This is a genomic window from Frigoribacterium sp. VKM Ac-1396 (assembly GCF_015350895.1).
Classification (GTDB): Bacteria; Actinomycetota; Actinomycetes; order Actinomycetales; family Microbacteriaceae; genus Frigoribacterium.
The window spans coordinates 375,641-432,583 of record NZ_JADKSD010000002.1 but is presented as its reverse complement, the minus strand read 5'-3'; the positions used below and the strand labels follow the sequence as shown (position 1 = coordinate 432,583).

The 56,943-nt window shown below is 73.2% G+C and carries 51 protein-coding genes, 1 tRNA gene and 1 riboswitch (1 of these 53 running past the window's edge); of the genes, 26 read left to right on the top strand and 26 right to left on the bottom strand.

Translation table 11 applies throughout. The annotated features are described in order from the left end of the window. Positions 1-128, bottom strand: the beginning of a protein-coding gene (locus tag ITJ55_RS09070) for a hypothetical protein (RefSeq protein ID WP_055977451.1). The gene continues 502 nt to the left of window position 1, outside the view; the window shows 128 of its 630 coding nt (coding positions 1-128); the start codon lies at positions 126-128; its stop codon lies off the left edge, out of view. Between the two features lie 174 nt (positions 129-302). Between ITJ55_RS09070 and ITJ55_RS09065 the strand changes: the two genes are divergently transcribed. Beyond that, positions 303-375 (top strand) — tRNA-Lys (locus ITJ55_RS09065). A gap of 773 nt (positions 376-1,148) precedes the next feature. Here the strand turns inward: ITJ55_RS09065 and ITJ55_RS09060 are convergent. Together ITJ55_RS09060 and ITJ55_RS09055 are read right to left on the bottom strand one after the other, a co-directional pair. Next, a complete protein-coding gene (locus ITJ55_RS09060) occupies positions 1,149-2,099 on the bottom strand; it encodes an aldose 1-epimerase family protein (RefSeq protein ID WP_194595081.1) in 951 nt (316 codons plus the stop codon). Between the two features lie 44 nt (positions 2,100-2,143). Beyond that, positions 2,144-3,025 (bottom strand): DeoR/GlpR family DNA-binding transcription regulator, encoded by an 882-nt coding sequence (locus ITJ55_RS09055; protein ID WP_370544096.1) that lies wholly within the window; start codon positions 3,023-3,025, stop codon positions 2,144-2,146. Between the two features lie 79 nt (positions 3,026-3,104). On the opposite strand from ITJ55_RS09055, the gene galT reads away from it, so the two are divergent. Beyond that, positions 3,105-4,208 carry a galactose-1-phosphate uridylyltransferase gene (gene galT, locus ITJ55_RS09050; protein ID WP_194595080.1) on the top strand — a complete coding sequence of 368 codons (1,104 nt, stop codon included), beginning with the start codon at positions 3,105-3,107 and terminating at the stop codon, positions 4,206-4,208. Next, positions 4,205-5,410 carry a galactokinase gene (gene galK / locus ITJ55_RS09045; RefSeq protein ID WP_194595079.1) on the top strand — a complete coding sequence of 402 codons (1,206 nt, stop codon included), beginning with the start codon at positions 4,205-4,207 and terminating at the stop codon, positions 5,408-5,410. The genes galT and galK overlap by 4 nt, the downstream gene beginning before the upstream one ends. Before the next feature lie 1,190 nt (positions 5,411-6,600). Here the strand turns inward: galK and ITJ55_RS09040 are convergent. Together ITJ55_RS09040 and glyA are read right to left on the bottom strand one after the other, a co-directional pair. Continuing rightward, a complete protein-coding gene (locus tag ITJ55_RS09040) occupies positions 6,601-7,518 on the bottom strand; it encodes a bifunctional methylenetetrahydrofolate dehydrogenase/methenyltetrahydrofolate cyclohydrolase (RefSeq protein WP_194595596.1) in 918 nt (305 codons plus the stop codon). A gap of 98 nt (positions 7,519-7,616) precedes the next feature. After that, positions 7,617-8,963 carry a serine hydroxymethyltransferase gene (gene glyA, locus ITJ55_RS09035; protein WP_370544095.1) on the bottom strand — a complete coding sequence of 449 codons (1,347 nt, stop codon included), beginning with the start codon at positions 8,961-8,963 and terminating at the stop codon, positions 7,617-7,619. A 39-nt stretch (positions 8,964-9,002) separates the two neighbouring features. After that, a riboswitch (ZMP/ZTP riboswitch) is annotated at positions 9,003-9,086 on the bottom strand. A 73-nt stretch (positions 9,087-9,159) separates the two neighbouring features. On the opposite strand from glyA, the gene clpS reads away from it, so the two are divergent. Both clpS and ITJ55_RS09025 read left to right on the top strand, forming a co-directional pair. Beyond that, positions 9,160-9,465 (top strand): ATP-dependent Clp protease adapter ClpS, encoded by a 306-nt coding sequence (gene clpS, locus ITJ55_RS09030; RefSeq protein WP_194595078.1) that lies wholly within the window; start codon positions 9,160-9,162, stop codon positions 9,463-9,465. Next, positions 9,462-9,938, top strand: coding sequence for a DUF2017 domain-containing protein (locus ITJ55_RS09025; protein ID WP_370544094.1), 477 nt, complete (start codon positions 9,462-9,464; stop codon positions 9,936-9,938). Before clpS ends, ITJ55_RS09025 begins: the two co-directional genes overlap by 4 nt. A gap of 69 nt (positions 9,939-10,007) precedes the next feature. On the opposite strand, the gene ITJ55_RS09020 is transcribed toward ITJ55_RS09025, so the two are convergent. Continuing rightward, positions 10,008-10,193, bottom strand: a complete 186-nt coding sequence (locus ITJ55_RS09020) for a PspC domain-containing protein (RefSeq protein WP_056259492.1) — start codon at positions 10,191-10,193, stop codon at positions 10,008-10,010. Positions 10,194-10,240: 47 nt separating this feature from the next. Between ITJ55_RS09020 and ITJ55_RS09015 the strand changes: the two genes are divergently transcribed. Both ITJ55_RS09015 and ITJ55_RS09010 read left to right on the top strand, forming a co-directional pair. After that, positions 10,241-11,953 carry an ABC-F family ATP-binding cassette domain-containing protein gene (locus ITJ55_RS09015; protein WP_194595077.1) on the top strand — a complete coding sequence of 571 codons (1,713 nt, stop codon included), beginning with the start codon at positions 10,241-10,243 and terminating at the stop codon, positions 11,951-11,953. Positions 11,954-12,011: 58 nt separating this feature from the next. Beyond that, positions 12,012-13,181 carry an SGNH/GDSL hydrolase family protein gene (locus tag ITJ55_RS09010; protein WP_194595076.1) on the top strand — a complete coding sequence of 390 codons (1,170 nt, stop codon included), beginning with the start codon at positions 12,012-12,014 and terminating at the stop codon, positions 13,179-13,181. 125 nt (positions 13,182-13,306) lie between these two features. Here the strand turns inward: ITJ55_RS09010 and ITJ55_RS09005 are convergent, their stop codons facing one another. Then, the gene (locus ITJ55_RS09005) at positions 13,307-13,900 is read right to left on the bottom strand and encodes a hypothetical protein (RefSeq protein WP_194595075.1); all 594 of its coding nucleotides are present in this window, start codon (positions 13,898-13,900) and stop codon (positions 13,307-13,309) included. Positions 13,901-14,011: 111 nt separating this feature from the next. Further along, positions 14,012-15,580 carry a cryptochrome/photolyase family protein gene (locus ITJ55_RS09000; RefSeq protein ID WP_194595074.1) on the bottom strand — a complete coding sequence of 523 codons (1,569 nt, stop codon included), beginning with the start codon at positions 15,578-15,580 and terminating at the stop codon, positions 14,012-14,014. Between the two features lie 115 nt (positions 15,581-15,695). Between ITJ55_RS09000 and ITJ55_RS08995 the strand changes: the two genes are divergently transcribed. Continuing rightward, complete coding sequence (locus ITJ55_RS08995; protein WP_194595073.1) at positions 15,696-16,178, top strand: Asp23/Gls24 family envelope stress response protein; 483 nt, start codon at positions 15,696-15,698, stop codon at positions 16,176-16,178. Positions 16,179-16,338: 160 nt separating this feature from the next. Beyond that, entirely contained in the window at positions 16,339-16,467 is a 129-nt protein-coding gene (locus ITJ55_RS16280) for a hypothetical protein (RefSeq protein ID WP_255354548.1), read from the top strand. Positions 16,468-16,748: 281 nt separating this feature from the next. Here the strand turns inward: ITJ55_RS16280 and ITJ55_RS08990 are convergent, their stop codons facing one another. After that, positions 16,749-18,044, bottom strand: coding sequence for an MFS transporter (locus ITJ55_RS08990; RefSeq protein WP_194595072.1), 1,296 nt, complete (start codon positions 18,042-18,044; stop codon positions 16,749-16,751). A gap of 217 nt (positions 18,045-18,261) precedes the next feature. Further along, a complete protein-coding gene (locus tag ITJ55_RS08985; RefSeq protein WP_194595071.1) occupies positions 18,262-18,936 on the bottom strand; it encodes a DUF805 domain-containing protein in 675 nt (224 codons plus the stop codon). A gap of 228 nt (positions 18,937-19,164) precedes the next feature. Between ITJ55_RS08985 and ITJ55_RS08980 the strand changes: the two genes are divergently transcribed. From ITJ55_RS08980 to ITJ55_RS08940, 9 genes are all read left to right on the top strand, one after another. Next, on the top strand, positions 19,165-19,554 hold the full coding sequence (locus ITJ55_RS08980) for a DUF2256 and DUF3253 domain-containing protein (RefSeq protein ID WP_194595070.1): 390 nt from the start codon (positions 19,165-19,167) through the stop codon (positions 19,552-19,554). Then, a complete protein-coding gene (locus tag ITJ55_RS08975) occupies positions 19,551-21,008 on the top strand; it encodes an MFS transporter (protein WP_370544093.1) in 1,458 nt (485 codons plus the stop codon). Before ITJ55_RS08980 ends, ITJ55_RS08975 begins: the two co-directional genes overlap by 4 nt. Positions 21,009-21,322: 314 nt before the next feature. Further along, positions 21,323-21,616 (top strand): WXG100 family type VII secretion target, encoded by a 294-nt coding sequence (locus ITJ55_RS08970; RefSeq protein WP_056259510.1) that lies wholly within the window; start codon positions 21,323-21,325, stop codon positions 21,614-21,616. Positions 21,617-21,729: 113 nt separating this feature from the next. Then, positions 21,730-22,020: a hypothetical protein gene (locus tag ITJ55_RS08965; RefSeq protein ID WP_056259512.1), complete on the top strand. Its 291-nt coding sequence runs from the start codon at positions 21,730-21,732 to the stop codon at positions 22,018-22,020. Next, positions 22,020-23,513 carry a hypothetical protein gene (locus ITJ55_RS08960; protein ID WP_194595069.1) on the top strand — a complete coding sequence of 498 codons (1,494 nt, stop codon included), beginning with the start codon at positions 22,020-22,022 and terminating at the stop codon, positions 23,511-23,513. The genes ITJ55_RS08965 and ITJ55_RS08960 overlap by 1 nt, the downstream gene beginning before the upstream one ends. 38 nt (positions 23,514-23,551) lie before the next feature. Continuing rightward, positions 23,552-24,139: a hypothetical protein gene (locus tag ITJ55_RS08955; protein ID WP_194595068.1), complete on the top strand. Its 588-nt coding sequence runs from the start codon at positions 23,552-23,554 to the stop codon at positions 24,137-24,139. Next, on the top strand, positions 24,136-24,807 hold the full coding sequence (locus ITJ55_RS08950; RefSeq protein WP_194595067.1) for a hypothetical protein: 672 nt from the start codon (positions 24,136-24,138) through the stop codon (positions 24,805-24,807). The genes ITJ55_RS08955 and ITJ55_RS08950 overlap by 4 nt, the downstream gene beginning before the upstream one ends. Continuing rightward, on the top strand, positions 24,804-25,808 hold the full coding sequence (locus tag ITJ55_RS08945; RefSeq protein ID WP_194595066.1) for a hypothetical protein: 1,005 nt from the start codon (positions 24,804-24,806) through the stop codon (positions 25,806-25,808). Before ITJ55_RS08950 ends, ITJ55_RS08945 begins: the two co-directional genes overlap by 4 nt. Next, complete coding sequence (locus tag ITJ55_RS08940) at positions 25,805-30,175, top strand: FtsK/SpoIIIE domain-containing protein (RefSeq protein ID WP_194595065.1); 4,371 nt, start codon at positions 25,805-25,807, stop codon at positions 30,173-30,175. The genes ITJ55_RS08945 and ITJ55_RS08940 overlap by 4 nt, the downstream gene beginning before the upstream one ends. A 46-nt stretch (positions 30,176-30,221) precedes the next feature. Here the strand turns inward: ITJ55_RS08940 and ITJ55_RS08935 are convergent, their stop codons facing one another. Together ITJ55_RS08935 and ITJ55_RS08930 are read right to left on the bottom strand one after the other, a co-directional pair. Next, a complete protein-coding gene (locus ITJ55_RS08935) occupies positions 30,222-30,725 on the bottom strand; it encodes a hypothetical protein (protein WP_194595064.1) in 504 nt (167 codons plus the stop codon). A gap of 331 nt (positions 30,726-31,056) precedes the next feature. After that, a complete protein-coding gene (locus tag ITJ55_RS08930) occupies positions 31,057-31,575 on the bottom strand; it encodes a DinB family protein (protein WP_194595063.1) in 519 nt (172 codons plus the stop codon). Between the two features lie 301 nt (positions 31,576-31,876). Here ITJ55_RS08930 and ITJ55_RS08925 point away from each other — a divergent pair, with 301 nt between their 5' ends. Next, positions 31,877-33,019, top strand: coding sequence for a DUF6234 family protein (locus tag ITJ55_RS08925; RefSeq protein WP_194595062.1), 1,143 nt, complete (start codon positions 31,877-31,879; stop codon positions 33,017-33,019). A 102-nt stretch (positions 33,020-33,121) separates the two neighbouring features. Here ITJ55_RS08925 and ITJ55_RS08920 read toward each other — a convergent pair whose 3' ends face one another. Next, positions 33,122-33,889, bottom strand: a complete 768-nt coding sequence (locus ITJ55_RS08920; protein ID WP_194595061.1) for an NTP transferase domain-containing protein — start codon at positions 33,887-33,889, stop codon at positions 33,122-33,124. Positions 33,890-34,018: 129 nt separating this feature from the next. Here ITJ55_RS08920 and ITJ55_RS08915 point away from each other — a divergent pair, with 129 nt between their 5' ends. Next, a complete protein-coding gene (locus tag ITJ55_RS08915) occupies positions 34,019-34,993 on the top strand; it encodes an XdhC family protein (RefSeq protein ID WP_194595060.1) in 975 nt (324 codons plus the stop codon). A gap of 62 nt (positions 34,994-35,055) precedes the next feature. On the opposite strand, the gene ITJ55_RS08910 is transcribed toward ITJ55_RS08915, so the two are convergent. The 12 genes from ITJ55_RS08910 to ITJ55_RS08855 form a co-directional block, all read right to left on the bottom strand. Next, on the bottom strand, positions 35,056-37,188 hold the full coding sequence (locus ITJ55_RS08910) for a xanthine dehydrogenase family protein molybdopterin-binding subunit (protein ID WP_194595059.1): 2,133 nt from the start codon (positions 37,186-37,188) through the stop codon (positions 35,056-35,058). Beyond that, positions 37,185-38,318: a xanthine dehydrogenase family protein subunit M gene (locus tag ITJ55_RS08905; RefSeq protein WP_194595058.1), complete on the bottom strand. Its 1,134-nt coding sequence runs from the start codon at positions 38,316-38,318 to the stop codon at positions 37,185-37,187. The genes ITJ55_RS08910 and ITJ55_RS08905 overlap by 4 nt, the downstream gene beginning before the upstream one ends. Next, positions 38,315-38,935: a 2Fe-2S iron-sulfur cluster-binding protein gene (locus ITJ55_RS08900; RefSeq protein WP_194595057.1), complete on the bottom strand. Its 621-nt coding sequence runs from the start codon at positions 38,933-38,935 to the stop codon at positions 38,315-38,317. Before ITJ55_RS08900 ends, ITJ55_RS08905 begins: the two co-directional genes overlap by 4 nt. A 266-nt stretch (positions 38,936-39,201) precedes the next feature. Next, positions 39,202-39,453, bottom strand: coding sequence for a hypothetical protein (locus ITJ55_RS08895; RefSeq protein ID WP_194595664.1), 252 nt, complete (start codon positions 39,451-39,453; stop codon positions 39,202-39,204). A gap of 139 nt (positions 39,454-39,592) precedes the next feature. Further along, positions 39,593-40,129, bottom strand: a complete 537-nt coding sequence (locus tag ITJ55_RS08890; protein WP_194595056.1) for an XRE family transcriptional regulator — start codon at positions 40,127-40,129, stop codon at positions 39,593-39,595. 114 nt (positions 40,130-40,243) lie between these two features. Further along, the gene (locus tag ITJ55_RS08885; RefSeq protein WP_194595055.1) at positions 40,244-42,457 is read right to left on the bottom strand and encodes a hypothetical protein; all 2,214 of its coding nucleotides are present in this window, start codon (positions 42,455-42,457) and stop codon (positions 40,244-40,246) included. An 82-nt stretch (positions 42,458-42,539) separates the two neighbouring features. Then, on the bottom strand, positions 42,540-43,595 hold the full coding sequence (locus tag ITJ55_RS08880; RefSeq protein ID WP_194595054.1) for a glycosidase: 1,056 nt from the start codon (positions 43,593-43,595) through the stop codon (positions 42,540-42,542). 99 nt (positions 43,596-43,694) lie between these two features. Next, positions 43,695-44,606 (bottom strand): carbohydrate ABC transporter permease, encoded by a 912-nt coding sequence (locus ITJ55_RS08875; RefSeq protein WP_194595053.1) that lies wholly within the window; start codon positions 44,604-44,606, stop codon positions 43,695-43,697. Beyond that, positions 44,603-45,616, bottom strand: a complete 1,014-nt coding sequence (locus ITJ55_RS08870; RefSeq protein WP_370544150.1) for a carbohydrate ABC transporter permease — start codon at positions 45,614-45,616, stop codon at positions 44,603-44,605. The genes ITJ55_RS08875 and ITJ55_RS08870 overlap by 4 nt, the downstream gene beginning before the upstream one ends. A gap of 11 nt (positions 45,617-45,627) precedes the next feature. After that, positions 45,628-46,929 (bottom strand): sugar ABC transporter substrate-binding protein, encoded by a 1,302-nt coding sequence (locus tag ITJ55_RS08865; protein ID WP_370544092.1) that lies wholly within the window; start codon positions 46,927-46,929, stop codon positions 45,628-45,630. A gap of 37 nt (positions 46,930-46,966) precedes the next feature. Next, positions 46,967-48,163 (bottom strand): hypothetical protein, encoded by a 1,197-nt coding sequence (locus tag ITJ55_RS08860; protein WP_194595052.1) that lies wholly within the window; start codon positions 48,161-48,163, stop codon positions 46,967-46,969. Positions 48,164-48,360: 197 nt separating this feature from the next. Next, complete coding sequence (locus ITJ55_RS08855; protein ID WP_194595051.1) at positions 48,361-49,434, bottom strand: LacI family DNA-binding transcriptional regulator; 1,074 nt, start codon at positions 49,432-49,434, stop codon at positions 48,361-48,363. A 120-nt stretch (positions 49,435-49,554) separates the two neighbouring features. Here ITJ55_RS08855 and ITJ55_RS08850 point away from each other — a divergent pair, with 120 nt between their 5' ends. The 4 genes from ITJ55_RS08850 (at position 49,555) to ITJ55_RS08835 (ending at position 52,894) form a co-directional block, all read left to right on the top strand. Further along, positions 49,555-49,971, top strand: a complete 417-nt coding sequence (locus ITJ55_RS08850) for a DUF1304 domain-containing protein (protein ID WP_194595050.1) — start codon at positions 49,555-49,557, stop codon at positions 49,969-49,971. A gap of 133 nt (positions 49,972-50,104) precedes the next feature. Next, on the top strand, positions 50,105-50,935 hold the full coding sequence (gene purU / locus ITJ55_RS08845; RefSeq protein ID WP_228498275.1) for a formyltetrahydrofolate deformylase: 831 nt from the start codon (positions 50,105-50,107) through the stop codon (positions 50,933-50,935). 103 nt (positions 50,936-51,038) lie between these two features. Next, positions 51,039-51,434, top strand: a complete 396-nt coding sequence (locus ITJ55_RS08840) for a YrdB family protein (RefSeq protein WP_370544091.1) — start codon at positions 51,039-51,041, stop codon at positions 51,432-51,434. Next, positions 51,431-52,894 (top strand): N-acetylglucosamine-6-phosphate deacetylase, encoded by a 1,464-nt coding sequence (locus tag ITJ55_RS08835; RefSeq protein ID WP_228498092.1) that lies wholly within the window; start codon positions 51,431-51,433, stop codon positions 52,892-52,894. Before ITJ55_RS08840 ends, ITJ55_RS08835 begins: the two co-directional genes overlap by 4 nt. 127 nt (positions 52,895-53,021) lie before the next feature. On the opposite strand, the gene ITJ55_RS08830 is transcribed toward ITJ55_RS08835, so the two are convergent. Further along, positions 53,022-54,785: an AMP-binding protein gene (locus ITJ55_RS08830; RefSeq protein ID WP_194595048.1), complete on the bottom strand. Its 1,764-nt coding sequence runs from the start codon at positions 54,783-54,785 to the stop codon at positions 53,022-53,024. Between the two features lie 69 nt (positions 54,786-54,854). Between ITJ55_RS08830 and ITJ55_RS08825 the strand changes: the two genes are divergently transcribed. Together ITJ55_RS08825 and ITJ55_RS08820 are read left to right on the top strand one after the other, a co-directional pair. Next, positions 54,855-55,757 carry a copper homeostasis protein CutC gene (locus ITJ55_RS08825; RefSeq protein WP_194595047.1) on the top strand — a complete coding sequence of 301 codons (903 nt, stop codon included), beginning with the start codon at positions 54,855-54,857 and terminating at the stop codon, positions 55,755-55,757. 129 nt (positions 55,758-55,886) lie between these two features. Then, positions 55,887-56,867 (top strand): NAD-dependent epimerase/dehydratase family protein, encoded by a 981-nt coding sequence (locus tag ITJ55_RS08820; RefSeq protein WP_194595046.1) that lies wholly within the window; start codon positions 55,887-55,889, stop codon positions 56,865-56,867. Positions 56,868-56,943 lie beyond the last annotated feature (76 nt).

Below are 56,943 nucleotides of genomic sequence, written 5' to 3'. Positions count from 1 at the left end.
ACGCGCGCGACGAGGGCCGAGGCCGACTCGTGGGCGACGCGGTTCATCGTCGCGGGGTCGTCTCCGCCCTGGAAGGCTTCGAACTCGGACCCCGAGAACTGGGTCGGGCGGTGGAAAGGTCTCGGCACCGGACCCACGATAGGCGTGCCCACCGACACCGACCCGGACGTTCGCCCACGGCATGACGCCCGGTGGGCGACGACACCGAGGAGGCGCGGCTCGGCCCGCCCGCGACCACGCCGCCCCCGCGGGGTCGGGCCTGGCGAACACGGGCCGCGGCATCCCGTAAAGTGGACGCGCACGGGCCTCTAGCTCAGTTGGTAGAGCATCGGACTTTTAATCCGCGGGTCGTGGGTTCGAGCCCCACGGGGCCCACCGTCTGCAATTCACCCGAGGCATCGCCTCCGAGGCGTCGCCTCCGGGCCGTCGCCTCCGGGCCGTCGCCTCCGGGCCGTCGCCTCCGCGGCCCCGAACGCTCGGCCCTCGTCTCGGGGGCACCACGTGCGGGTGCGGCCGAGGCTCGGGCGGGGCGGTAGGGCGGGGCCGACGTCGCACCCGAATGCGGAGGCCCCACCCCGAGAGACCCGGACCCGAATCCTGTCCCCCGATTCCAGACGGTCCCTGGCCGCCTGTTAAGCGGAGACCATACGCCCCCTGCGCGTCGCGTGACAGACATTCTGTCGAGGGCGAGAGAAAGCGCCCTTCCGGTTCGGGTCGGGAAGGGCGCTCGGCCTCCCCGCGACAGGTGTCGGGCATGTCGCATGGGTCTTCAGGGGTACGTCAGGGCCGGGCGACCCCGGAGAGGCAATCTTCGACGCTACGCGCGCCGTGATGGGCGCGAACCCAGGTGACGCAAATCGGACAGTCGGTCGGGCGAGGAAGGACACCCGCCCGAGCATCCCCGAGGTTTCCTCTTGTCTTGTCGTGGGATCGGCTGTAGTTTTTGGGCATCGGCCCGGACCCCGCTGTGATCGGCGGCTCTGTGTGTCCTCAGGCCCGCCGACCACGACGACGGTCACAGCTCGCGTTCCGCGCGAGCTGCGACCTCAGGCGAGGACGACACCGACCCGAAACGGTGTCGCCGGCCGAACGCGGGGCCGGGAGCAACGGCGCTCCCGGGCCCGCACCCTCTCGCGCCGCGCTCCGACCTACGAGGCCGTGGCGCCTGCTGCCCGGTACCGCACTCCCCAGCTGCCCGTCCACGTCTCGCCTTCGTCGAGCCACCGCAGCCCCTCGCCCGAGGCGAGGGCGTTGGCCGGCGCCGTCATCGGCTCGGCGGCGACCGCCAGACCCTTCACCCCGTCACGGGGGAAGTTGCGCGGCGTGAACACCTGCACGTACTCGAACGACGGGTCTTGCCAGAGCTCGGTCGCCGAGCCGTCGGGCGCGGAGAAGGTCGTCGTGCGGACGCCGTCGTCGTCGGGCTCGACGTCGCGGTAGCCCGTGTCGAGGTCGAGGTCGCCCACGAGCGGCCCGTGCGAGAGGTCGTACCGCGTGCCGGCCACCGGCGAGATGCCGACCGGGATGCTGCTCTCGTCCACCTCGTACCGGGTCGCCGCCGCGAGCGTCACCCTGAGGGTCGCCGGGTCGTGGTCGCCCACCCGGAAGAACGGGTGCGACCCCACGGCGAACGGTGCCCGGCCGACGCCGACGTTGGTGATCGCGTGCGTCACCACCATGCCGTCGGCCACGAGCTCGTGCCGCACGGTCGTGTCGAGCTGGAACGGCCAGCCGTGCTGCGGGTACACCGTCGCGGCGAGGGTCACCGCGTGCGGCTCACGCTCGACCACCTGGTAGGCCGTGTACCTCAGCAGCCCGTGGCTGGCGTTGCCCTTGGCCGCCTCGGTGAGGTCGAGCTGCTGCTCGTGACCGTCGAGCGACCAGCGACCGCCGGCCACGCGGTTCGGCCAGGGCACGAGCGTGATGCCGCACGCCGAGGGCGGCGTCTCGTCGGCGCCGAACGTCTCGGTCAGCGCGACGCCGTCGACGGCCAGGGCACGGATGCCCGCCGCGACCTGCGTCACGATGCCCGTCACGGTGTGACCGTCTCGCTCGAGGGTGAGCTCGTACTGTTCTCCGGTCGGGTTGCTCGTCGTCATCGCTCCAGTCTCGCTCTCGGGTGCCCGTGGCGTCCGGGCCCGGGTCAGGGACGCGAGGGGGCCGGGTCGTGAGGAGGCGCGTCGACCTCGCCCGCGCCTCCTGCGGTCGTGCCTCGCGCGGCCACCACGTCGAGGCCCGCCCGCCGGAGCTCGGCGACGGAGGCATCGTCGGCGCCCGCCGTGATCAGCGCCTCGAAGGTGTCGAGCGGGCCGATCACGCCGAGGTGGGCCTCGCCGAGCTTGCTGCCGTCGGCGACGATGTACGACCGGCGGGCCGTCTGGGTCATGAGGCGCTTGAGGTCGGTCTCGGGCAGGTTCACGTTCGTGACGCCGTGGGTCGCGTGCACGCCGGTGCAGCCGATGAAGGCCAGGTCGGCGGTGATGCCGGCGAACACGCTCGTCGCCAACGGGTTGACCAGCGAGTGCTGCAGGGGCCGCAGCGTGCCGCCCGACACGATCACGGTGAACCGCGGCACGGCCTGTTCGAGCGCCAATGCGATGGTGAGGCCGTTGGTGACGACGACGACGCCCTCGAGCTCGTGCCGTTCGAGCAGCGCCAGCGCGATCTGCGTAGTGGTCGTGCCGACGTCGAGCACCACGCAGTCGCCCGAGCGCACCAGCGACGCGGCCTCGACCCCGATGGCCCGCTTGGCCTCGGTCGACACCGAGCTCTCTTCTTCGAACGGCCGCTCGGCCGGTCGGTCGACCGACAACGCCCCGCCGTGCACGCGCGACAAGAGGCCGTCGGCGGCGAGGCTCTCGAGGTCGGTGCGGATGGTCACCTCGGACAACCGGAACTCTCGCGCCAGCTCGGCGGTGCGGACGAACCCACGCCGACCGACGAGGTCGGCGATGCGGTCGCGCCGACGCTCGCCGGGCAGCACCGCGGGCTGCGCCGCCGGTCGAGGGGTCGAGTTGCCGTCCACCCGGCTAGTTTCGTATGCTTTCACGTACTTTCGCAACTGCAAGTCGTGGTCGCGAGTGCCCCGAACAGAAGGAGGCGCGATGTCGTCCATCACGAAGCGCGCGACGGTCCTGGCCGACGGTCGCGAACTCATCTACTTCGACGACGCCGACACGACCCTGTCGGCCGAACGACGCGTCGACGCCCGCACGCTCGACCCCCGGCCCGACACGGCGACCATGCGCCAGGACGCCCTGACCGGCGAGTGGGTGTCGATCGCCGCCTCCCGGCAGAACCGCGTGTTCCTGCCGCCCGCCGAGCTCGACCCGCTCGCGCCGGCCAGCGAGACGAACCCGTCCGAGATCCCCGACGTCTACGACGTCGCCGTGTTCGAGAACCGCTCGCCGTCGTTCGGTCCGCTGCTCGAGAGCGACGACGCCCCCACCGGTCTCGACGACCTCGGTCGCATCGGGCTGGAGCGCACCCGGCGCAGCGTCGGCCGCTGCGAGGTCGTCTGCTTCAGCCCCGAGACCCACGGTTCGTTCGCCGACCTGAGCGAGTCACGCGCCCGCACCGTGGTCGAGGCGTGGGCCGACCGCACGGCGGCCCTGTCGGCCCTGCCCGGCATCCAGCAGGTGTTCCCCTTCGAGAACCGCGGCCAGGCCATCGGCGTCACGCTCCACCACCCGCACGGCCAGATCTACGCGTACCCCTACGTCACCCCGCGCACGACTCGCCTGCTCGACAGCATCGAGACCTACGGCCCGACCCTGTTCGCCGACCTGCTCGACCGTGAGCGCTCGGGCCCCCGGGTCGTCCTCGCCGGCGAGCACTTCACGGCGTTCGTGCCGTTCGCCGCGCGCTGGCCGATCGAGATCCACCTGCTGCCGCACCGCCACGTGCCCGACTTCGCGGCGTTGACCGACGACGAACGCGACGAGCTCGCGATCATGTACCGGCGCCTCCTGCGCGGCGTCGACGCCCTGTACGACGACCCGACCCCCTACATCGCGGCGTGGCACCAGGCGCCGGTCGGCGTCGGTCGCGACACCGTCCGCCTGATGCTGCAGATCACCTCGCCGCGTCGGGCCGAGAGCAAGTTGAAGTTCCTGGCAGGCTCCGAGGCGGCGATGGGAGCCTGGGTGGGCGACCTCGTCCCCGAGGTGCAGGCCGACCGAATCCGAGAGGCGATCGAGCGATCATGACCGACACCCCCACTCCCCCGCGTTTCACCGACGTCTTCGACACCGAGGTCGTCGGTCGCTGGTCCGCCCCGGGTCGCGTGAACCTGATCGGCGAGCACACCGACTACAACGACGGTTTCGTGCTGCCGTTCGCCATCGACCGACGCACCACCGTCACGGTCGGCCACCGCGACGACCGCCTGCTGCGCGTCGCGTCGTCGTTCGAGGCCGGCGTGCACGAGATCTCGCTCGACGACCTCGACCCGGCCGCGATGTCGGGCTGGTCGGCTTACGCGTTCGGCATCGCCTGGGCCCTCTCCGTGGCTCACGACCGGGCCGACTCACCCTCGTTCGCCGCCGCCGGGGGCGACCTGTCGACGATCGACCTGTCCGACGTGCAGGGGCTCGACCTCTTCGTCGAGTCCGAGGTGCCGGTCGGCGCCGGGCTGTCGTCGTCCGCCGCGCTCGAGTGCTCGGTGGCCGTGGCGTTCTCCGAACTTTGGTCGCTCGACATCAACCGCGCGGCCTTGGCCGCGGTGGGGCAGCTCGCCGAGAACGAGGCCGTCGGCGCCCCGACCGGCATCATGGACCAGTCCGCCTCGCTGCTCGGCCGGGCCGACTCCGGGGTGTTCCTCGACTGCCGCAGCCTCGACGCCGACGTCGTCGACCTCGGCTTCGCCGCCGCCGGGCTCGAGGTGCTCGTCGTCGACACCCATGTCGAACACGCCCATGCCACCGGCGGCTACGTCGAGCGCCGTGCCTCGTGCGAGAAGGGCGCCGCCGCGCTCGGCGTCGACTCGCTGCGTGACCTCGACGCCGACGACCTCGACCGGGCCGAAGAACTGCTCGACGACGAGACGTTCCGCCGCGTCCGTCACGTCGTCACCGAGAACCAGCGGGTGCTCGACACCGTCCGCACGCTCCGCACCGACGGCCCCCGGGCGATCGGCCACCTGCTCGACGCCTCGCACGTCTCGATGCGCGACGACTTCGAGATCTCGGTGCCCGAGCTCGACCTCGCCGTCGCCACCGCCCAGGCCACGGGTGCCGTCGGCGCCCGCATGACCGGCGGCGGCTTCGGCGGCTCGGCCATCGCCCTCGTCCCGACCGAGGCCCGCGCCGACGTCGAGGCCGCGATCGTCGCCGCCTTCGCCGAGGCCGGCCACACCGCGCCGACCGTCTTCACCGTCCACGCCGCCGAGGGCGCCCGCCGCGACGCCTGACGCCTGCCGCGTGCGGCCGGGCGGCGTGCGGCCCGCAGCCGGGCGGCCGGGCGGCCGGGCGGCCGGGCGGCCGGGTGGCCGGGTGGCGTGCGGCCCGCAGTCGGGCAGCCAGGCACCGGTCAGCCGGGCGGCGTGAGGAGGCGGTCGGCACCGCGAGACAGCCACAGCACCACGAGATGGGCACAGCACCAGGGGAAAACCTGGCGCTGTGCCCTTTTCTGGTGTGCCGGGTGCGGCGGCGGCACACCCCGCCACGAGGTACACACGCCGCCACGTCATCGGGTGGCGGCGTGTTTACCTCGTGGCGGGATGACGGCACGACCCCGACGCCGCACCACGGGCCAGGCCACCGCATCGCGAGACGGCCACACCACCACGAGATGGGCACAGCACCAGGGGAAAACCTGGCGCTGTGCCCATCTTCTGGCGTGCTGGGTACGGCGGCGGCACACCCCGCCACGAGGTACACACGCCGCCACGTCATCGGGTGGCGGCGTGTTTACTTCGTGGCGGGATGACGGCACGACCCCGACGCCGCACCACGGGCCAGGCCACCGCATCGCGAGACGGCCACACCACCACGAGACGGCCACGGCATCACGAGATGGGCACAGCACCAGGGGAAAACCTGGCGCTGTGCCCATCTTCTGGCGTGCTGGGTGCGGCGGCGGCACGGCCCGCCACGAAGTACACACGCCGCCACGTCATTGCGTGGCGGCGTGTGTACTTCGTGGCGGGGTGAGGGCACGACCCCGACGCCGCACCACGGGCAAGGCCACCGCACCGCGAGGCGGCCACACCACCACGAGACGGCCACACCACCAGGAGATGGCCACGGCACCACGAGATGGGCACAGCACCAGGGGAAAACCTGGCGCTGTGCCCATCTTCTGGCGTGCTGGGTGCGGCAGCGGCACAGCCCGCCACGAAGTACACACGCCGCCACGTCATTGCGTGGCGGCGTGTGTACTTCGTGGCGGGATGAGGGCACGACCTCGCCGCAGCATCACGGGCAAGGCCACACCACCACGAGGCGGCCACCGCACCGCGAGGCGGCCACACCACCACGAGACGGCCACCGCACCGCGAGGCGGCCACAGCACCACGAGATGGGCACAGCACCGCGAGATGGGCACAGCACCAGGGGAAAACCTGGCGCTGTGCCCATCTTCTGGCGTGGTGCGGGGGCGTCAGAGGCGGTCGGCGGCCTCGACCACGTTCTTCAGGAGCATGGCGCGGGTCATCGGCCCGACGCCGCCGGGCACGGGTGACTGGAAGCCCGCGACCGCGGCGACGGCCGGGTCGACGTCGCCGCGCAGCTTGTACTTGCCGGTCTCCTCGTTCAGCACGCGGGTGATGCCGACGTCGATGACGGCCGCGCCGGGCTTGACCCAGTCCGGCTTGACCAGCCCTGCGACTCCGGCGGCGGCCACCACGATGTCGGCGCGGCGCACCTCGGCGGCGACATCGACCGTCCGGGAGTGCGTCAGGGTCGCCGTCGCCTCGAGGCGGGTCAGCAGCAGCCCGAGGGGACGCCCGACCGTCAGGCCCTGCCCGATGATCGTCACGTGGGTGCCGGCGATCGGGATGTCGTAGGCGTGCAACATCTCGACGATGCCCCGCGGCGTGCAGGGCAGGGGCGTGTCGATCGAGCCCTTGCCGCCGGGCACCGCCAGGACGAGCTCGCCCAGGTTGACGGGGTGCAGGCCGTCGGCGTCCTTGGCGGGGTCCATCAGCTCGAGCATCGCCGTCGGGTCGATGCCGGCCGGCAGCGGCAGCTGGATGATGAACGCGGTCACGGCCGGGTCGGCGTTCATCGCCTCGATCGCCTGCCGGATCTCGGCCTCGGTCGCCGTGTCGGGCAGGTCGATGCGGATCGACTCGATGCCGACCTCGGCGCAGTCCCGGTGCTTGCCCGCGACGTACGAGAGCGAGCCGGGGTTGGCGCCGACCAGGATGGTGCCCAGCCCGGGTGCGATGCCGCGTGCTTTGAGGGCGTCGACTCGCTGGCGCAGGTCGTCCTTCACGGCCGCGGCGAGGGCCGTGCCGTCGATCTTGACCGCGGACGCCTCGTCGCCGGGGACGAAACGGGTGCGCTCGAGCGTCACCGCGCCTCCGGACCGAGCGCCTGCGCCCGACGCACCGCCAGCGCCGACGCTCGACCCCGACGCGACGCCCGCCGGCGTGCCGGCCGTGACGTCAGCGCTCACGCGTAGAGCGGGAAGGCGTCGGTCAGCGCCTTGACGCGGGCCGCGAGGGCCTCGACGTCGGGCGACGGCATCAGCGTGAGCGCGATGATGTCGGCGACCTCGGCGAACTCGGCGTCCGAGAAACCGCGGGTCGCGAGGGCCGAGGTGCCGATGCGGACGCCCGAGGTGACCATGGGCGGACGGGGGTCCCACGGGACCGAGTTGCGGTTCACCGTGATGCCGACGTCGTGCAGCAGGTTCTCGGCCTGCTTGCCGTCGACCTCGCTGGCCCGCAGGTCGACGAGCACCAGGTGCACGTCGGTGCCGCCGGTCAGCACGTCGACGCCGGCCGCCTTCGCGTCGTCGGCCGTGAGCCGGGCCGCGAGCGCCTGGGCACCGCGGATGGTGCGCTCTTGGCGGTCTGTGAACTCGGGTTCGGCGGCGAGCTTGAACGCCGTCGCCTTGGCCGCGATGACGTGCATCAGCGGGCCGCCCTGCTGACCGGGGAACACGGCCGAGTTGAGCTTCTTGAACAGCGGCTCGTGGTTCGAGAGGATCACGCCCGAGCGGGGGCCCGCGAGGGTCTTGTGCACGGTCGACGAGACGACGTGCGCGTGCGGCAGGGGCGACGGGTGCAGACCGGCGGCGACGAGGCCGGCGAAGTGGGCCATGTCGACCCAGAGGTACGCGCCGACCTCGTCGGCGATGGCACGGAAGGCGGCGAAGTCGAGCTGGCGGGGGTAGGCCGACCAGCCGGCGATGATCACCTTCGGCTGGTGCTCGATCGCCTGGCGACGGACGACGTCCATGTCGATCAGGTAGGTCTCGGGGTCGACCTCGTAGGCGACGGCCTTGTACATCTTGCCCGAGAAGTTGAGCTTCATGCCGTGGGTGAGGTGACCGCCGTGCGACAGCTCGAGGCCGAGGATCGTGTCGCCGATGTCGGCGATGGCGGCCAGCACCGCGGCGTTGGCCTGGGCGCCCGAGTGGGGCTGCACGTTGGCGAACTCGGCGCCGAACAGCGACTTGGCGCGCTCGATGGCGAGGTTCTCGGCGACGTCGACGAACTCGCAGCCGCCGTAGTAGCGACGGCCGGGGTAGCCCTCGGCGTACTTGTTGGTCAGCACCGAGCCCTGCGACTCGAGCACGGCACGCGGCACGAAGTTCTCGGACGCGATCATCTCGAGGTAGTCGCGCTGACGGCCGAGCTCTTGCTCGAGGACGGCGGCGATCTCGGGGTCGACGACCGAGAGCGGCTGGTTGAAGGTCGACGGCTGGCGGTCGGTCGAGGCGGCAGCGGTCGACGCGGCTGCGGTGTCGGCGGCGTCGGAGGTCGAGGCGGCGGTCTGGTCGGAGATGGTCACGGAGGACTCCTTGGCACACGGGACGGACGGAGGGTCGGATGTCGTGGCCCAGGCGTACGGCCACGCACGTGTGTCAGTCGCTCCCCGATGGTGACCATCTGAACGCCAGTCGCGACCCGCACAGCATAACAAGCGGACCCCGGGGCCGGAAGCCGGGCGACGGCCCGCTCCGAGGCCCGTGTGACACCCTGGGCGGGTGACCGCGACCCTCGACGACACCCGTACGGGAACGGAGGCCGACCCGCGCCTCCTGACCTCGCCCGACACCCCGTGGGTGACGCTCGTCTGGGACGACCCGGTCAACCTGATGACCTACGTGACCCACGTCTTCGAGACCTACTTCGGCTTCGGCCGGGCCGAGGCGAAGCGGCTGATGATGCGGGTGCACACCGAGGGCCGCGCGGTCGTCGCGACGGGCAACCGCGAGGCGATGGAACGTCACGTCGAGGCGATGCACGACTACGGCCTGTGGGCGACCCTGTCGAAGGAGGACGAGGCGTGACGCTCGTGCCGTTCGTCCGCGCCCGGGGCGGTGACGAGGTCCGCGTGCGGCTCGACGCCGACGAGCGGGGCCTGCTCTCGGACCTGGTCGGCCAACTGCTGGGGCTGCTCGAGAAGGGTGACGAGGGCGATCCGGCCCTGGCGCGCCTCCTGCCCGCGGCGTACCGCGACGACGACGAGGCGGCAGCCGAGTTCCGCCGCTTCACGGCCGACGACCTGACCCGGCGCAAGATCGAGAACGGACGCGCGGTGCTCACCTCGCTCGACGCGCCCGAGACCGGGCTCGACCGGGCTGCGCAACAGTCGTGGCTGCGCACCCTGAACGACCTGAGATTGACCCTCGGCGAGCGCCTCGGCGTCACGGCCGACGGCGTCGCCCCGAGCGACGACCCGCAGCTGCGCGCCATGGGCCACGTCTTCGACTGGCTGGGCTACCTGCAGGAGGCGCTGCTGAGGTCCCTGCCCAAGCGCTGACCCGGCGCCACGGGTCACGAGCGCCAAGGCGGACGCCCGGCGGTCGCCCGGTGAGCGTCCGGCGAGGGCCTAGCGGTCCTCTTTCGGGAACACGACCCAGAGCACGAGGTACACGAGCACCTGCGGCCCGGGCAGGATGATCGACAGCACGAAGATCAGTCGCACGAGGAAGGCGCTGATGCCGAAGCGGGCGGCGAGGGCGGCGCAGACTCCGGCGATGATCTTGCCGCGGCGGGGACGAGTGAGGGTGGCCATGCGTCGAGCATGCCAGGCCCGACGGGCCGGTGCGCGAGAATGGCCGGATGAGCGCTTCACTCGTGGCCAAGGGCCTGGCCGGCGGCCACGGGCACCGCACGCTGTTCGACGACCTCGACCTGACGGTCGCCCCGGGCGACGTCGTGGGCGTGGTGGGCGTGAACGGGGCCGGCAAGTCGACGTTGCTGCGCCTCCTCGCCGGGGTCGACGAGCCGCAGGCCGGCACGGTCACCCTCTCGCCCGGCGACGCCTTCGTCGGCTGGCTACCGCAGGAGCACGATCGCGTACCCGGCGAGACCGTCGCCGACTACATCGGTCGCCGGACCGGCAGCACACAGGCCACCGCCGAGATGGACGCCGCGGCCGCGGCCCTCGGCGACCCCGACCCGGCCCCGCGCGCCGACGGGCTCGACCCCGCCGACGTCTACTCGACGGCCCTCGACCGGTGGCTCGCCAGCGGAGCCGCCGACCTCGACGAGCGCCTGCCCCAGGTGCTCGCCGACCTCGGCCTCGCGACGCCCCGCTCCGCCGCCGGCAGCGACGACGAGGTCGCGGTCGGCCCCGACAGCCCGATGACCGGCCTCAGCGGGGGCCAGGCGGCCCGCGTCGGCCTCGCCGCCCTGCTGCTCAGCCGCTTCGACGTCGCCCTGCTCGACGAGCCCACCAACGACCTCGACCTCGACGGCCTCGAACGGCTCGAGCGCTTCGTCCAGGGCCAGCGCGGGGGCATCGTGCTCGTCAGCCACGACCGCGAGTTCCTCGCCCGGTGCGTCACGAAGGTGCTCGAGCTCGACCTGGCGCAGTCGTCGAACCGGGTCTTCGGGGGCGGCTACGACGCCTACCTCGACGAGCGCGAGACCGCCCGTCGTCACGCCCGCGAGGCCTACGACGAGTTCGCCGACAAGAAGGCCGACCTCGTCGGCCGTGCCCGCACGCAACGCGAGTGGTCGAGCCAGGGCGTCCGCAACGCCATGAAGAAGGCGCCTGACAACGACAAGATCCGCCGCAAGGCCTCGGCCGAGTCGAGCGAGAAGCAGGCCCAGAAGGTCCGCCAGATGGAGAGCCGCATCGCCCGACTCGACGAGGTCGACGAGCCGCGCAAAGAGTGGCAGCTCGAGTTCACCATCGGTGCCGCGCCCCGCTCGAGCGCGGTCGTCTCGACCCTCATCGGCGCCGTGTTCCGCCAGGGCGACCCCGCGACGGGCGAGTTCGTGCTCGGCCCGGTCTCGGTGCAGGTGAACGGCGGCGACCGCATCGGCATCACCGGCCCCAACGGTGCCGGCAAGTCGACCCTGCTGCGCGGCCTGCTCGGCCGGCAGGCACCGAGCGTAGGAGGCGCGAGCCGCGGAGCCAGCATCGCCGTCGGTGAGATCGACCAGGCTCGCGCGCTGCTGGCCGGCGACGTGCCGTTGGCCGACGCGTTCGAGGCGCTCGTGCCCGACTGGCCCCAGGCCGAGGTGCGGACGCTGCTCGCCAAGTTCGGGCTGAAGGCCGACCACGTCTCGCGCCCGGTGGACGAGCTCTCGCCGGGCGAGCGCACGCGCGCCGGCCTCGCCCTGCTGCAGGCCCGCGGCGTCAACGTGCTCGTGCTCGACGAACCCACGAACCACCTCGACCTCGCCGCGATCGAGCAGCTCGAACAGGCCCTCGAGTCGTACGACGGCACGCTGCTGCTCGTCACCCACGACCGCCGCATGCTCGAGACCGTGCGGCTCGACCGTCACTGGCGCGTCGACGGCGGCACCGTCACCGAGTCGTGAGCCGGTCGACGGCCCTGCCGGCGAACGGCCCCCGCGTGCCTCGACTACCGTCGTCCTCATGACCCGCACCACCCGACTGGTCGCGGTCGCCGCCGCCCTCGCCCTGTTGACGGGCTGCACGGCGAACCCGACCGTCCCGAGCGAGCCCACGGGCGACGCCTCCGTCGACGCGACCTCGTCGGCCGGCCCGACCCGCGCCTCCTCGGAGCTCGCCGACTGGGCCACGGCCCTCGACGACCGTGACGACTACCCCGCCCGCTGGGTCGCCGTCGGCGACTCGATCACCGAGGGCATGGGCGCCTCGACCGTGGACTCCCGCTGGATCGACCTCACCCTCGACGGCCTGCGCGAGCGCTACCCGACCGACGACGTGCCGGGCGGGGTCGGCTACCGGCCCGCCGCGTTCGCCGTCGCGCCGCCGGCGTCGACCTGGGCGCGCTGGGCGACGAGCAGCGAGGGGCCCGTCTCGGCGTCCTCCCGCACCGCGGACCTCGGCTACCGCTCGGTCACCCTCGGGGCCGGCGCGACCACGACCTACGCGTTCACCGGCACCGGCCTCGACCTCTGGTGGACCAGCGGCCGCGGCACCTTCAGCTACGCGATCGACGACGGCGACGCCGTCGAGGTCGACACGCACGACTCGATGGCGACGAGCGGCATCACCCCCGTGAGCGACCTCGACGCAGGTCAGCACACCGTGACGATCCACGCCCACTCGGCCGTCGACCTCGAGGGCCTCACGGCGTACGACGGCGACCGCGACCGCGGCGTCTCGCTCTTCGACTCGTCGCGCTCGGGCGCGACGGCGCGCACCTTCACGGCCGACCTGCCCGGGTTCCTCGACTCGGTCGCGGCGGCGGCCCCCGACCTCGTGACCGTCACGCTCGGCGCCAACGACGCGTTCACCCGCACGCCCGCCGAGTTCGAGGACGACTACCGCACCCTGATCGAGGGCCTGCAGGGCCTCGACGACCCGCCGTCGATCATGCTGATCGGCGAGTTCGTGCCCGGCACGAACCTCACCCGCGGGCTGGCCGGCGACGTCGACGACTACCGGGCGGTCGTCGAGCGGCTCGCGACGGAGTCCGGCAGTGCCTACGTCGACCTCTCCGACGCGTTGCCCGCCGACGGCGTCGCCTCGCTGCTCTCGGCCGACGGGGTGCACCCGAACGACGCCGGGCAACGCGTCATCGCCGACTTCGTGCTCGACCGCATCAGCGTCGGCTGACTCGCCGCGCGGCGCCGACCGAGCCCCCTCGGCTCAGCGGCCAGCGGCCAGCGGGCGTCGATTGGTCGACCGGAGCCGAGGAGGCGCGGGCGCGTCACGAGAACGACGCCCGCACCCGGCGCGCTTCAGTCGAAGAGGCCGTAGGCGGCGTCGAGCGTCTCGTCGGTGCTGAGCGGGGCGGTGTCGCCGGCACCCGTCGCGGTGACGGCGATCAGGCCGTGGGGCGAGATGATCGTAGTGACCGACGCCGTGATTCCTTGCTGCGTTCCAGTCTGCGAGAACGCCTGACCACCGAACGCGGACACCCGTGAGTCGTCGATTGATTCAACGCCCTCTGCTGCTTCGGCATCGTCTATCTGGGCCTGCAGCTCAGAATCACTCAACTCGTTCTGCTGCGTTACGACGAGTATCCCGCTGGCATCCGCGACGTTGCTGGCATCCACACCCGGTGATAGCCAAGCGCATGTCCCCTGGTCGTTTTGGAAGGCATTGTTCGAATTTGGTTCCAGTCCGTCGATGACCGGGCCGAGCGCAGAGGCGATGTCGTCGCAGCTAGCAAGATCATTCAAGGTGCCCTCGCCGGACGCGGTCGACCCCGAGCCGCCGGAGCCGGCCGACGACCCGCCGGACGCGGCGTCGTCGTCGCCACCCGCGCCTCCTGACGTGCAGCCGGCGAGCAGCAGGCCGAGGGCGAGCACGCCCGTGGTGGTGGCCGTCACGGCCGTTCTGCGCATGGACGTGGCCATCGGGGCTCCCTCGTGATCTGCGCCGGGCTCCCTGCGCCCGGTGCTCCCGTCACCCTAACGAGGGGTGCCTCCGAGGGTGCCGGGTCACCAGGTCGTGCGGGTGCGCTCCTGCTCGACGACGGCCTCGCGGTCGGCGAGCCCGCGCAGCCCGGCGAACTGCTGGCCCATGCGCGGGTTGCCCGACAGCACCGGCTCGACCCGGTCGAGGAACGCCCAGTACCCGGCGGTCACCGGGCAGGCGTCCTCGCCGAGCCGTTTCTTCGGGTCGAACCGGCACGAGCCGCAGTGGTCCGTCATGCGGTTGACGTACGCGCCGCCGGACGCGTAGGGCTTGGTCGCGACGATGCCTCCGTCGGCGTGCTGCGACATGCCCACGACGTTGGCGGGCATGACCCAGGGCGTGCCGTCGACGTACATGTCGACGAACCACTGGTTGAGGGCCGCCGGGTCGACCCCGCGCTGCAGGGCCCAGTTGCCGAGGATCATCAGCCGCTGGATGTGGTGGTTCCAGCCGTGGCGCCGCAACCCGTCGAGGGTGTCGCTGAGGCACTCGGCCTCGACCGCCTCGGCGTCGAGCCCGGCGAACACCTCGGGCAGGGGCTGCGTCGCGCCGAGGTGGTTGCTCGTCGTCGCGAAGTCCTCGCCGAGGTGCCAGTACAGGTGCCAGACCCAGTCCCGCCAGCCGACGATCTGCCGGGTGAACCCCTCGACGCTGCGCAGGGGCGCGTCACCCGCCTGGTACGACGCGATCGCGGCCTCGACGACCTCGCGCGGGTCGAGCAGCCCGAGGTTCATCGGTGCGCTGAGCAGCGAGTGCGCCATCGTCCAGTCGCCCGACAGCGTCGCGTCCTCGAACGGGCCGAAGTCGGGCAGCCGCACCTCGACGAAGTCCGCCAGCGCGGCGGTCGCCTCGGCCCGGGTGGCGGCGAACCGACGGGGTGCGTCGTCGCCGACGAGCGTGACGACGCCCTCGCGCTCCCACCGGTCGAGGTCGGCGCGCACCTCGGCGTCGATGTCGTCCTCGTCGGGCCACTCCTGGGGCGGCAGGCCGAGTGTCGCCGCCCCCTTCGGCGGCTTCTCGCGGTTGTCGTGGTCGTAGTTCCACTGGCCGCCGACGGGCTGGGGGCCCTCCATCAGCAGGCCGGTGCGCTGGCGGACGGCTCGGTACCAGTCCTCCATCAGGAGGCGCGGTGCCGGTCGACCGCCGGACGCGCCGGTCGGTCGACCCGCGCCTCCTCGACGGGCGTCGTCGGCGTCCGCCGCCGCGCCTCCGGACCGGCCGGCGCCGCGGCCGCCCTGTCGCCCGGCGGCCCACTCGGCGAACTCGGCCTCGCTCGAGACGAAGCCGCGGCTGGGCAGCACCTCGGCTCCGACGGTCCGAACGAGGCGACGGGCCCGGTACGAGGTCGGGTCGACCACCTGCAGGTCGTCGCGCCCCTCGAGCGCCTCGGAGTAGTGGTCGACCTGACGGAACTCGACCCGGTCGCCGAGCTCGGCCGCCCGGTGCCGGATCGCCGAGAGGATCAGCTGCAGCTTGGCCCGGTGCAGCGTGCGGCCCTGCCACGACGACCGGCTCTCGATCAAGAGCATCGGGTCGCCGTCGTCGAAGTGCGGGCCGAGCTGGTCGAGGAAGATCCACCGGGTGCGCTGCATGCCCCGACAGTAGGCGCGGCCACTCAGCGGGTTGTCAGCAACTTCACCGTGACGTTCGGGTCGCGCACGGCGTCTCATTGACGCACCGTCCACCCCAGTCGAAAGAGGACCCGAGATGTCGAACACCGCCATGACCACCTCCGCCACCAGCACCGGATCGCGCGTCGACAGCACCTCGCGGTTCGACGGCACCTCGACCGTGTCGTCCGTCGCCGCGGGCACGACGCAGATCGCCGACGGAGTCGTCGCCAAGGTCGCGGGCATCGCCGCCCGCCAGGTGCCCGGCGTCCACTCGATCGGCGGCGGGGCGTCGCGTGCCGTCGGCGCGCTGCGCAGCGCGGTCGGCCAGCAGGACCACGGCCAGGGCGTCAAGGTCGAGGTCGGCGAGACCCAGGCGGCGGCCGACCTCAGCATCGTCGTCGACTACCCGATGTCGGTGCAGCAGGTCGCGAACGACGTCCGTCAGGCGGTCAGCGACGCCATCACCCAGCTCGTCGGACTCGAGGTCGTCGAGATCAACATCGAGGTCAGCGACATCTTCATCGCCGGTCAGGACGACGACTCGGACGACGAGGGCGACTCGCAGCGCGTCCGATAGGCAGCGCTGTCAGCGGGCAGAGAGTTCAGTACACAGAGTTCAATGAGACCTGCGGCGGTCGCCCCGACGCGATCGTCACCCGCAGCACCGCGGGCCGCACCCCACCGAGCCGACAGGCTCGACCGCACGACCCGTGCACCATCGCCCCAGGAGGCACCCCATGGCATCACTGCTCCGACGCTTCGCCCCGCTGATCGCGACGTTCGTCTTCAAGAAGATCATGAACAAGCGCCGTGGTGGCGGCAACGGCCAGGCCGGCGGCTACCAGCAGCCCGGCCGTCGCCGCTGACCCGGCGCCCGCACCGCACCGCCCCGGACGCAGGAGGCGCGACTCACGCGAGTCGCGCCTCCTGCGTTCGTGCGTCCCGGCCGGGCCACCCCCTGCAGCGGCGGTCAGCGATTTGCCTAGGCGGGGGTTGAGCGCCGCTTGGCGGGGTGAGGCGACCGGATGGCACGACCCCGAGGACGCCACAGCGTCAGCCACCCCCTGCAGCGGCGATCAGCGACTTGCCTAGGCAAGGGTTGAGCGCCGCTTGGCGGGGTGAGCGCCGCACGACCGGGCCGACCGGGTCAGGCGGCCGGGCGGGCCGATCGGCGGGCGAGCAGGCGGTCGCTCGCGAGCACCGCGACCAGCACGACCGCGGCCACGACGATGTAGAGCACGGGCAGCGAGTCGAGCCCGGCTCCGTCGAGCACGAGGGCGCCGATCAGGGCTCCTCCGCCGATGCCGGCGTTAAAGCCCGTCGTGTAGAAGGCACTCGCGAGGTCGCGCATGCGCTCGGGCGCCACCTGCAGCATGCGGGTCTGGAACAGCGGCGGCAGGGCTCCGAACGTCACGCCCCACAGCACGAAGGCCACGAGCGACGGCACGAGCATCCCCTCGAACAGCAGCATGCCCGTCACGGCGAGGCCGACCACGGCCACCCCGATCGGGATGCTCACCCGCGGCCTGGCCCCGAGGAACCAGCCGACCATGCCGAGCCCGACGGCCCCGGCGACGCCGAAGGCGAAGAGCCAGCCGGCGAGACCCCGCTCGGGCACCCCGGTCGAGCGCACGAGGTACGGCGTGATGTACGTGAAGAACGAGTAGTGGCCGATCATGAACACCGCCGTGATCACGCAGCTCAGCACGACGCCGAGCACGCTCGGCTTCGGCAGCCTGCGACGGCGGACGGCCGCACCCGCAGGAGGCGCGGTGTCGTCGAACAGCGTCGGCACCGCGTCGGTCACCGGCTCGGAGGTCGACTCGTGCGCCGTGCCCCGCCCCACCGGCGGCAGGAACTTGTAGACGAAGACGGCCCCGAGCGCCATCAGCCCGGCGAGGATGCCGAACGCCTCACGCCAGCCGAGTGCCTGGCCGAGGGCGGTGCCGAGCGGGACGCCCAGCACGAACGCGAGGGTTCCGCCGCTCATGGCGACGGCGAGCGCGCGGCCGACCTGGTCTCGCGGCACGAGGTGCCCGGCGTAGGCGCCGCCGATGGCCCAGAACATGCCGTGGGCGAGACCGCCGAGCACGCGACTGGCGAGGACCAACTCGTAGGTCGGGGCGATCGCGGTGAGCCCGGCGCTGATCGCGAGGACGACGATCAGGCCGACCACGATCAGGTGGCGGGGCAGGCGACGGGTGAGGTGGGTGAGGCCGGTGCTGGTCAGCACGACCGTGAAGGCGAAGACGCTGACGAGCAGGCCGATGCTCGACTCGGTGACGCCGAGGTCGGCGCTCATCTCGGGCAGCAGGCCGGTCGGCAGCATCTCGCCCGAGATCGAGAGGAACGTGGCGACGGCGATGGCGATCAGGCCGGCCCACGGGAAGCGGGCGGACGGGGTGGACGAGGGCGCCGTGGGGCGCGGGGGTGCGAGTGTCATGGAACCTGGGGTGGTCGGCGGGCGCCGTTCTCTCGACCCGATGGCGGCCACGGGCCGACCGGTCGCCTCGACCCGAGGGTCGAGCAGGCCTGTCGGCGGCACGGCCCTCGCGACTCGTGTCGTTCGTGACCGTGGGTGGCTCGGGGAGGATGGTGATCCCGACTGCGCGCTGTCGTGCACGCCCGGGGCCGGGAATGCCGCCCGACCGAGGTCGAGTCTAGCCGCTGTCGCCCGGCCTGGCCAGGGGCGGGTCGGTCGACTGCGGAGCAGCGAGGTCGAGTTCGCGGTCACGGAAGCGGGCACTCGGCGGTCGGGTCTCGCGGACGAGCATCAGCACGACGACGATCTGGAGGAACGGGAGCAGCACGCCGAGCCAGAACCAGCCCCACCCCCACGCGCCGGCGGCGTGCAGGCGACGGATCGTCAGCGTGGCCATGGGGACGACGGTCATGAGGCACCAGAGGGCCCAGACGATGCCGACCCAGGTCGTCCCCCCGGGGGCACCGCCGGCCGGTCCGACGGGGCCGATCGAGAACTGTCCGAGCTGGACGAAGGCCCCGCGGGCCGCAGCCGTGTCGAGGGCACCCGTCGAGCCGCCGAACGTGACGACCTGCCAGTACGCGAAGAGCGACGAGCCGTAGGCGCCGACCGACCACGACACCTCGCCCGCCCCTCGCACGAGCGACCCGACGCCGAGGTTCCACGCCAGCCCCAACGCGGTCTGGAACAGCCAGATCCACCAGAACTCGGCGCGTCCGGCCCGGGCGTGCACGACGTACGCGTTGCCCACGAACCGCCGTAGTGCCTGCATCGGCGTGGCCCCGGGCAGTGGCATCCGGTCGACCTCGAACCACGAAGCACTCGTCGTGCCTGCTGCCGCGCCCCTCGTCATCCGCACGACGGTACGCCGACCGTGCCCGCGCCTCCATCCCCCACGCGGACGAGATGTCCCCTGACGCCGCAGCGCACCGCGTTTCGTGCACGGCACCGCGACCAGTCGGGGTGCCGTGCACGAAACGCGGTGCCGCACGGTCAGGAGGCGCGGGTCCGGTCCGCAGCGGAGGGAACGACGGGCGCGTCCCCGGGAACGCTCACCGCGCCTCCCGCGTTGACTGTCAGCATGAGCGCCGCGACACCCGACCCCAAGACCTGCCGATCGTGCGGACGCACGATCGAGTGGCGCAAGAAGTGGGCGTCGAACTGGGACGAGGTCGCGTACTGCAGCGACGCCTGCCGCAAGCGCAAGGTGACGGCGCAGGACCGCGCCCTCGAGCAGCGCATCCGCGACCTGCTGGCGGCCCGGGCCGCCACGTCGAGCATCTGCCCGTCCGACGTCGCCCGGTCGCTGCACCCCGACGACGAGGACGCGTGGCGCGACCTGATGGAGCCCGTGCGACGCGCGGCCCGTCGCCTGGTCGCCGCGGGCGAGGTCGACATCACGCAGGGCGGGTCGGTGGTCGACCCGTCGACGGCGAAGGGTCCGATCCGCATCCGCCGGCACCGGTCGTGACCGACGCGGTCCCCAGCCGACGAGAGGGCGCGCGGGCCGCACGCGTCGCCCGCACCTCGCACGACGCCCGTCCGTTCGGGCCACGGTTCGTCGTGCCGCTGCTGTTCGGCCCGCTGCTGAACCCGATCAACACCACGATGATCGCGGTCGCCCTGGCCCCGATCTCGACCGACCTCGGCATCGGCGCCGACCAGGCGATCTGGCTCGTGGCCGCGCTCTACCTGGCCAGTGCGATCGGTCAGCCGACGATGGGCAAGCTCGCCGACCGGGTCGGGCCGAAGAAGGTGTTCGTCAGCGGCATGGTCGTCGTGATGCTCGCCGGCGTGCTGCCCGAGGTGCTGCCGTCGTTCGGCGGAGCCGTCGCCGCGCGGGTGCTGATCGGCGTCGGCACCTCGGCCGCCTACCCCGCCGCGATGACGGCCATCCGCAACCAGTCGGACCGTCTGGGCGTCGCGACCCCGCCGCTCGTGCTGGGTGGCCTGTCGATCTCGTCGCTCGCGTCGGCCGCGGCCGGGCCGGCCCTCGCCGGGGCCCTGATCGGCCTGTTCGGCTGGCACTCGATCTTCTTGGTCAACGTGCCGCTCGCCGGCGTCGGGCTCGTGCTCTCGCTGCTCTGGATGCCGAGCGACTCGCTGCGCCCGGCCCATGGCTCCACCGCCACCCGGCTCTCGTTCGCCCGCGCCGTCGACCTGCCGGGGCTCGCCCTCTTCGCCGTCACCATCGCCGCGCTGCTCGTGTTCTTGCTCGACCTGCGTCAGGGCTGGTGGTGGCTGCTCGGGGTCGCCGTCGCCGCACTGGCCGGCCTCGTCGCCTGGGAGCTCCGAGCCGTCGCCCCCTTCGTCGACGTGCGCGTGCTCGCGGCGAACGGACCCCTGACCCGCACCTACCTCCGGCTCTTCCTGGTCTACGGCATCGCCTACACGGTCACCTACGGCTTCTCGCAGTGGGTGCAGCGGGTCGGCGACATCGGCAGCGCGCAGGCCGGGCTGATCCAGCTGCCGGGTGCGATCGTCGCGGGGGTCGCGTCCTTCGTCTTCGCGCGGCGGTCGGCCGTGCGGCTGCCCTTGATCGTGGCGGCGACCGTCCCGATCGCAGGAGGCGCGCTGCTGCTGGCCACCGCCTCCGGGTCGCCCGTCTGGTTGCTGGTGCTCGTGCCGGCCCTGTTCGGCCTGCCGCAGGGCCTCGCCTCGGTCTCGAACCAGGCCGCGCTCTACCGGCAGGTGCCGTCGTCGATGATCGGCACGGCCGCAGGCCTCTCGCGCACCGCGATCTACGTCGGCGCCATCGGGGCGTCGAGCCTGATCGGCGGCGTGTACGGCGACGCACCGACCACGACCGGGCTGCACACGCTGGCCGCGGTCGTGATCGGTCTCGCGGTCGTGGCGACGGCGCTGACGGTGTTCGACCGGTCGCTGCGGGCCCCTGCGCGGGCCTCCGCACCCTCTCGCGGCTGACCTCGTCACCCGGTCGACACACCGGGGATTCGCAAACCGGACAACTCCGTTCGGTCTCGGAGGGGTGAATACCCGGCGACCGCTTTCGGGCCGCATTTCTTCACCGAGCGCAAGAAAAGAGCCGATGAACGATCGCATTCGCTTCGTCGACCACCGCGCATACTCCGGAGTATCGGGCCGCCGGAGCGGGTTAAGGCACCGATCCACCCCCCGACCAGGGGTCAGGAGGACACCTCGTCCCGTTACCTTTGCCCTCGTTCGCCGCCGGTGAACACCGTCGACACCGACGACACCCCAGTTCGAAGGAGCACCGAATGCCCAACCTGAACGTGACCTACGGCGACATGCGCGATGCCGCGACCCGTCTGAACAACGGCGAGCAGGACATCGAGTCGAAGCTGCGCGAGCTCAAGACCCTGGTCGACAGCCTGATCAGCGGCGGCTACGTGACCGACCAGTCGTCCGTGGCGTTCGGGTCGTCTTACCAGGAGTTCAACGACGGCGCGACCAAGACGATCCAGGGGCTCGAAGGCATGAGCCAGTACCTGAACAGCGCCGCCGAGGCGCTGGAGCAGACCGACTCCGAGCTGGCCAAGGCCCTCAAGTAGCCGGACGCGGTCCCGCCTCCCGACCCGGGAGGCGGGACCGCCCGTCCGCCACCGCCCGGTGGCACCACTCGGCACGACATCGACACGACATCGTCGGGAACGGACTCGGAGACATGGCAGACCTGATCGTCGACGGCGAGGCGTTGAAGACCTCGATCGACGCCCTCGCGCGGGTGCGGGACGAGCTCGACCACCAGGCGTCGGGCAAGGACGAGAACAAGGACATCTTCGGGCAGGCCACGGTGAACAAGGCCATGCACGACTTCAGCGGCAACTGGAAGATCCACCGCGGCAAGATCAAGGACAACGTGTCGAAGCTGCACGACAAGCTGCAGCAGATGCACGACGAGTGGGACAAGGCGGATGCCAGCATCGCCGACGGCCTGAAGACGGAGACCGTCTGATGCCCGAACGTCCTGGCGAGTGGAACCTGCTGAACCGTCACCGCGACCCGGTCGTGGCCGACGTCGAGCAGATCGAGCAGCTCACCGTCTACTACCGCGACATGGCGAAGGACATCGAGGACCAGGCCACCGTGCTGCGCCGCATCGGCGAGGGCGACGAGTCGCAGTTCAAGGGCGAGAGCGCCGACCGGGTCCGCGAGAAGAGCAAGCAGGTCGGCGAACAGCTGACCAAGATGAGCGGCCGGTACACGGCCGTGCGCGACGCCCTGACGGAGTACCTGCCCGCCCTGCAGGTCGCACTGGCCGAGTCGGCCGCCGCCCTGGCCGACGCCACGGCGGCGAACGGCGCGATGGCCGCGGCCACCGGCATGTCCGACCCGCGGGTCGGTCGCCCGTCGGACGCGCCGCCGCTGACGACCGAGGAGGAGGCGGCGGGCCGGGCGAAGGACGGCGCGCTCTCGGACGCCAAGGGGTCGAGCACCGCGGCCGTGGCCCGCCTCGAGAACGCCCTCACCGAACTCGACGCCCGCGGTCGGCGCGCCTCGGAGACCATCAGGGGGGCGTGGAACGACGGTCTCAAGGACTCGTGGCAGGACCGCGTGAAGGAGAACTTCCGGAAGTTCTTGAAGATCCTGGTCAAGATCTTGACCTGGATCGGCGTCGCGTTGGCCCTGCTCGCGTTCTTCATCCCCGGGCTGGGCCTGGCCGCGCTGGCCGGGGCGATCGTCACCGGGTTGGCCTTCGCGGCGACCGCGGCCCAGGCGGCCCTGGGTGACGCGTCGTTCATCGACGTCATCATCGCGGGGGTCGGCGTGCTGCTGCTCGGTGTCGGAGCCCTGCTGACGAAGCTGGTGAACGTCCGCAAGATCGCGATGGCCTCGAACCACATGAGCAACCGGATCGCCGTGGGCCAGCGTCTGACGCAGGAGACCGCTGACATCACCAGGAGGATGAACAAGGTGGCGGCGGCGGCGCGCAATCCCCGGATCATGCCGAGCGATCGAGCGGCCCTCCGGGCTCGCACCGCCCGGTTCCAGAGCAAGCTGGACGACATGGCCCTCTCGCGGGCGAACATGGACAAGGCCTACAACGACATGCGGACGACGGTCGGAAAGCTCGACCCCAACTGGTGGAACCTGAAACGCGTGGGCGAGACGGCCCGGAACGACGTCAAGGGCTTCAAGGAGCAGTGGGTCCCGAGCCACCCCGGGTACACGAACTACCGTCGGGACAAGCTGCTGGGCGTCGACAACGTCAACGGCTACAAGGCGTACCAGGACGCACTCCGGCAGGCGGGCATCGCGACGCGTGACCTCAGCCCGGCGATCCGTCACATCAACGGTGGCCGTACCGTCTACGGCTGGGCCGGCATGGCTTTCGCGCTGGGCGCCAATCCCACGGGGCTCGGGACCGACATCGCACGGTGGGATGCGTGGGAGAACGTCAAGAAGGACTTCCCGGGTGGGAACGCACGGGAAGAGGCGCCCCTGTGACGAGGCCGGCTGCGCGGACGGAGGGTGAGCCGGTCATCGTGGCCGAGATCACGGCCGGGCTGCCGGACTGGTTGCTGGTGCCGACGAGATCCGCCGACGACGGCTTCGACGAGCCCGGTTGGCGTGGCGTCACCGTCGAGTTGTTCGACGAGCTGGCGCGGGCCGACCTCGAGGACGGCGTCGCGCCTCCTGCCCTCGACGTCGAGGCCACCCTGACCGACCTGCTCGACATGGCCGACTCGCTCGACGACTCGTCGCGACTCGTCGCCGGACTCGGCCTGCCGGGTCGCTGGCCGCTGCCGGTGATCGTGTCGGCGGCCGACACCGAGGACGACGTGGACCTGCTCGAACTGGGCCTGGCCCGCGGCGGTCACCCCGCCGAGGCACCCACCGTCGAGGACCTGCCCGACGGTGACGGCCCCGGCATCGTCGTCAGCCGCGCCGACGTCACCGACGACCGCGAGGTCTGGGCGACCGTGACGTGCGTCCGCCGACGCGACGGCCTGGACGTCGTGGCCCTCTGGCGGACGAACGACCTCGGGCTCGTGGTGCCGTTCCGCGAACAGGTCGTCCGGTTGATGCCCCTGATCCGGGTCGGCCCGTGGACCGACGGGAGCGACGCATGACCGTCGACCTGACCGCCTCGTTCGTGATGACCCTGCCCCCGGGCTGGGTGCGCCTGCCGGCTCGTCCCGAGGCGGCCGACCACCTCGCCCACGAGCTCGACGCGATCGTCGCCGCCGCCCTGCCCGACGACCTGCCACGCGACAGCGCCGAGCCGCTGCGACGGCAGTTCCGCCGCCAGCTGGCCCGGACGGTCGGCGAGGCGGGCGAGGCGGGCGCGACCGCCGTCTACCTGCCCGGCCGACCGGTCGACGGCTACACGCTGCCCGCGTCGCTGACCGAGGCCGAGGTCGACGACGAGTCCGACGCGGAGCCCGTCGAGGTGATCGCCCGCCTGCTGGTCGACGCCGGCCAGCTCGACGGCGGCCTGCGCGACGTCGACGGCGCAGCCGCCGCGCGCACCGAGGACGTGCTGACGAACGACGAGCCCGAGGGCTCGTGGGAGCGCGTCTGGACGCGCCGCGTGGTCTACACGATCTCGGTGCCGCACCGCCCGGGCCGCTGGCTCGTGCTGAACTTCTCGGCCGTCTACGGCGACGAACCGAGCGAACGGCTCGCCGCGGCCCTCGTGCAGCTGTTCGACGCCCTCGTGACGACCTTCCGTTGGATCGACGTGCCCGGCGCCGAGCCCGGCGACCTCGAGACGCGGCTGGCCGAGGTCGACGCGTGACGGCACTCGCCCTGTCGCCGTCGGCCCTGTCGCCGTCGGCCCTGTCGCCGTCAGCACTGTCGCCGTTCGTGCACCCGTTCGGCAACCTCGCGCTGACGATCGCCGTGCTGCTCGTCGTGGTCACGCTGGCGTTCACCGTGCCCCTGGTGGTCGGAGCCCGCAAGGAGCGCAGCACCGTCGCCGTCGACTGGGCCGACCAGGTGCGCGCCGACCCCGCGAGCACCTGGACCGTCGACCGCGTCCTGCGGGCGCTGATCGGTTCGTGCGAACGCGAGCGCGTGGTGTTCCCCGGCATGGTGCGCCTCGTCGTCGGGCTCGACCGGGTCGACGTCGACCTCGTCTCGCCGACCGTCGCACCCCCGGCTCCCTGGTCGACCACGGTCGACGGCCGCACCTGGTCCGCCTCGCTCGCCGCCCTCCACGCCGACGGGGTAGCCGGTGACCGGTCCGGCCACTTCGCGACGACCGTCGCCCTCGGCTCGTCGTCCGACGGCCGCACGCACGTCGAACTCGCCCACGCCCACGGCCCGGTCACCGTGTCGGGCGACCGCGCGGCCGTGCTGGCCGTCGCCCGTCGCATCACCGACCAGCTGGCGACGTCGCCCTGGTCGTCGGCCACCGCCCTCGCCACCGTCGGGCTGACCCACGACGAGGTCGCGCTCGGTGCCGTCCTCTCGCTCGACGACGCCGTGGCCCGGGTCGTCGAGAACGCCCGACCGGGCGTCCTGCTGCTGGCGGACGTGCCCGGCCGCGACGCGTGGGCCGCCCTGCGCGCCGCCCTCGAACGCCCCGACTCGCTCTGGGGCGTCGTGGTGCTGACCTCGTCGACCGAGGCGCGCTGGTCGTTCACCGCGCGGCGCGACGGCCTGCTCGAGGCCGGACCGTTCGGCGAGCTGCGCTGGGTCGACGTCGCCCTGTCCGCGACGGCCCGGCCCGCGACCACGCCGGACGCCGACGCCGCGGCGACCGCCACCACCCCCACCGCGGTGAGCACCCGGTGAGGGTCGTCGTCACCGTGGTCGACGACCTCGTCGGCCGCTCGGGCGACGTGCTCGTGGACGCGCCGGGCGACACCCCGATGGAGCGCATCTTCGAGGCCCTCGGCCGCGAGTGGGGTGCGGTCCCCCGCGAGGCCGTCGACGTCGACCACGGCGTGACCTTCGCGACGAGCGGCCTGCTCGACGGGACGGTGCTGCACCTCGGCTCGACGCCCCCGACGGCCCGACCCACCGGCATCGTCGAACTGCGGACGGTGGGCGGACGGGACAGCGGGCGCCTCGAGCCCCTGACGGTCGGCACCACCCGGCTCGCCGTCGGGCCCGACGGTTCGCTCGGCCTCGAGTCGACGTCGGGCGAGGCCGTCGTCGAGTTCGAGGTGGGCTTCGACGCCTCGGTGCGCCTCCGTCGCCTCACCGGAGGCGCGGTGCCGCTGGTCCTGCTCGAGGGCGCCGACCTCGGCCCGGAGTGGACGGCGTGGACCCACGGCGAGATCCTCCGGGTGGCCGACTCGATGCTCGCCGCCCGCCCCGTCACGGTCTCCGACGTCGTGCTGTTGCGCCCCCCGGACTCCGGCTGGCTCGATTTCAACCGGCCGCCGCGGCTGCTGCCCCCTCCGGTCGTCGACCGCTACACGATCCCGAAGGAGCCCGTGCCCCCGCAGCGCTCGCCCCTGCCGTGGATCATGGCCGCGGTGCCCGCCGTGTTCGGCGTCACGATGGCGATCCTGTTCCGCCAGCCCTTCTACCTGATGTTCGCCTTCATGTCGCCGATCATGATGATCGGCACGACCGTGACCTCGCGGCGCCAGGGCAAGAAGAGCCACGCCCGCATGCTCGCCGACCACCGCGACCTCGTCCGGCGCATCGAGGAGCGCGTCGACCAGGCCGTGGTCGCCGAACGCGACCGGCGCCGCCACGACGCGGGGGACGCCGCCGAGCTGCGGACGGCGGCTCGCGTGCCGACCCGGCGGCTCTGGGAACGCCGATCGACCGACGCCGACCACCTGACCGTGCGCGTGGGCGTCGCCGACCTGCCCGCCACCGTCGAGATCCAGGACGATCGCGACCTCGTCTCGCGCAGCGTCGTGACCGGCACGACCGAACGGGTCCCGGTCACCGTCTCGCTCGCCGCGGCCGGCGTGGTGGGCGTGGCCGGCACGGGAGCCTGGCCCCGCGAGATGGGCCGCTGGATGCTGGGTCAGCTCGCCGTGACCCAGAGCCCGCTCGACGTCCGCCTGGTCGTCCTGACCTCGACGTCCGCGGTCGACGACTGGTCGTGGGTGAACTGGCTGCCCCACGTCCGCCCCGACGGCGACGACGCCCTCTCGCTCGTCGGAGCGGACTCCGAGTCGATCGGGCGACGCCTCGCCGAGCTCTCGCAGCTCGTGGCGGAACGCCAGGCCACCCTGGCCACCCGGCAGTCCCGCGCCGTGAGGTTCACGCCCGAGTACGTCGTCGTGCTCGACGGAGCCCGCCGCCTCCGGGCGATGCCCGGCGTCGTGGGCCTGCTCCGCGAGGGGCCGGCCTGCGGGGTGCGGGTCGTCTGCCTCGACGCCGAAGAATGGCAGTTGCCCGAGGAGTGCGCGGCCACCGTGCTGCAGCGGTCCGACGCCGAACTCGTCCTGCGCCGCCAGCACACCCTCGACGTCGACCACGTGCTGACCGACCTGGTCGTGCCCGGGTGGTACGACGACGTCGCCCGCGACGTCTCGCCCGTCCGCGACATCAGCTCGACGGCCACCGAGGGCCTGGTGCCCGACTCCGCGGCGCTGCTCGAGGTGCTCGACCTCGCCCGACCGACCGGCGAGCAGCTCGCCGACCGATGGAGCTCGTCCGGCGCCTCGACCACCGCGGTCGTCGGCGTCTCGATCGACGGCCCGTTCTCGCTCGACCTCGTCAAGGACGGCCCGCACGGCCTCGTGGCCGGCACGACCGGCTCGGGCAAGTCGGAGTTCCTGCAGTCGCTCGTGGCCTCGCTCGCCGTCGCCAACCGGCCCGACGCGATGACCTTCGTCCTGGTCGACTACAAGGGCGGTGCGGCGTTCGCCGCCTGCGCCGAGCTGCCCCACACCGTCGGTCTCGTGACCGACCTCGACAGCCACCTCGTCGAGCGGGCGCTCCGGTCGTTGCGCGCCGAGCTGACCCGGCGGGAGCACGTCCTGGCCGCCGTCGGCGCGAAGGACGTCGAGGACTACGGCGACCACCTCGCGACCGGGGGTGCCGGTGAACGGCTGCCGCGCCTCCTCATCGTCATCGACGAGTTCGCGGCGCTCGCCAAGGAGCTGCCCGACTTCGTGACCGGGCTCGTCGGCATCGCCCAGCGCGGACGCTCCCTCGGCGTGCACCTCATCCTCGCCACGCAGCGGCCCTCGGGGGTCATCAGCCCCGAGATCCGCGCGAACACCAACCTGCGCGTGGCCCTGCGCATGACCGACACGGGCGAGAGCTCGGACGTCATCGACATCCCCGACGCGGCCCGCATCGCCAAGAGCGTGCCCGGGCGTGCCTACGCCCGTCTCGGCCACGCCTCGGTCGTGCCGTTCCAGTCCGCCCGCGTCGGCGGCCGGAGCGCCACCGAGGTCGGCGGCGCCGTGGTCGAGCCCTTCGTCCGACGGCTGGGCTGGCGCGACTTCGCCCTGACCGTGCCCACCCGGCCGGTCACCGGCACGGCCGCCGCCGACACCGACCTCGCCGTGCTCGTCGAGGCCCTGCGCGACGCGAACGACCTGCTGGCCGTGCCGTCGCAGCGTAGCCCGTGGCTCGACCCGCTGGCCGAGCGTGTGCCGCTGACGACCGTGGACCCGGAGGCGCGGGCCGGCTCGACGGCCCCGCTCGCCTTCGCCTGGGGCACCGAGGACCTGCCCGACCGCCAGTTGCAGCGCGACGCCGTCGTCGACCTTGACCGCCTCGGCCACCTGTACGTCGTCGGCGCCCCCGGCTCGGGGCGGTCGCAGGCCCTCCGGAGCATCGCCGCCGCCGCGGTGTCGGCCGTCTCGAGCGACGACCTGCACCTGTACGGCGTCGACTGCGGCAACGGCGCCCTGTCGGCCCTGGCGGCGTTCCCGCACTGCGGTGCCGTGACCCAGCGCACCCAGATCGAGCGGTCGACGCGGTTGATCGACCGACTCGTGGCCGAGATGGGCCGCCGGCACGACGTCATCGCCGAGGCGGGCGTCGCGAACGTCACCGAGCAGCGGGCGACCGCCCCTGCGGGCGCGCGGCTCTCGCACGTGCTGCTGATGATCGACCGGTGGGAGAACTTCGTCGGGACGCTCGGCGAGGTGGACGGCGGCCGGCTGACCGACTCGGTGCAGGCGCTGCTGCGCGACGGGGCCGGGGCCGGCATCCACGTCGTGATCGCCGGCGACCGGTCGCTGCTCACCAGCCGGATGGCCGTGCTGACCGACGACAAGGTCGTCCTTCGGTTGACCGATCGTCTCGACTACAGCCTTGCGGGCATCAACCACAAGGAGCTGCCCGGCGAGATCGCCCCCGGCCGGGGCTTCCGCTCGGGCAGCGGGGTCGAGCTGCAGGTCGGCGTGCTCGGCGACGACGTCAGCGGTCAGGGCCAGGCGACGGCGCTGCGCCAACTGGCCGCCCGGCTCGACGCCGCCGAGCCCGTCGCCACGCGTCGCGTGCGGCCGTTGCGCGTGGACGGACTGCCGACCGACCTCCGCCTCGACGACGCCCTCGAGCTGGCCGGGGCCGACGCCGCCCGACCGCTCTGGGCCCTGATCGGCGTGGGCGGTGACGAGATGACCGCCCAGGGCATCGACCTCGAGGCCGACGCGCCGACCTTCGTGGTGGCCGGCCCCTCGCGGAGCGGACGCAGCACGATGCTCGTGACGATGGCCGAGTCGCTGTTGCGCGCGGGCACCGAGCTCGTGATCGCCGCCCCGCGCCCGTCGCCCCTCCGCCTGTTCGCGGGGCGCGACGGCGTCCGAGCGGTGCTGACAGGGGTCGACCTGACCGAGGCCGAGCTGCGCCCGCTGCTCGACCCCGACGGCCGCCCCGTCGCGTTCGTGGTCGACGACGGCGAGCTGCTGATCGACGCCCCTGCGAAGCAGTGGCTGAGGTCGTACGTGCAGTCCGCGGCCGACCACCGCCGGGCCCTGCTGCTCGGCGGCAACACGACCGGGCTCTGCGCCGGGTTCTCGGGCTGGCAGGTCGACGCCAAGAAGAACCGGCGGGGCGCCCTGCTCAGCCCGCAGAACACGATCGACGGCGACCTGATCGGCGTGCGCGTCACCCGCTCGATGGTGTCGACGCGCGTCGTGCCCGGCCGGGCCACGGTGCACCTGGGGTCGGGCGAGGCGGCGACGGTGCAGGTGCCGACCGCCGCCCCGGTGGCGGCCCCGGCGGGAGCCTGAGGCCGGGTCGCGGCGGTGCGACAGCGGCGGCGGGTACGGGTCGACCTCAGTCGGACGGGCGGTGGGCGCCGGGCGAGGGGTGCTCGCCCCCGGGCGGCCTGAAGCGGGTGCCCGAGAGCGGTGCGTAGGCGTACCAGCCGCCGCCAGGGTTGCGGGCGGCGACATCGCGTGCCTCGGCCTCCGCCTGTGCGGCGCGGTCGTGCAGGGCTCGCGCGGCACGCGAGTTCGTCGGGGGTTCGGACGACCGGTGGATCGTGCGGCCCCCGACGACGAGGTGCACCTCGACTCCGTCGCCGAGTTCGCCCGCCAGGCGCTCGGCCAGGGCGGCGCCCGTCCGGGCGAAGGCTCGCTCGTCGGCAGGATCGTGCACGCGGACGTCAGGGTCGAGCCGCGTCCGGTGGAAGGCCTCCCACGCCCGCAGATCGGCCTCGAGCCCGGGCGACAGGCACGCGTCGACGTAGTCGAGGGCGCCGCCGGACCACAGCACCGTGCCCGCGAAGTCGGGGAAGACACGCACGATCAGCCGGCCGTCTGCGGAACGTTCGGTCATGGCGCGAGCCTAGCCGCGCCTCCTCGGTGTGCCGGTCCGGATGTCGAACCGTCGACCGGACGTCGGACCCTGCACGTCGGCGGTGTGACGCGGGCGGCGCGACGCGGCGGCTGCCGCGCCGCCAGCGGCGGGACGGGGCCGCGGGCCCGGAGGCAGCGGCGGACGTCGCGCTGGTGGTGCACGCAGCTGCCGCCCCGTCAGCGGGTCGGGTCGGACGGCGTCGCACCGCCGAATGGACGTCGCACCGCCTCATTCGACGGTGCGACGTCCACTCGGCGGTGCGACAGGGGCGGTCGGTGGGGGTCGAGCCTCCACGCCGGGGGGCCCGCGGTCAGCGGCGGACGTCGTGCAGGTGGTGCACGGGGTCGTGCACGAAGTAGCGGGCGAGGGAGTCGACCGTGAAGGCCGAGCCGTCGCTGCGGAGGCCCACCCGGTCGAGCTGGTCGTCGTTCACGGCCTCGAACGCGTCGGCCACGACGGCGGCCGCCGCCACGATCTCGTCGGCCACGACCATGGGGTGCTGGGCGGCGTAGTCGTCGTCGAGCGCCGTGGCGTCCTGGTCCCAGTTCGCGAAGGTCGGGGCGTCCTCGACGAGCATCAGCCGGAGGCGCGTGTCGAAGACGCGGAAGACGTCGCGCACGTGCGCCCCGTACTCGAGGGGCGACCAGGTGGCGTCGTCGGGCCGGGTGCCGGCGTCGGGCCGCGCGAGCTCGGCGGGCCAGGCGGCGGCGTTCTCGCGGACGAGGCGCGGCACGTCGCGGAAGGCGACCCGGGCGGGGTCGAAGCCGCAATCGGGGCAGGGGCGGTCGAGCACCCAGGTCCAGTTCTTCGTGTCGGGCGTGATCGGCATGGGATCGACGCTAGGGCGCGCGGCCCGGCACCCGCCATCGAGATCCTGCCGACGTCGGTGCCCCCGGCGCCAACCGGCGACCACGCGATGAACCCGGTTTCGATCCGTGCACCCGGTAGCAAGCGGCTGCACGGTTCGAAACCGGGTTCAAGGGCGGGGAGGGGCAGGACGGGGCGGGGGGACGGAGCGGGACCGGGCGGTGAGGAGCTCGCGGGACGGCGGCGCGTGCTCCGGCCGTCTCGCGGCCGAGATCCGTCGGCGGGATGACGTCGCCCCGGCGACCCCCCGCTACCGTCGACCCATGACGAACACTCAGCTCAGGGATCGGCTGGCGGGGGCGGCGGCGAGCCTGCGCCGGCGGGTCGACCGCCGCGAGGTGGCCTGGATGATCGGCACCGCGGCGGCCCTGATCGTCGCCGGACGACTGCTCTTCACGGTGACTGCCTCGGCGGGGCGCGTCGTCGCCTCGCTGACGGAGCTGCCCGAGGCGCTCAGCCGGACCGAGCTCGTGCCGTTCGTCGTCTGGGCCGTCCTCGCCGTGCTGGTCGCCTGGCGGTGGTCGGACGCCACCCCGGCACGCCGCGCCTGGCTCTACGTGGCCGCGGCGGCCGTGGCCCGGGCCGGCGTCGAGCTCACCGTCGGGTCGGGCGTCACGCAGGGCATCCGGGCCGGCATCTCGCTCTACACGCTGCCCACCCTGGTCTTCGTCAGCCTGCCGTTCGTCGCCACCGTCGGCCTGGCGGCGTTCGTCGTCGTCGCGGCACGGTCGGGCCGTGGCAGCCGCGGCAGCCGCGGCACATCGGCGGGCGAGACGGCCCGCCCGGCCGGGAGCACACCCGACGACGCACCCGTCGGGCCCGTACCCGGGGAATCCGCACCCGGGGCGTCCGCACCCGGGGCGTCCGCACCGGCCGGACTCGCACCCGCGACGCCCGCACCCGCCGCACCCGGGGCGTCCGCACCCGGGGCGTCCGCACCCGCCGCACCCGCCGCGCCCGCGTCGCCCGCACCCGCCCCGCCCGCACCCGCCGCGCCCGCACCCGCCGACCGGCCACCCCGGCACCTCGTCCACCGCGTCGCCGTGATCGTCGAGGCCCTCGCCCTCGCGGCGGGCGTCCTGCTGATGCTCTCGCTGGCCGGGCAGTGGTTCTCGGCCGAGTTCAGCCTCTTCGGCAGCCCCGTGACCGTCAGCGACGAGGCCGCGGCCGGCTGGCTGAGGACCCTCGTCGCGTGCCTCGCCTGCTTGGTCGTCTCACTCTTCGCCGCGATCACCGCCGGTCATCGTGGTGCCGTCGTCGCGACCGTCGTCGTCGCCGGGCTGGTCGTGATCGGTGCGGTCGGCGCACCCGTCCCCGGCGACCGGTGGGAGTCCCCCACACCGCGCCAGGAACCCCTGCCCGCGAACTACACCCCGTGCTACAGCGGCAGCGGGAAGTGCAACTGACCCTCCCCCGAGCCGTCGGGATCGATCGAGTTGTCGATCGTCGCGGGTGTCCACCCGGCGATCCGCGACGATCGGCAACTCGACACCACGGACCGGGTCGAATCAGGCCGGGGCGTCGACGTCGCGGCCGTCCCAGAGGTCGGAGCAGTCGACCGGCTCGGCGGCGTGCGCCGTCAGGTAGGGGCCGGCCCCGCGGTCTCCGGCGAGGGACGCCGTGAGGTCCGCCCAATGGGACCGACCCACCACGACGGGGTGACCCGGGCGTCCGCCGAACACCGACCGCCGCAGCGCAGTCGGGCCGAGCGGGAGGTCGGCGGCCGCGGGCGACAGCAACCGCGCGACGGCGGCCGACGGCAGACCCGGGTAGTCGACCAGCGTGACCAGGGCGACCCGCGCCTCCTCGGGGTCGGACGCGGCGAGCGCCGTCAGCCCGGCGGCGAGCGAGGCGGCGAGGCCGTCGGCCCAGTCGTCCGCGACGACGACCGACACGCGCGCCGGGGCGCCCGACCCGGGGAGGCGCGGGTCGGCTCCCGAGGCACCCGTCACCTCGGTCGACGCCGGCGTCTCGACGGGCAGGAGGCGCGGGTCGGCGGCCAGCAGCGCGCGCGCCTCGACCTCGCCCGCCCCCAGCACGACGACGACGTGGTCGCAGCCCCCGTCGAGCAGGGTCGCCACCGCGCGGGTCAGCCAGGGCCCGTGCTCGTCGACCACGAGCGCCTTGGGTCGGCCCATGCGCGTCCCGGCACCGGCCGCGAGCAGCAGACCGACGGACGACGTGCCGCCGGACGACGTGCCGCCGGACAACGTGCCGACCGACGACGCCCCGACAGGCGACGTGCCGCCGGACGACGGGGCGGCGGTCTCGTCCATGGCTGCAGGCTAACCGGCTTGTCCAGCCGACGAACGCGTGACGAACGCGCGGCGGCGCCCCGTGCCCCGGGGCCGCCGCCGTGGCAGCATCGAGGTCTGGTGCCGCCCGACGCCGACCTGAGGAGCCCCGTGTTCGAGATCGCCGACCGCCTGCTGGCCCGACTCGACGCCGGCGAGCGCCTCGCCGTCGCGACGGCCGTGTCGGTGGTGGGCAGCGCTCCGCGCACGGTCGGCACCTCGATGGCCGTGACGACCGACGGCACCGTGATCGGCAGCATCTCGGGTGGCTGCGTCGAGGGAGCGGTGTACGAGAGCTGCACGCAGGTGCTCGACGACGGCGTGGCCCAGCTCGAGACCTTCGGGTTCAGCGACGAGACGGCGTTCGAGGTCGGCCTCAGCTGCGGCGGACGCATCGAGGTGCTCGCCCGGCTCGTCACTCCCGACGACGCCGTGACGATCGCCGCTCTGCGCGACGCCGCCGCCGGACGCGCGGCCACCGCCCACGTGGTGCTCGGCCCGGTCCGGGCCGGAGAGGTCGTGCCGACCGTCGACGACTGCGACGGCCTGCGGGTCTTCAGCGAGCGCTCGGTGCCTCCGCCGCGCCTCCTCGTCTTCGGAGCCGTCGAGTTCGCCGTCGCCCTCTGCAACGCCGGCGCCGTGCTGGGCTACCGCGTCACCGTGTGCGACCCGCGACCCGTCTTCATGACCCCCGAGCGGTTCCCCTCGGCCGACGAGGTCGTCGTCGAGTGGCCGCCGAACTACCTCGCCCGCACCGAGGTCGACGAGCGCACCGTCATCGCCGTGCTCTCGCACGACGAACGCTTCGACGCCGACCTGGTCGCCGCTGCGCTGGCCTCACCGGCCGCGTACGTCGGAGCGATGGGCTCACGCGTCACCCACGACCGGCGGATGACCGCCCTGCGCGAGCGGTCGGTCGACGACGACGCGCTCGCCCACCTGCACTCGCCCATCGGGCTCGACCTCGGCGCGAGCACGCCCGAAGAGACCGCCGTGTCGATCCTGGCCGAGGTGCTCGCCGTGCGCTCGGGCGCCTCGCGGGCCCCGCTGCGCGACCGCGACGGCAGCATCCACCTGATCCGCTGACGCCGCCCACGGTCAGGAGGCGCGGTGCCCGCCGACACCGCGCCTCCTGCCCCGGGGGCCGGTCAGTACCGCGTCGGCAGCCCGGCGAGCAGCTTGTCGGGCTGGATCGGCAGGTCGCGCACCCGGATGCCGGTCGCGTGGGCCACGGCGTTCGCCACGGCCGCGGCGGCCCCGACGTTGCCGATCTCGCCGATGCCCTTGCCGCCCATCGGGGCGAGGTGAGGGTCCTGCTCGTCGAGCCACTCGACCTCGATCGACCCCACGTCGGCGTTGGACGCCACGTGGTAGGTCGCGAAGTCGTGGTTGCCGTAGTCGCCCTGGGTCGGGTCGAGCATGCCGTGCTCGTGCAACGCCATCGACAGGCCCATCGTCATGCCGCCGACGAACTGCGACCGGGCGGTGCGCGCGTTCATGATGCGACCGGCCGCGAAGACGCCGACCATGCGCGGCACGACGACCTCGCCCGAGTCGAGGTCGACGCGCGCCTCGACGAACTGAGCGCCGTACGCGAAGCGCGAGTGGTCGCTCATGGCCGCGATGTCCTCGGCGATGTCGACGACGACCTCGAGACCTTCGGGAGGCACGGGCTGGCCCTGCGCGAGCAGCTCGGTCACCTGCCTGCTCGCCTTGGTCACCGCCCAACCCCACGACGCCGTGCCCGACGACCCGCCGGCCACGCCTGCGGTCGGCAGCCGGCTGTCGGCGATGTGCAGGTCGACCAGGTCGAGCGGCACGCCCAGCTCGGACGCGGCGATCTGCGCCATGACGGTGCGGGCACCCTGGCCGATGTCGGTCGCGTTGACGCCCACCTCGAACCGTCCGCCCGGCAGTGCGGTGACGCGGGCACCCGCGGGCATGACGCTCGCGGGATACGTCGCGGCGGCGACGCCCGTGCCGACCAGCCAGCGTCCGACCCGGCGGACGCCCTGGCGGGGGTCGCGGCCGGCCCAGCCGAACAGTTCGGCCCCGCGCCGCAGGCAGTCGACCAGGTGCCGGCTGCTGAACGGCTGGCCGGTGTGCGGGTCGACCTCGGGCTCGTTGCGGACGCGCAGCTCGACCGGGTCGACGTCGAGCTTCGACGCCAGCTCGTCCATCGCGGACTCGACGGCGTAGATGCCGGGGGCCTCGCCGGGCGCGCGCATCCAACGCGGCGTCGGCACGTCGAGTCGGGCCAGGCGGTGCGTCATGAGGCGGCTCGGCGCGGCCCACAGGTGGCGGGTCGGCTCGGCGGTCTGCTCGGTGAACTCCTGCAGCGTGGACGAGTGCGAGTACGCCTCGTGCGACAGGGCCGAGAGGTGCCCCTCGGAGTCGGCGGCCAGTCGCACGCGCGAGATCGTCGGCGTGCGGTAGCCCGCGATGGCGAACATCATCTGTCGCGTGTAGGCCACCTTGACCGGGCGGCCCGTGAGCATCGCCCCGATCGAGGCGAGCACGACGACCGGACGGGCCGAGCCCTTCGAACCGAAGCCGCCGCCGACGTGCTCGGCCCGCACGCGCACGGCCGACGGGTCGAGCGAGAACAGCGTGGCGAGCGTCGTCGCGACGCCGCTGGTGCCCTGGTTCGAGTCGAGCACGTCGAGCTCGCCGTCGGCCCAGGTGGCGACCGTGGCGTGCGGCTCCATCGGGCTGTTGAACAGGGCCGCGGTCTCGTAGGTCTCGTCGATCGTGACGGCCGAGTCGGCCATCGCCGCGTCGACGTCGCCCTGCGAGGTGTCGGTCTCGAAGCCCGCGTTGACGGTCTCGGGAGCGTAGAGCGACGGGTGGTCCGTGCTCAGCACGACGTCCCCCCGGCCCTCGTCGTAGTCGAAGGCCAGGGCCGAGGCCGCCTCGCGCGCCGTGTCGAACGTGTCGGCGACGACGAGCGCGACGGGCTGACCGCGGTACGCGACGTCGGCCGACTGCAGCACGAGCAGCTCGCCGTCCTCGGCGTCCTCGAGGTGCGGGGCCTGCTCGTGCGTGATGACGTCCCGGACGCCGGGCATCGCCAGCACCTCGTCGCGGTTCGAACCGGTGATCGTGCCGGTCGTCACCGACGACTGGACGATCCAGCCGTAGAGCACGCCCTCCGGCGTGTGCTCGTAGCTGTAGCGGGCGGCACCGGTGACCTTGTCGCGACCCTCGAGCCGGGCGACGGGGGCGCCGAGACCGGTGGGGACGCTGGTGTCGACGGGGGTGACGACGTCGATGGTGGTCATGCGGGGTTCCCCTCGGTGTCGGTGGCGTCGGCGGTGCCGCTCGCCGGTTCGACGTCGGCGGCGACGTGCCGGTGCGCCCCGTTGGCTCCCGTCGGGCGGAACGGCGAGGGGTCGACGCCCTCGGCCGTGTCGTCGGCCTCGTGGTCGAGGCCGGCGAGCTCGCTCAGCACTCCCACGACGAGCCGGGTCAACAGCGCGACCTTGAACGCGTTCTGCTCGGTCGTCGTCGCGGCGGCCAGCTCGAGCTGCGCGGCGGCCGCGAACGAGGCGGGCGTCGCCGGCGAGCCGACCAGCGCCTCCTCGGCCTTGCGGGCACGCCACGGCACGGGCGACGCGGCTCCCAGGGCGATGCGGACGTCGGTCACGACTCCGGCCTCGTCGACCGAGAGGGCGGCGGCGACCGAGCCGAGGGCGAAGGCGTACGACCGGCGGTCGCGCGCCTTGCGGTAGGTCGAGTTCGTGGCGACCGGCAGCGCGGGCAACTCGACCGCGGTGATCAGGGCCCCGGACGGCAGGTTCGTGTCGCGGCTCGGGTCGTCGCCCGGCTCACGGAAGAACCCGTCGATCGGCAGGCGCTGCTCGCCGTCGACCGTCTCGAACACGACCACGGCGTCGAGGGCGGCCAGGGCGACCGCCATGTCGCCCGGGTGCGTGGCGATGCAGAGGTCGTTGACGCCGAGGATGCCGAGCTCTCGCGACAGCCCCGCGATCGCGCCGCAGCCCGTGCCGGGTTCGCGCTTGTTGCAGGGCTTCGTGGTGTCCATGAAGTAGGTGCAGCGGGTGCGCTGCAGCAAGTTGCCACCGGTCGTCGCCTGGTTGCGCAGCTGACCCGAGGCCGCGCTGACGAGGGCGCGCGTCAGGGCCGGGTAGCGGGTGCGGACGAGCGGATGCGCGGCGAGGTCGCTGTTGCGGACGCCCGCCCCGATGCGGAGGCCGCCGTCGGGCAGCTCGTCGACCCCGCCGAAGTCGAGGCGGCTCACGTCGACCAGCAGGTCGGGCCGCTCGACGCCGAGCTTCATCAGGTCGACCAGGTTCGTGCCGCCGCCCAGGGGCTTGGCGTTCGGGGTGCGGTCGAGGGTGGCGACGGCGGAGGCGACGTCGGTCGCGCGCTCGTACTCGAAGGTCTTCATCGGGTGGCTCCCTCGGTGGCGGCGTCGTGCGCGCAGGCCGCGTCGTGCACGGCGGGGACGATGTTCAGGTAGGCGCCGCAGCGACAGAGGTTGCCGCTCAGGCGTTCGCGGACCTCCTCGTCGTCGAGGTCGATCTCACCGTTGGTGATGTCGGTGGTGACGTGGCTGGGCATGCCGGCCCGCGCCTCCTCGAGCATGCCGACCGTCGAGCAGATCTGGCCCGGCGTGCAGTAGCCGCACTGGTAGGCGTCCCGGTCGAGGAACGCCTGCTGCACGGGGTGGAGCGCGCCGCCGTCCGCCAGGCCCTCGACCGTCGTGACGTCGCTGCCCTCGGCGCTGACGGCGAGGACGAGGCAGCTGTTGGTGCGCCGCCCGTCGACCAGCACCGTGCAGGCTCCGCACTGGCCGTGGTCGCAGCCCTTCTTGGAGCCGGTCAGGTCGAGTCGCTCGCGCAGGGCGTCGAGCAGCGACGTGCGGTTGTCGACGACGAGCGGGTGCGGGCTGCCGTTGACGTCGAGCGTGATCGACGTGGTCGGGACGCCGGGCGGGTTCGCCCCCGGGCCCGTGCTCGTCGACGTGATCGGTGGACTGGTTTCTGCGCTGACCTGGGACACCATGCGTGCACGGTATGCCCGGGGCCGGGTGGGCGCACGCGTGCTGTCCCGTTTGCGAAGTGCGTCCGCCGGGGCGTGCGACCCGCCGACGGTGGGCTCCGACGCGGGGTGGTGTGCACGCGCTGAGCCTGATCCGGTACGTACCGGATCGGCCTGGCGGAAGGCACCCCGCTGGGCGTGATCCGGTACGTACCGGATCGGCCTGGGCGAGAGGTGCCGAGGAGGCGCGGGGCGGCAGCGCCGGACGGCCCGCCGACCGGCACCCCGCCTCAGTCGGCCTTGCCCGGGCGGACCTTCGCGGTGTCGGCGACGTCGATGCGGGTGACGCCGTCGCCGCGGTCCTCGGTCGTGATGCGCGGGGCGGCGTCCGACTCGTCCGACTTCGGGGCACGGGTGAGCTGGTCGTGCCGCTTCTCGTCGTCGGTCATGCCCGTCGGGTCGTGGTCGACCACGTGCCCGGGGCTGGTGTCGCGGCCGTCGCCGTCGCCGTCGGGACCGTGGGCCTGCGTGTCGTCGCTCATGCGCTCGACCGTACCCGCGCCTCCTGCGGTCCCGGCGCGTCGAAGACGAGCCCGTCGGCGAGGTCGCCTCGTCGCCGATGAGCTTCGACGGCGGCCAGGGCCGCCGCGATGTCGTCCAGCCGTGCCCGATCGTGGCGGCTCACAGGGCGACCCCGTCGCGCGAGACCGCCTCGGCGACCTCGGGGGTCAGGCCGTCGCGGGGCACGACGTCGACCGGGACGCCGGCGATGTCGCTCGCCCGACGGGCGGCCGCGGCCAGCCCGAACAACCCGAGACCGTCGGGCAGGTCGACGACGACGTCGAGGTCGCTGTCGGCACGGTCGTCACCTCGGCTGACGCTGCCGAAGACCTGGGGAGAACCGAACCCCTCGTGCGCGAAGAACGATCGCAGTTCGGCACGGCGTGGTTGCACGGTGCGCCCCACGGGCCCGACGAACGGGACCCCGGACGCTGACGCGCGGGGACGCGACGGCGTGAGCGTGAGCGTGAGCGTCAGGTGAAGGCCCGTCGCCTCGAAGAGACGCTCGAGCACGGGCAACGACGGGGTCTTCGAGCCGCTCTCGTACCGCGAGACGGCGCTCTGCGGCAGCCCTGCCCTGCGCCCCACCTCGCCCTGCGTGAGCCGCGCGGCGACCCGCGCCTCGCGCAGACGCGAACCGACGTCTGTAGCAATCATGACCGAACTATATACGAGCGTGCATGCTGCGCGGCGAGCCCCCAGGAAGTCGCCGAGACCCTTGCGCGCGGCGTGGGGTCTGAGCGGTTTCCTGGGGTCTCTGGGGCGGCCGGGCTACCGGGTGAGGACGGCGAAGCCGCCGGGGCTCACGAGCACGACGCTGCGGCCCTGGACGTCACGCTGCTGCACGAGGCGGCCCTGCGTGTCGTACGACGACAGCGACGACCGGCTGCCCCGCACGCCGACCGAGGTCGGCAGCGGCAGGCGCGAGGTCGACGACAGCAGTTCGGTCGTCGTCGCCCGACCGTCGGCCGCGGTGCCGGCGAGCACCAGCCGCTGCACGAGCGGGCGCACGATCAGGCCGTCGACGACGGTCGCGTTCCGCCCGGCGGTCACCGTGATCGTCGTCGCCCCGGCACCGATCGGCACCGGCAGCGTCTGGGGCAGCAGGGCCCCGGAGGCGGCGGTCACGCCCTGGGCGCCGGCCTGCGTCGTCAGCGTCCCCAGCGGCACGCGACCCGCCTTCCAGACCGACGTCGACCGGACGCCCTCGGCGGCCAGCAGCACGGGCTCGACGTGACGCAGCCCGGAGCCCGCGGGCACCGTGATGGTCGCGCTCTGCCCGGGCTCGAGCCGGAGGGCCGCACCGCCGCCGTACTGCGACTCGCCCGTCCAGGCCGAGTCGGGCGTGACGACCGTGCCCGTCGTGGCCGACGCCGTCTCGGCCTCGACCACCGTCAGGCCGTCGCGGGAGGTCACGCTCGTGAGGCCCTGCGCCTCGGCCGAGACGTCGGGGGCTCCGTCGAGCGCGATCATCGACAGCAGGCCGTGGATCGTGCTCTCGGCACCGCTGTTGCGGTTGACCGTGCCGTCGGCCTGGACGCCGTCGTACGTGACACCCGTCGCGCGGTCGTACACCGGGGTGCCCGAACGGTTCGTGCCGAAGTACCAGCTCGCGGCCACCGCCGCGATGCGCCTCAGCCCCGGGGCCGTCGAACCCTTCGCGCCGGGGCCCTTGGCACCCGGTCCCGACACGGGACCCGCACCCGGGCCGGAGCCCAGAGCCGAGCCCGAGCCCGACGCCGACGCCACCGCGAGCGCCGACTGCAGCCTCGAGTCGGCCCCGTAGGCGATCTGGGTCTGGTCGACGGGCGTCGGGTACCAGGCGTTGTCGGGCCCGCTCGCGGTGAGCAGGGTCGTGGTGAACGAGGTCTGGTCGAGCACGGCCGGCTTCAGCAGGTCGGGCCGACCGAGCAGGGTCGAGGCCCGGGCCAGGGCGACGGGCATCTGCGACGACCAGGCGTGCCACATCGAGCGGGACTTCGCCCAGGGCAGCACGGCTCCGTACGGCCAGGTCTGCCCGTCGCCCGACGACATCGCCGCTACGCCCTCGGCGAGCTGCGTCAGCGCGGTGCGGGCGGCCGCGTCACCCGGCGCGACGGCCGAGTAGGCGGTCAGCCCGAGGACGGCCTCGGACGAGGCGTCGGCCCCGTCGACGATCAACCAGGCGGGCACCTTCACCCCGTCGGCGACGTCGTACTGCCCGTAGTGCGACAACGTGTCACGATTCAGGGCCGTCACGCCGAGCTGCAGGCGCTGCTGCAGGAACGCCGCGAACCCGGGGTCGCTCTGCGCGAAGGCGGCGTAGCCCTCGCCGAAGGCCCAGATGCTGCGCGCCAGCCAGTAGCTGTTGCCGCTGTCGGACGGGTCGGGCAGTTCGACGGGCACCGGGCTGCGGTTGAACGTGCCGTCGGGCTGCATCCAGAGCACGACGTTGCCGGCGGCGTCGCCGGTCGTGGTCTGGAAGTACGCGGTCGCGCGCAGCAGTTCGTACGCCTTGTCGCGGCTCGCCTCCGAGCCGGTCTGCTTCCAGTCACGCAGGTACACGACGGCCGCCCGCGACACGTCGTCGCTGTTGTAGGCGCCCTGCCCCCAGTAGCCGGTCGCGGGGTCGAGCGGACCGCCGCCCACCCGGGCGAAGGTGCCGCCGTCGCGGGCGTCGGCGTAGGTCCAGGGCAGGGTGAGCGTCGGCTCGGCGTCCTGCCGGTAGGTCGAGTGCCCGGCCTCGGGGGCCGGCGTCGTCTGGTCGAGCAAGAAGTCCAGGTGCGCCAGGTTCGTCAGCGGTGCGACGGTCGGCGTCGGCGTGCTCGGTGAGGCCGGCGCGCTCGGTGCGCCGCTCGGCGCGGCCGGCGCGCTCGGCGCCGCCGTCGGGGCGGCCCCCGGACCAGGAGGCGCGGCGGCAGCCGGCAGCGCCCCCGTCACCCCCAGCACGGTCGCCAGGGCCGCGGCCAGTGCCGCACCCGTCCATCGTGAGTTGCGTGCGATCATCGTCGACCGCCTCCTTCTTGTCGGTGTTCTCTGTGGTGACGAGCGGGTCGCGGGCGCGGGCGCGGGCGCGGGCGCACGAGCGTCAGGCGCGGTCGAGGCGGGCGACGCCGATCTTCGAGTCGGCCATGCCGTAGAAGACGTAGGGCACGTCGTCGACCCGTTCGATCGCCGTCGGGAACACCACGTTCGGCACGATGCCGTCGCGCTCGTCGGCGGTCTCGGCCTCGAGCAGCGGCACCTCCGACCGGGCGACCACGCGCGAGGGGTCGTCGGCGTCGAGGATCATGCCGCCCGCGGCGTAGTTCACGTTCTGCTGCTGGGCGAAGGCGTCGTCGATCACGCCGGTGACGCCGTGGTGCAGCAGCAGCCAGCCCTCGGGCACGCGGAGCGGGGGCGGGCCGCCGCCGATCTTGAGCTCTTCGAAGGCGAAGGCTGGGCCGGCGACGAAGCGGTGCTGCCCCCAACGGGCCAACGCCCGCGGGTCGGTGGCGACCGCGTCGACCGGCACGTAGCTGATCCAGATCGAGTGTCGCCCGTCGGTGACGCCGGCCGGCAGCGGGCTGCCCTCGCCCGGCACCGTCGCCCCGATGTGCCACATGGGCCGGTGCAGCACGGCGAAGCTCCGCACGCCGTCCGGCGCCGTGACGGCTTCGGGGAAGAACACGGTGTCCTTGTTGTGGAACAGCCCGAGGTCGGTGTCGAGCTCGTCGACGTACTCGAACGTGGCCGGGCCGAGTCGGCGCCAGTCGCGCAGGTCGTCGCTGACGGCCACCGCGGTGCGCGGCCCCAGCGGTCCGTAGGCGACGTAGGTCATGACGTGCAGGCCGAGCTCGTCGATCCACGTGACGCGCGGGTCCTCGACGCCGGAGTGCGTCGCGCCCCGCTCCCACCCGCGGTCGGGTGCGAGGACGACCCCCTCGCGGGCCACGCCCACGGGCACGCCGTCCTCGACGACGACCCGGGCCAGGCCGACGCGCGACACGTTGCCCGAGGCGACGAGTCGCGGCAGCAGGTACAGCTCGCCGTCGGGCCCGCGCCCCGAGCCGGGGTTGAGCACGCCCTCGGCCTCGTCGGGCGAGTCGGGGTCGGGGGTCATCACGACGCCCAGGCGGGTCAGTCGGTACGGGAAGTCAGCCATCTGGGGGCCTTTCGAGAGGAGGGAGCCGAGGAGGCGCGCGGCGGGTGGGCCGGCACCGCGCCTCCTCGACGGGGACGGGACGAGAGCGTGCGAGGGCGGTCAGCCCTTGACGCTCGAGCCGACGTCGGTCGAGATGAAGTAGCGCTGGAACACGATGAACAGCAGCACCACCGGGGCGGCCAGCACGACGGCGCCGGCGAGGGTCGCGCCGAACGGGTTCGCCGCGGTCGCCGCCACGTTGCTGATGTAGTTCGCGAGCGAGACAGCAAGCGGCTGCATCGAGGCCTCCTTCGTGATCAGGAACGGCCAGAGGAACTCGTTCCAGGGGCCGATGAAGGTCAACAGCAGGGCCGTGACGAGCGCCGGTCGCACCAGCGGCAGCGCGATGTTCCAGAGCAGCCGGAACTCGCCGGTGCCGTCGATGCGGGCGGCCTCGAAGAGCTCCTTGGGCAGCTGCAGGAAGTACTGGCGGAAGATGATCACCGCCGTCGAGTTGATGGCGAACGGCAGGATCATGCCGAGGTAGTTGTCGCTCAACCCGTAGTTGCGCGCGATGAGCACGTACAGCGGGATGATCAGCAGCTGGAACGGCACCACCTGCACGAGCAGCGCCAGGGCGAAGGTGACCCCGCGGCCGCGCCACTGCAGCACGGCCAGCGCGTAGCCGACCAGCACGCCGAACACCAGGGTGCAGGCGAGCACGCCGACCGTGAAGATGCCCGAGTTGGCCAGGCCCGTCAGCAGCCCGATGCGGCTGTCGATCGCGGCGTAGTTCTCGACCGTCAGGTTCGACGGGTGCGGGAACGCACCTGCCACGGTCGGGTCGGGCTTCGTCTGCAACGACCCGATCACCATGTAGTAGAACGGGAACAGGAACGCCAGGGCGCCGATCGCGAGCACGACGCCGCGCAGCGTCGTCTGTGCCCGGGTCAGCGGCGGCTTCTTGACCACCCGCGGGGTGCGGGCGGGGCTCGCCTCGGGGGTCGAGGCGCGTTCGTCGGCGATCGTCATCGTTCGTCCTTTCCGCCGGCGAACCGGTTCTGCAGCAGGGCGATGACCAGCACGAGGATCACGAGCACGACGCCGATGGCGGCCGCCTGGTCGGGGTTCCCCTGCTCGATGCCCTTCTGGTACATCAGCAGCACGGGCGAGGTCGACGCGCCGTTCGGCCCGCCTCCCCCGGTCAGCAGGTACGGCTCGGTGAAGAGGTTCGCCCCCGTGACGGTCGAGACGAGCAGCACCAGCACGGTGGCCGGACGGACGCCCGGCACCGTGACGGTGAAGAACGACCGGACCGCGCCGGCACCGTCGCTCGACGCCGCCTCGTAGAGCTCCTTCGGAACGTTCTGCAGCGCCGCGAGGTACAGCAGGATGTAGAACCCGAGCTGCTTCCACGTGACGAACAACGCGATCGAGGGCATCGCCCACGCCGAGTTGATCAACCACGACGGCGTGGGGGCCAGCGGCCCGAGCACCTGGTTGACGAGGCCGTCGCCGTTGAAGAGGAACAGCCAGACGGCCACCACGGCGACGCTCGCCGTGAGGTACGGCACGTAGAACGCCACGCGCAGGAACCCCCTGAAGTGCACGACCCGGTCGAGCGCCGTGGCGAGCACCATGCTCAGCACGACGGTCAACGGGACGTTGATCACCAGGAAGACGCCGACGTTGCCGAACGAGCGGATGACCGCCGGGTCGGTGAACGCCGTGACGAAGTTGTCGAGGCCGACGAAGGGGCGGGCGACGACCGCTCCGGGCGCCGTGAAGAAGTAGTCGTGGAACGCGATGTAGACCGCGTACACCAGCGGGTACGCGAACACCGCCAGCACGAACACCAGGTACGGCGCGCTGAACAGCAGGCCGAGCGGGTTCTTGCCCAGCAGGCCGCCCCGGCGACGACCGCGCGGGTCGTCACCTCGGCGACGGCCCGCCCGGTGCCCCGAGCCGGGGCCCCCCGAGGAGGCGCGGTGCGCCTCCTCGGTCCGGCCGGCGGTCGGCGACGCTGCCGCCGCCTCGTGCACGGTGGACACGATCAGCCCTGCGCCGCGAGCTCGTCGATCTTGTCCGCGGCGTCCTTCAGCGACGAGTCGACGTCACCCTTGCCGAAGATCACGCTGTTCGACCACGCGTCGCGGAAGGCCTGCAGCTCGGCGACGGTGTTCGGGCCGGCCGGCACCTCGACGGTGCGGGCGGCCTGGTCGCCGAAGAGCGCGTACGAGGGGTTCGCATCGAAGTAGTCGGAGTAGGTCGAGGCCAGGTCGGTGCGGATCGGCATCTGACCCGTGGTCTCGAGCAGGGCGCGGTCCTCGTCGCTGCTGGTCGAGAACTTCAGGAAGTCCCACGCCGTGCCCTGGTTCTCGCAGGCGGTGTACATGCCGACGTTCTTCGCGTCGCTGAACGTGTAGGTCTCGTCGGCGCTCGTGCCGTCCTTGGTCGGGACGGGCACGGCACCCCAGTTGACGTCCTTGTAGACGGACACGGCCCACGGCCCGACGATCGACATCGCGGCCTCACCGTCGGCGAACGAGTCGCCCGTGTACTGCTCCTGGCCGGCCAGGCCCTGCTCGTAGAGCGAACGCCAGAAGGTCGCGACGTCCTCGCCCTCGGTGTCGGCGAAGGTCGCCTTGCCGTCCTCGACGAGGCCGGTGCCGCCGGTCTCGGCCGCGTAGAGCGGCATGAAGTCGAACTGCGACTGGAAGAACTCGCTCGTCGGGGCCGGGTGGATGGCGTACTTCGAGACGCCCGCGTCGACCAGGGTCTTCGACGTCGCGAGGAAGTCGTCGTAGGTCGACAGGTCGGGGTTCTCGGCGTCGAGGCCGGCCTTCGTGAAGAGGTCCTTGTTGTAGAAGATCATCACCGGGTTGGACTTCCAGGGCAGCTGGTAGTACTTGCCGTCGGCATCCTGGTACTGCTTCGCGAGGTCGCCGCTGCGCTCCTCGATGTAGCTCGCACCGTCGGGGAAGCTCGACAGGTCGACGAGGCCGCCCTGCTTCTGGAACTGCCCGACCGCGCTCGGCGCCGTGTTGTAGACGAGGCAGGGGGCGTTGCCGGCCGTGATGGCCGCGCCGATCACCTCTTCGCTCGACTTGCCGGCCGGGATCTCCTGCCCCTTGACCTGCTCGTCGGGGTGGTCGGCGTTCCAGGCCTCGACCATGGCCTTGCCCCAGGTGACCTCTTGTTCGTTGTTCGAGTACCAGATGGTGATGGGGCCCTTGGCGGTGAGGGCGTCGCTCGAGGCGCCGCCTCCGCCCGAGCAGGCGGTCAGGCCGAGGGCGGCGACCAGGACGGTGGCGCCGAGGGTGGCGCGGCGGGTGAAGCGTGTGCGTCGTTGCACGGTGTTCTCCTTGGGTGAGGGTGGGGCTGCGGTGGGGCTAGGGGGTGGTCTCGGGTGGCGTGGTGGTCTCGGGTGAGGTGCGGTAGAAGTACAGGTCGCGGTGGCCGGCGGGGGCGTCCCAGCCCTGGGCGAAGGTCCAGCGGCCGCCGACCTTCTGCAGGCCGCCCCAGCTGAGCGAGCCGCCCGGCGTCAGGGAGAGCTGGTCGAGGGGCCTCTCGACGTCGTAGAGCGCCTGGCTCGCCGCGAAGACCCCGTCGACGTCGTGGAACACGTCGAGCACGAGCCGACCGTCGCCCGTCACGATCGCCGCGGCGACCTCGTGCAGGTGCCCGCCGACGCCGGACAGGTCGAGGTAGGGCGCGGGCTCGAAGGTCCAGTGGCGCAGGTCGTCCGAGCGGCCGACGTGCAGCACGCCGTCGAAGCCCTCGCTGACGAACATGAGGTACTCGCCGGGGTCGTCGGCCGTGCCGGTGCCGCCGAGCCGGACGGCGTCGCCGTGCTCGTCGCGCGGGATGACGGCGCCCTTCGCCCAGAGCCTCGTCTGCTCGTGGTCGGCGATCGGCCCGAGCTTCTGCCAGGTGACCAGGTCGTCGCTGACGGCGACCAGGATGTCGATGCCGACCGCCTCGACGGGGTAGCCGGGGCTCGGGTGCGCGACCCGCGCCTCCTCGGTGATCGGGAAGACGCCGTTGTAGAAGAGCCAGAAGCGGCCCTCGGCCCGGTAGACCTTGGGGTCCTCGGTGCCGAGCAGCTCGTCGTCGAGCGTCGGGCGGACGACCGGGTTCGCCGGGTCGTCGACCCAGACGGCACCGGGGGCGGGCACGCCGTCGGGCGTCAGGGCGAGGGTGGCGTGGCCGATGCGGCTGCCGAGGCTCTCTTTGCGGGGCGAGGCCCGGTAGAAGAGGTGCAGGGTGCCGTCGTGCTCGATGACGCTGGGGTTGTAGAGCGAGTCGCTCGTCCAGCCGAGGCCGTCCGGGTCGGGCCACTGGGTCTCGAGGGTGAAGGTGAGGGCCGGGTCGGCGGTGAAGGGGCCGACGGCCCAGTCGGGTGCGGCCGGCGCGTAGGCGGCCGGGCTCGAGAAGGTCAGTTGCGAGAGGGCGCCGGTCAGCTCGTTCCGGTGCACCAGGGCCTCGTCGAGCACCGTCCGGAGGCGCTCGCGCGTCAGCGGGACGAGGTACGGAGTCGAGGCGGTGCGGGCCGCATCGACGACGGTCTCAGCATCGGTCGTCGTCATCGGGGGCTCCCACGTCGTCGTGTGCGGTCTCGCTCGTCTACCGAAACGTTTCGGTAGATCGAGAAGCTAGCACGGTGACGGCCCGACCGGAAGCCCTTGGCCTCACCCCTCTGTCGCACCGCCGACTGAACGTCGCACCGCGCACTGTCACGGTGCGACGTTCAGTCGGCGGTGCGATCCGCCGCGTCCGGCCCGGGTCAGCAGGCGGCGGGGCCCGTCGACGCGCGGACGAGCAGCCGCGCGGGCCCGATCTCGGCGTCCGTGACGGTCTCGCCCTCGACGGCCGAGAGCAGGAGGCGCGCCGCCTCGGCCCCGATCAGTCGCGGAGCCGTCGTCAACGTGGTCAGCCCGGGGCGCACGTACGACCCGAGCTCGATGCCGTCGAAGCCCGCCACGCTGACGTCGCCCGGGACTTGCAGGCCGAGCCGGTCCACCTCGGTCATGAACCCGATGGCGGCCAGGTCGTTGGCACAGAACACGGCGGTCGGCCGATCGTCGCCCGGCCCGCCCGGCGTCCCCGACGCACCCGCGGCACCCGGCACGCCCGGCGCCCCCGGGCCGAACAGCTGCGACGCGGCGCGGGCTCCCCCGTCGTACGTGAAGTCGGCCTCGACGACGACCCCGGGGTCGCGCCCGGCGGCCACGAGGGCGTCGTGCCAGGCCGCACCGCGACGCCGCGAGTGGACGAAGCGGTCGGGCCCGGCGACGTGCGCGAACCGTCGGTGCCCGAGCGACACGAGGTGCTCGACGAGCTCGCCGATGCCCGCCGAGTCGTCCTGCCGCACGGCGGGCAACGGGAAGCCGCCTGCCGGGTTGACCCCGACGGCGGGCAGGTCGAGCTCGCGGACGAGGTCGACGCGGGGGTCGTCCACGGTCAGCTCGTTCAAGAAGACGCCGTCGACCCGACGCCCCGCCGCGAGCCGCCGGTAGCGGTCGAGCGGTTCGTCGGCCGCCGACCCCATCTGCAGGATCAGCGCGTAGCCGCGAGGGTCGAGCACCGACTCGAGGCCGCCGATGAAGGCACCGAAGAACGGGTCGGACTCGAGCACGAACGGGTCGCGGTGGACGACGAGCCCGACCGTGAAGGCCCGCTTGGCGCTGAGGCTGCGCCCCCGGACGCTCGGCACGAAGCCGAGGTCGTCGGCGGCCTGCCGGATGCGTGCGCGGGTCTGCTCCGAGACGCCGGGGCGACCGTTGAGGGCACTGCTGACCGAGCTGATCGCGACGCCCGCCCGGGCCGCGACCTCGACGATGGTGACCCGCTCTGCCACGCCGCGCCTCCTCGTTGTCGCCCTCGCCGTCGCCGGCGTGCGCCCGCCGCGCCCCCACGATGCTACTGACCCGCCGTCGCGGCCACCGCCGGGCGGACGACCGGCCCCTAGGGTCGGGGCATGCTCATCGTCTCGCTCGTCGCGGCCACGCTCGCCGCCCTGCTGCACGTCTACGTCTTCGTCATGGAGTCGCTGCTCTGGACGACCCCACGCGTCCGCGCCACCTTCGGCGTCACGAGCGACGCCCAGGCCGAGCACACCAAGGGCCTCGCCTTCAACCAGGGCTTCTACAACCTCTTCCTCGCGATCGTCACGATCGTCGGCGTCGCCCTGATCACGGCCGGAGGGGCAGGAGGCGCGGGCAGCGCCTTCGAGGCGTCCCCGTCGGGCAACGCGCTCGTCGTCGTCGGCACGGGGTCGATGCTGGCCGCGGCCCTCGTGCTGCTGCTGTCGGACCGCACCAAGGCACGTGCGGCGATCACGCAGGGAGCCCTGCCGCTCGTCGCCCTCGTCACGCTGCTGATCTCGTCGTACTGACCTGCCCGTCCGGCCCCGCCCGCCGCACTACCCTGGGCTCGTGACCGACCCGACCGACGCCACCCGCGCCTCCTCCGCTCCTGACGACGCCGCTGCCGATGCCGCTCCTGCCGCCCCGACGACGCACTGGACGCTGACGCTCGTCTGCCAGGACCGACCCGGCATCGTCCACGCGATCAGCGGGGCCGTCGTGCAGGCCGGCGGCAACATCACCGAGTCGGCCCAGTTCTCGAGCCACGACACGGGCACCTTCTTCATGCGGCTGCAGGTCGAGGCTCCCGGCGAGCGCGACGCGTTCGAGGGCGCCCTCGCCCCGGTGGTCGCGCACTACGGCATGACGCACCGGCTCGACGTGGTCGGCCGCCCGACACGCACGCTCGTGCTCGCGAGCAAGGCCGCGCACTGCGTCAACGACCTGCTGTTCCGCCAGCGCGCCGGGCAGCTGCCGATCGAGGTGCCGCTGATCCTGGCCAACCACGACGACCTGTCGGGGCTGGCCGAGTTCTACGGCAAGCGCTTCGAGCACCACCCCGTCACCGACCCCGCGTCGAAGGCGGCGTTCGAGGCGCGCGTGCTGCAGGTCGTCGACCGCTACGACGTCGAACTCGTCGTGCTGGCGCGGTACATGCAGATCCTCAGCCCCGAGCTGTGCGCGGCGCTCGAGGGGCGCGCGATCAACATCCACCACTCGTTCCTGCCCGGGTTCAAGGGGGCGAACCCCTACCGACAGGCGCACGCGCGCGGCGTGAAGCTGATCGGCGCGACGGCGCACTTCGTCACGAGCGACCTCGACGAGGGGCCGATCATCGAGCAGAACGTCGTCCGGGTCGACCACACCCGCAGCGCTCCCGAGCTGATGGCCATCGGCCAGGACGAAGAGAGCCGCACCCTGACCCAGGCCGTCCGCTGGTTCGCCGAGGACCGCGTGCTGCTCGACGGCGCCCGCACGATCGTCTTCCGCTAGGCCCGCTCGGCCCACTCGGCCCACTCGGCCCTCGGCAGCCCGATCCGGTACGTACCGGATCGGACGCAGGCCGCACGGCACACCCCGGCCGTACGCTGGGCGGGTGACTCCGACCGACTCCGTGCCCCCTCCCGCCCCGGCCCGCGGCGGCCCGGTCGGCGCCCTCGACGTGGTGCGCTTCGTCACGCTGATCCTCGCCTTCCTCAGCCTCGGGTTCTGGGGCTACCTCGCCTGGCCGTTCCCGTTCCCGTCGCTGGCGTTCATGATCGGGGCGCCCCTGTTCGCGATCGTCGTGTGGGGCCTCTTCCGCTCACCGCGCGCACCGATCCCGACCGACGCCGTCGGCAAGGCCCTGGTCGAGATCGCGATCATGGGCGCCGTGGTCGCAGCCTGGGCCATGCTCGGCTACCCGGTCGTCGCCGTGGCGTTCGCCGTCCTGGCCGGCGTCACGGGCGTCCTGGCCTTCCGTCGCGAGAACCGCCGGGGAGCCCGCCGATGACCACCACCCTGTTCACGGACGCCCGCAAGGTCGACGCCGACGGCGAGGTCGCCGGTTTCTGGATGCTCGTCGACGGCGACGTCATCGTCGCCACCGGTGCCACGGTGCCGGGGTCGCGCGGGGCGGCCGAGGTGACGGGCGGGGTCGACGCGACCCGCGCCTCCTCGGCGACGGCGGGTGCACCCGACGCACCGACCGCAGGAGGCGCGGTGCCGCCCCCGGCGGACGTCACGGTCGATCTCGCGGGCGCCACGCTCACCCCGGGGCTGATCGACCTGCACACGCACGGCGGCGGCGGCCACGCCTTCGACGGCGGGCCCGACGACCTCGACGCCGGCCTCGCCCTGCACCGACGACACGGCACGACCCGGTCGCTGGTCAGCCTCGTCGCGAACCCGGTGCCGGTGCTGGCCAGGTCGCTCGGGCTGATCGGCGACCTGATGCGGCGCGATCCGCTCGTGCTGGGGGCGCACCTCGAGGGGCCCTTCCTGGCGCCCGACCGGCGGGGCGCCCACGCGCCGCACTTCTTGCTAGAACCCGACGCGGCCACCGTCGAGGCCCTGCTCGAGGCGGGCGACGGCGTCGTGCGGCAGGTCACCATCGCCCCCGAGCTGCCCGGCGGGCTCGACGCGATCGACCGACTCGTCAGCTCGGGCGTCGTCGCCGCCGTCGGCCACACCGACGCCGACTTCGACCTGGCGCGCGCGGCCTTCGACCGCGGCGCCTCGCTCGTGACGCACGCCTTCAACGCGATGGCCGGCATCCACCACCGCGACCCGGGGCCGCTGGTCGCGGCGGTCGGCGACGAGCGGGTGACGATCGAACTGATCCTCGACGGGGTGCACGTGCACCCGGCCGTGGCCGAGCTCGTGCTGCGGTCGGCCCCGCGGCGCGTCGCCCTCGTCACCGACGCCATGGCCGCGGCCGGGGCCGCCGACGGCGACTACCGCATCGGCGAGCTCGCGGTCACCGTCGACCGCGGCGTCGCCACGCTCACGGGCAGCTCGACGATCGCCGGCTCGACGCTCACGCAGGACGCCGCCCTGCGCCTCGCGATCACGGCGGCCGGGCTCTCACCCGTCGACGCGGTCGCCGCGCTGACGCTCGTGCCGGCCCACGTGCTCGGGCTCGACGCCGGGGGCCGACGGGCGGGCACGCGCCTGAGCACGGGTGCGGCGTCGGCCGCCGTCACGCCCACGGCGCACGCCGCCGCCGCGCACCCGTCGCAGTCCGCCGCCGCAGGTCCGGCACAGTCCGCCGCCGCCGCCGCGCCCATGGTGCTGTCCGCCGCCGCCGCGCGCCCGGCACAGGGCGCCGCTACGCGTCCGGCTCAAGGCACCGAGGCGCACCCGGCGCTCGGCCGGCTGGCCCCCGGGCACGCCGCCGACGCCGTGGCGTGGCGCGACGACTGGACGGTAGCCCGGGTCTGGGCCGCCGGCCGCGAACTACCCGTCGGCTGATCCACGGCACCGCCCCGCCCGACACTGCACCGCGTTTCGTGCACGACACCGTGACTAGTCGCGGTGCCGTGCACGAAACGCGGTGCCGTGAGACGGAGCCGTGCGGCGCAGGGCTCGTCGAGCGCCCCTACCCCTTCAGGTCGGGGAAGTCCCCTTCGCGCCACTCGGCCGCGGCCCGCTCGCCCGACCGGGCCAGCGCCTCCTCGCGGTCGCGCAGCTCGACGCGGCGGATCTTGCCCGAGATCGTCTTCGGCAGCTCGGCGAACTCGACGCGCCGCACGCGTTCCCACGCGGGCAGCGACACCCGGGCGTGCGCGAGCACGGCGCGGGCGGTCTCGGCGTCCGGGGCCCACCCGTCGGCCAAGGTCACGTAGGCCTTGACGACGTTGAGCCGGGTCTCGTCGGGGGCCGGCACGACGGCCGACTCGGCCACCGCGGGGTGCTCGATCAGCATGCTCTCGACCTCGAACGGCGAGATCTTGTAGTCCGACGACTTGAACACGTCGTCGGTGCGGCCGACGAAGGTGATCATGCCGTCGGCGTCGCGCACGGCGACGTCTCCGGTGTGGAACAACCCGTCGCGCATCGACGACTCGGTCCGGTCCGCGTCGCCGAGGTAGCCCGTCATCAGGTTGACCGGTCGCGTCGTCAGGTCGAGGCAGACCTCGCCCTCGTCGCCGACGACGCCGGTGACGGGGTCGACGAGCACGACGTCGACGCCGGGCAGGGCGCGTCCCATCGACCCGGCCTTGATCGTGCCGCCGGGGGCGTTGGCGACGATGGCGGTCGTCTCGGTCTGCCCGTAGCCGTCGCGGATGTCGAGCCCCCAGCCCTGCTGCACCCGGCCGATCACCTCGGGGTTGAGCGGCTCCCCCGCCGACAGCGCCTCGCGCAGCGCACCCGGCCGCGACCCCAACGACGACTGGATCAGCATGCGCCAGACCGTCGGAGGCGCGCAGAACGACGTGACCCCGGCCCGTTCGAGCTGGTCGCGCAGCTCGGCGGGGCGGAACCGGCCGTAGTTGTAGACGAAGACGGTGGCCTCGGCGGTCCACGGGGCGAAGAAGCAGCTCCAGGCGTGCTTGCCCCAGCCCGGCGACGAGATCGTCATGTGCACGTCGCCCGGCTGCACGCCGAGCCAGTACGTCGTCGTCAGGTGGCCCACCGGGTACGACGCGTGCGAGTGCACCACCATCTTCGGCTTGCTCGTGGTGCCCGACGTGAAGTAGACGAGGCAGGGGTCCCCCGTCGCGGTCACGACGTCGGGGCGAACCCGGGAGGCGCGGTGCGAGTCCCCGAACGACGTCCAGCCCTCGGGGGTCGCGTCGCCCTCGGGCACGACGGCGATGCGCGTGACGGCCTCGATCCCCTCGACCCCGGCGAACGCGGCGGCGTCGCCCGCGTTGGCGATCACGTGGCGCACCAGCCCGCGGTCCACTCGGTCGGCGAGGTCGGCGCTGCCCAGCACGGTCGACGTCGGCAGGGTGACGGCGCCGACCTTCATGACGGCGAGCATGGCCTCCCACAGCTCGACCTGGTTGCCGAGCATGAGCATGACGTGGTCGCCCTTCGCGACGCCGAGGTCGTGCAGCCACGCGGCGACCTGGTCGCTGCGGCGGCGCATGGCGTCGAACGACACCTTCTGCTCGGAGCCGTCCTCTTCGACGATCCAGAGCGCGGTGCGGTCGCTGCCGTCGGCGACGACGTCGAACCAGTCGGTCGCCCAGTTGAAGTGGTCGCCGACGTCCGGCCAGCGGAACTCGTCGCTCGCCCGGTCGAGGTCGTGGCCGAGCCCGAGCAGGTGGTCGCGGGCCGCCCGGTAGGCGGCGGTGGCCGGGGCGTCGGCGGCAGGCGAGCGGGGCGCCTCGGGCGGGCGGGGTGCGTCGGACATCCCGCCATCATGCACCCCCGCCCATGCCGGGCCCGGCATGGGCGGTGGCCGCTCGCCTAGGGTCGTGGCATGACGACCGACGCGACCCGCGCCTCCTCATCCGCCGTCCCGTCCGCCCGTTCGCGGCCGGCCCTCGAGATCGCGGTGACGAGCGCCGCCGGGGCCGTCACGGCGCGCGACGGCGGCGCCGACCGCGTCGAACTCTGCAGCGCCCTCGAGCTCGGCGGCGTCACCCCGTCGCAGGGGCTCGTCGAGGCGACGGTCGCGACGGGCGTGCCGGTGCACGCGCTGGTCCGGTGTCGACCCGGCGGTTTCGCCTACGACGCCGACGAGCTCGACGTGATGGTGCGCGAGATCAGGGCGCTCGTGCGGTCGGGCGTGGCCGGTGTCGTCGTCGGCGCGCTGCGCGAGGACCGCTCGCTCGACGTCGACGCCGTCCGCTGGTTCGTCGAGGCCGCCCTCGACGCCGCGGCACAGCAGCCGGGCACGACACCCCAGCAACCCGCCGAGACCCCCGCTCGCGCCCGAGGGTCTCGGCCGGTTCCTGGGGTCTCACCGCTCGAGCCGCGCCCGTTGCAGATCACCGTGCACCGGGCCGTGGATCGGGCGGCCGACCCGGTCGCGGCGGTGGCGGCACTCGCGGGGATCGGCGTCACGCGCGTGCTGACGTCGGGCGGGGCGTCCACGGTCGGGGCGGGGCTCGCCACGGGGGTGCTGCCGCGCATGGTCGAGGCCGCCGGCGACGTGCAGGTGATGGCCGGGGGCGGGGTGCAGCTCGGCGACGTCCCGGCACTCGTGGCCGCGGGCGTCGACGCCGTGCACCTGTCGGCGAAGCGGGCGCAGGCCGTGCGCGCCTCCTCGTCCCGGTCGGCGTCGGTGGTGTCGCTCGGCACCGAGGCGTCGACCGACTCGTGGTTCGAGACCGACCCCGAGCTGGTCCGCGCCGCGCGCCACGCCCTCGACCAGGCCTGACCGGACCTGACCGGGCCTGACCGGACCAGGCCTGACCGGACCTGACCAGGCCTGACCCGGCGCCCCCGACCCGGCACAGTGGAGCCGGCGAGCCGACCACCCCGGGTCGCGGGGGTGCACAGTGGAGCGATGACATCGACGTCCCTCCTCGTGATCGGCGGCACCGGGCAGATCAGCGCCTCGGTCGTGCGACAGGCCCTGCGCGACGGCGTCGCCGTGACCGTGCTGAACCGCGGCAGCACGACGATCAGGCCGGTGCCCGCGGGCGTCGAGCAGCTCGTCGCCGACGTCCGCGACGAGGAGGCGCTGGCCGCCGCCCTGCGAGGGCGTCGCTTCGACTCCGTGGCCGACTTCCTGACCTTCACGCCCGACCAGCTCGCGTCGATGCTGCGAGTCGTCGCCCCGCTGACCGATCAGTACGTGTTCATCGGATCGGCGTCGGCGTACCAGAAGCCCCCGGTGACGCTGCCGATCACCGAGGCGACCCCGTTGTTCAACCCGTGGTGGTCGTACTCGCGCGACAAGATCGCCTGCGAGCGCCTGTTGCGTGACGAGCACCTCGCCGGGCGGGTGCAGGCGACCGTCGTGCGGCCGTCGCACACCTACGACGAGACGCACGTGCCGCTGCTCGGCGGCTGGACCACGGTCGAGCGCATGCGCCGCGGCGACCCGGTCGTGCTGCACGGTGACGGCACGTCGCTCTGGGCGCTGACCCACTCGGCCGACTTCGCCCGGGCGTTCGTCGGCCTGCTCGGCCACCCCGGCGCCCTCGGCGAGGCGTTCCACATCATGTCGCCCGAGCTGCTCACCTGGAACATGATCGCCCGCGACCTGGCCGACGCGGCGGGTGCGTCGTTGCACGTCGTCCACCGCACGACGCAGGTGCTGACCGACGAGGTGCCCGAGTGGACGGCCGACCTCTGCGGCGACCGCAGCCACCCGGCCGTGTTCGACACGTCGAAGATCCGCGCGTTGGTGCCCGGCTGGGAGGCGCGGGTGCCGTTCGCCGAGGGAGCCCGCCAGATCGTCGCCTGGCACGACGCCGACGCCTCGCGCCGCACGGTCGACCCCTGGGTCGACGACGCCCACGAGCGGCTCGTCGCGCTGTAGTCGGGCGGCAGGGGCTCCGGGTCGAGGTCGCACCACCGTCGCGTCGTCGAACCACCCACGGGCGTGGTTCGACGAC

Coding starts and splice junctions, on each gene's coding strand:
- ITJ55_RS08830 (WP_194595048.1), bottom strand. CDS start 54,785: ATGTCCGACGCACCCCGCCCGCCCGAGGCGCCCCGCTCGCCTGCCGCC.
- ITJ55_RS08965 (WP_056259512.1), top strand. CDS start 21,730: ATGGCAGACCTGATCGTCGACGGCGAGGCGTTGAAGACCTCGATCGAC.
- ITJ55_RS09020 (WP_056259492.1), bottom strand. CDS start 10,193: ATGGCCACCCTCACTCGTCCCCGCCGCGGCAAGATCATCGCCGGAGTC.
- ITJ55_RS09060 (WP_194595081.1), bottom strand. CDS start 2,099: ATGACGACGAGCAACCCGACCGGAGAACAGTACGAGCTCACCCTCGAG.
- ITJ55_RS09000 (WP_194595074.1), bottom strand. CDS start 15,580: ATGCAGCGCACCCGGTGGATCTTCCTCGACCAGCTCGGCCCGCACTTC.
- ITJ55_RS08980 (WP_194595070.1), top strand. CDS start 19,165: ATGAGCGCCGCGACACCCGACCCCAAGACCTGCCGATCGTGCGGACGC.
- ITJ55_RS08990 (WP_194595072.1), bottom strand. CDS start 18,044: ATGACACTCGCACCCCCGCGCCCCACGGCGCCCTCGTCCACCCCGTCC.
- ITJ55_RS08910 (WP_194595059.1), bottom strand. CDS start 37,188: ATGACCACCATCGACGTCGTCACCCCCGTCGACACCAGCGTCCCCACC.
- galK (WP_194595079.1), top strand. CDS start 4,205: ATGACCGACACCCCCACTCCCCCGCGTTTCACCGACGTCTTCGACACC.
- ITJ55_RS08920 (WP_194595061.1), bottom strand. CDS start 33,889: ATGGACGAGACCGCCGCCCCGTCGTCCGGCGGCACGTCGCCTGTCGGG.
- ITJ55_RS08930 (WP_194595063.1), bottom strand. CDS start 31,575: ATGCCGATCACGCCCGACACGAAGAACTGGACCTGGGTGCTCGACCGC.
- ITJ55_RS09010 (WP_194595076.1), top strand. CDS start 12,012: ATGACCCGCACCACCCGACTGGTCGCGGTCGCCGCCGCCCTCGCCCTG.
- ITJ55_RS08820 (WP_194595046.1), top strand. CDS start 55,887: ATGACATCGACGTCCCTCCTCGTGATCGGCGGCACCGGGCAGATCAGC.
- ITJ55_RS09015 (WP_194595077.1), top strand. CDS start 10,241: ATGAGCGCTTCACTCGTGGCCAAGGGCCTGGCCGGCGGCCACGGGCAC.
- ITJ55_RS16280 (WP_255354548.1), top strand. CDS start 16,339: ATGGCATCACTGCTCCGACGCTTCGCCCCGCTGATCGCGACGTTCGTC.
- ITJ55_RS08900 (WP_194595057.1), bottom strand. CDS start 38,935: ATGGTGTCCCAGGTCAGCGCAGAAACCAGTCCACCGATCACGTCGACG.
- ITJ55_RS08925 (WP_194595062.1), top strand. CDS start 31,877: ATGACGAACACTCAGCTCAGGGATCGGCTGGCGGGGGCGGCGGCGAGC.
- ITJ55_RS08835 (WP_228498092.1), top strand. CDS start 51,431: ATGACCACCACCCTGTTCACGGACGCCCGCAAGGTCGACGCCGACGGC.
- galT (WP_194595080.1), top strand. CDS start 3,105: ATGTCGTCCATCACGAAGCGCGCGACGGTCCTGGCCGACGGTCGCGAA.
- ITJ55_RS08995 (WP_194595073.1), top strand. CDS start 15,696: ATGTCGAACACCGCCATGACCACCTCCGCCACCAGCACCGGATCGCGC.
- ITJ55_RS08950 (WP_194595067.1), top strand. CDS start 24,136: ATGACCGTCGACCTGACCGCCTCGTTCGTGATGACCCTGCCCCCGGGC.
- ITJ55_RS08895 (WP_194595664.1), bottom strand. CDS start 39,453: ATGAGCGACGACACGCAGGCCCACGGTCCCGACGGCGACGGCGACGGC.
- ITJ55_RS08960 (WP_194595069.1), top strand. CDS start 22,020: ATGCCCGAACGTCCTGGCGAGTGGAACCTGCTGAACCGTCACCGCGAC.
- ITJ55_RS08860 (WP_194595052.1), bottom strand. CDS start 48,163: ATGACGACGACCGATGCTGAGACCGTCGTCGATGCGGCCCGCACCGCC.
- ITJ55_RS08875 (WP_194595053.1), bottom strand. CDS start 44,606: ATGACGATCGCCGACGAACGCGCCTCGACCCCCGAGGCGAGCCCCGCC.
- ITJ55_RS08880 (WP_194595054.1), bottom strand. CDS start 43,595: ATGGCTGACTTCCCGTACCGACTGACCCGCCTGGGCGTCGTGATGACC.
- ITJ55_RS08985 (WP_194595071.1), bottom strand. CDS start 18,936: ATGACGAGGGGCGCGGCAGCAGGCACGACGAGTGCTTCGTGGTTCGAG.
- ITJ55_RS08850 (WP_194595050.1), top strand. CDS start 49,555: ATGCTCATCGTCTCGCTCGTCGCGGCCACGCTCGCCGCCCTGCTGCAC.
- ITJ55_RS08935 (WP_194595064.1), bottom strand. CDS start 30,725: ATGACCGAACGTTCCGCAGACGGCCGGCTGATCGTGCGTGTCTTCCCC.
- ITJ55_RS08905 (WP_194595058.1), bottom strand. CDS start 38,318: ATGAAGACCTTCGAGTACGAGCGCGCGACCGACGTCGCCTCCGCCGTC.
- ITJ55_RS08885 (WP_194595055.1), bottom strand. CDS start 42,457: ATGATCGCACGCAACTCACGATGGACGGGTGCGGCACTGGCCGCGGCC.
- ITJ55_RS08825 (WP_194595047.1), top strand. CDS start 54,855: ATGACGACCGACGCGACCCGCGCCTCCTCATCCGCCGTCCCGTCCGCC.
- ITJ55_RS08890 (WP_194595056.1), bottom strand. CDS start 40,129: ATGATTGCTACAGACGTCGGTTCGCGTCTGCGCGAGGCGCGGGTCGCC.
- ITJ55_RS08970 (WP_056259510.1), top strand. CDS start 21,323: ATGCCCAACCTGAACGTGACCTACGGCGACATGCGCGATGCCGCGACC.